49 protein-coding genes and 1 pseudogene (2 of these 50 cut by a window edge) are annotated in these 57,671 nt (G+C 65.5%); 17 read left to right on the top strand and 33 right to left on the bottom strand.

All coding sequences use genetic code 11. The features are described 5' to 3' along the window. From BAU07_RS07760 to BAU07_RS07740, 5 genes are all read right to left on the bottom strand, one after another. On the bottom strand, positions 1-648 hold the 5' portion of the coding sequence (locus BAU07_RS07760; RefSeq protein ID WP_066655639.1) for a branched-chain amino acid ABC transporter permease. The gene continues 390 nt to the left of window position 1, outside the view; the window shows 648 of its 1,038 coding nt (coding positions 1-648); its start codon is at positions 646-648; its stop codon lies off the left edge, out of view. A gap of 16 nt (positions 649-664) precedes the next feature. After that, entirely contained in the window at positions 665-1,825 is a 1,161-nt protein-coding gene (locus tag BAU07_RS07755; protein ID WP_066665026.1) for an ABC transporter substrate-binding protein, read from the bottom strand. 197 nt (positions 1,826-2,022) lie between these two features. Next, positions 2,023-2,583 (bottom strand): biotin transporter BioY, encoded by a 561-nt coding sequence (locus BAU07_RS07750; RefSeq protein WP_066655634.1) that lies wholly within the window; start codon positions 2,581-2,583, stop codon positions 2,023-2,025. Between the two features lie 26 nt (positions 2,584-2,609). Next, positions 2,610-3,206, bottom strand: a complete 597-nt coding sequence (locus BAU07_RS07745; RefSeq protein WP_066655631.1) for an energy-coupling factor transporter transmembrane component T family protein — start codon at positions 3,204-3,206, stop codon at positions 2,610-2,612. Beyond that, complete coding sequence (locus BAU07_RS07740) at positions 3,203-3,880, bottom strand: energy-coupling factor ABC transporter ATP-binding protein (RefSeq protein WP_066655629.1); 678 nt, start codon at positions 3,878-3,880, stop codon at positions 3,203-3,205. The genes BAU07_RS07745 and BAU07_RS07740 overlap by 4 nt, the downstream gene beginning before the upstream one ends. Before the next feature lie 51 nt (positions 3,881-3,931). Here BAU07_RS07740 and msrB point away from each other — a divergent pair, with 51 nt between their 5' ends. Genes msrB through BAU07_RS07720 form a run of 4 tightly spaced genes read left to right on the top strand, consistent with a single transcriptional unit; the run spans position 3,932 to position 5,981 of the window. Continuing rightward, the gene (msrB, locus tag BAU07_RS07735) at positions 3,932-4,330 is read left to right on the top strand and encodes a peptide-methionine (R)-S-oxide reductase MsrB (protein WP_066655627.1); all 399 of its coding nucleotides are present in this window, start codon (positions 3,932-3,934) and stop codon (positions 4,328-4,330) included. Beyond that, a complete protein-coding gene (locus tag BAU07_RS07730; protein WP_066655625.1) occupies positions 4,327-4,917 on the top strand; it encodes a septation protein A in 591 nt (196 codons plus the stop codon). Before msrB ends, BAU07_RS07730 begins: the two co-directional genes overlap by 4 nt. Before the next feature lie 10 nt (positions 4,918-4,927). After that, positions 4,928-5,194, top strand: coding sequence for a BolA family protein (locus BAU07_RS07725; protein WP_066655623.1), 267 nt, complete (start codon positions 4,928-4,930; stop codon positions 5,192-5,194). 10 nt (positions 5,195-5,204) lie between these two features. After that, on the top strand, positions 5,205-5,981 hold the full coding sequence (locus tag BAU07_RS07720) for a peptidylprolyl isomerase (RefSeq protein WP_066655615.1): 777 nt from the start codon (positions 5,205-5,207) through the stop codon (positions 5,979-5,981). A 155-nt stretch (positions 5,982-6,136) separates the two neighbouring features. Here the strand turns inward: BAU07_RS07720 and BAU07_RS27360 are convergent, their stop codons facing one another. From BAU07_RS27360 to smc, 4 genes are all read right to left on the bottom strand, one after another. Beyond that, positions 6,137-6,640, bottom strand: a complete 504-nt coding sequence (locus BAU07_RS27360) for a VirK family protein (protein ID WP_198168885.1) — start codon at positions 6,638-6,640, stop codon at positions 6,137-6,139. A 427-nt stretch (positions 6,641-7,067) separates the two neighbouring features. Then, positions 7,068-9,170, bottom strand: a complete 2,103-nt coding sequence (ligA, locus tag BAU07_RS07715; RefSeq protein ID WP_066655608.1) for an NAD-dependent DNA ligase LigA — start codon at positions 9,168-9,170, stop codon at positions 7,068-7,070. Continuing rightward, complete coding sequence (locus tag BAU07_RS07710) at positions 9,167-10,294, bottom strand: cell division protein ZipA C-terminal FtsZ-binding domain-containing protein (RefSeq protein WP_066655605.1); 1,128 nt, start codon at positions 10,292-10,294, stop codon at positions 9,167-9,169. Before BAU07_RS07710 ends, ligA begins: the two co-directional genes overlap by 4 nt. Positions 10,295-10,339: 45 nt before the next feature. Next, positions 10,340-13,870, bottom strand: a complete 3,531-nt coding sequence (gene smc / locus BAU07_RS07705; protein WP_066655603.1) for a chromosome segregation protein SMC — start codon at positions 13,868-13,870, stop codon at positions 10,340-10,342. Between the two features lie 348 nt (positions 13,871-14,218). On the opposite strand from smc, the gene lplT reads away from it, so the two are divergent. Further along, positions 14,219-15,535: a lysophospholipid transporter LplT gene (gene lplT / locus BAU07_RS07700; RefSeq protein ID WP_066665025.1), complete on the top strand. Its 1,317-nt coding sequence runs from the start codon at positions 14,219-14,221 to the stop codon at positions 15,533-15,535. Between the two features lie 80 nt (positions 15,536-15,615). Here the strand turns inward: lplT and BAU07_RS07695 are convergent, their stop codons facing one another. After that, positions 15,616-16,377, bottom strand: a complete 762-nt coding sequence (locus BAU07_RS07695; protein WP_415830391.1) for a uracil-DNA glycosylase — start codon at positions 16,375-16,377, stop codon at positions 15,616-15,618. Between the two features lie 376 nt (positions 16,378-16,753). Then, the gene (gene tsaB, locus BAU07_RS07690) at positions 16,754-18,127 is read right to left on the bottom strand and encodes a tRNA (adenosine(37)-N6)-threonylcarbamoyltransferase complex dimerization subunit type 1 TsaB (protein ID WP_066655599.1); all 1,374 of its coding nucleotides are present in this window, start codon (positions 18,125-18,127) and stop codon (positions 16,754-16,756) included. A 131-nt stretch (positions 18,128-18,258) separates the two neighbouring features. Here tsaB and risA point away from each other — a divergent pair, with 131 nt between their 5' ends. From risA to BAU07_RS07670, 4 genes are read left to right on the top strand one after another with little or no spacing between them, the layout of a single operon-like run. Further along, a complete protein-coding gene (risA, locus tag BAU07_RS07685; protein WP_066639002.1) occupies positions 18,259-18,993 on the top strand; it encodes a response regulator transcription factor RisA in 735 nt (244 codons plus the stop codon). A gap of 34 nt (positions 18,994-19,027) precedes the next feature. After that, positions 19,028-20,419 carry a sensor histidine kinase RisS gene (gene risS, locus BAU07_RS07680; RefSeq protein WP_066655597.1) on the top strand — a complete coding sequence of 464 codons (1,392 nt, stop codon included), beginning with the start codon at positions 19,028-19,030 and terminating at the stop codon, positions 20,417-20,419. A gap of 53 nt (positions 20,420-20,472) precedes the next feature. Then, the gene (locus BAU07_RS07675; protein WP_066655594.1) at positions 20,473-21,021 is read left to right on the top strand and encodes a peroxiredoxin; all 549 of its coding nucleotides are present in this window, start codon (positions 20,473-20,475) and stop codon (positions 21,019-21,021) included. Between the two features lie 54 nt (positions 21,022-21,075). Next, the gene (locus BAU07_RS07670) at positions 21,076-21,594 is read left to right on the top strand and encodes a carboxymuconolactone decarboxylase family protein (protein WP_066655582.1); all 519 of its coding nucleotides are present in this window, start codon (positions 21,076-21,078) and stop codon (positions 21,592-21,594) included. A gap of 68 nt (positions 21,595-21,662) precedes the next feature. On the opposite strand, the gene ispF is transcribed toward BAU07_RS07670, so the two are convergent. Together ispF and ispD are read right to left on the bottom strand one after the other, a co-directional pair. Beyond that, positions 21,663-22,151, bottom strand: coding sequence for a 2-C-methyl-D-erythritol 2,4-cyclodiphosphate synthase (gene ispF, locus BAU07_RS07665; protein WP_066655579.1), 489 nt, complete (start codon positions 22,149-22,151; stop codon positions 21,663-21,665). Next, on the bottom strand, positions 22,148-22,831 hold the full coding sequence (gene ispD / locus BAU07_RS07660) for a 2-C-methyl-D-erythritol 4-phosphate cytidylyltransferase (RefSeq protein ID WP_066655577.1): 684 nt from the start codon (positions 22,829-22,831) through the stop codon (positions 22,148-22,150). Before ispD ends, ispF begins: the two co-directional genes overlap by 4 nt. Before the next feature lie 29 nt (positions 22,832-22,860). Here ispD and mfd point away from each other — a divergent pair, with 29 nt between their 5' ends. Further along, entirely contained in the window at positions 22,861-26,325 is a 3,465-nt protein-coding gene (gene mfd / locus BAU07_RS07655) for a transcription-repair coupling factor (RefSeq protein WP_066655575.1), read from the top strand. 34 nt (positions 26,326-26,359) lie between these two features. After that, complete coding sequence (gene serB, locus BAU07_RS07650; protein ID WP_066655574.1) at positions 26,360-27,217, top strand: phosphoserine phosphatase SerB; 858 nt, start codon at positions 26,360-26,362, stop codon at positions 27,215-27,217. Positions 27,218-27,327: 110 nt separating this feature from the next. Here serB and BAU07_RS07645 read toward each other — a convergent pair whose 3' ends face one another. Further along, entirely contained in the window at positions 27,328-29,574 is a 2,247-nt protein-coding gene (locus BAU07_RS07645; RefSeq protein WP_066655570.1) for a TonB-dependent receptor, read from the bottom strand. A 228-nt stretch (positions 29,575-29,802) separates the two neighbouring features. Between BAU07_RS07645 and BAU07_RS07640 the strand changes: the two genes are divergently transcribed. Then, a complete protein-coding gene (locus tag BAU07_RS07640) occupies positions 29,803-30,219 on the top strand; it encodes a YkvA family protein (RefSeq protein ID WP_157122106.1) in 417 nt (138 codons plus the stop codon). Here BAU07_RS07640 and BAU07_RS07635 read toward each other — a convergent pair. From BAU07_RS07635 to BAU07_RS07560, 16 genes are all read right to left on the bottom strand, one after another. Further along, positions 30,188-30,520 (bottom strand): DUF2818 family protein, encoded by a 333-nt coding sequence (locus BAU07_RS07635; RefSeq protein WP_066655567.1) that lies wholly within the window; start codon positions 30,518-30,520, stop codon positions 30,188-30,190. The two genes, BAU07_RS07640 and BAU07_RS07635, sit on opposite strands and share 32 nt — an antisense overlap. 78 nt (positions 30,521-30,598) lie before the next feature. Next, positions 30,599-32,086 (bottom strand): NADH-quinone oxidoreductase subunit NuoN, encoded by a 1,488-nt coding sequence (gene nuoN / locus BAU07_RS07630; protein ID WP_066655564.1) that lies wholly within the window; start codon positions 32,084-32,086, stop codon positions 30,599-30,601. Between the two features lie 9 nt (positions 32,087-32,095). After that, positions 32,096-33,583 (bottom strand): NADH-quinone oxidoreductase subunit M, encoded by a 1,488-nt coding sequence (locus BAU07_RS07625; RefSeq protein ID WP_066655561.1) that lies wholly within the window; start codon positions 33,581-33,583, stop codon positions 32,096-32,098. Between the two features lie 12 nt (positions 33,584-33,595). Then, complete coding sequence (nuoL, locus tag BAU07_RS07620; RefSeq protein ID WP_066655559.1) at positions 33,596-35,656, bottom strand: NADH-quinone oxidoreductase subunit L; 2,061 nt, start codon at positions 35,654-35,656, stop codon at positions 33,596-33,598. Between the two features lie 20 nt (positions 35,657-35,676). Next, a complete protein-coding gene (nuoK, locus tag BAU07_RS07615; protein WP_066639044.1) occupies positions 35,677-35,985 on the bottom strand; it encodes an NADH-quinone oxidoreductase subunit NuoK in 309 nt (102 codons plus the stop codon). Continuing rightward, positions 35,982-36,629, bottom strand: a complete 648-nt coding sequence (locus tag BAU07_RS07610) for an NADH-quinone oxidoreductase subunit J (protein WP_066655557.1) — start codon at positions 36,627-36,629, stop codon at positions 35,982-35,984. The genes nuoK and BAU07_RS07610 overlap by 4 nt, the downstream gene beginning before the upstream one ends. Positions 36,630-36,645: 16 nt before the next feature. Beyond that, positions 36,646-37,134: an NADH-quinone oxidoreductase subunit NuoI gene (gene nuoI, locus BAU07_RS07605; protein ID WP_066655555.1), complete on the bottom strand. Its 489-nt coding sequence runs from the start codon at positions 37,132-37,134 to the stop codon at positions 36,646-36,648. Positions 37,135-37,155: 21 nt separating this feature from the next. Further along, entirely contained in the window at positions 37,156-38,229 is a 1,074-nt protein-coding gene (gene nuoH, locus BAU07_RS07600) for an NADH-quinone oxidoreductase subunit NuoH (RefSeq protein WP_066655552.1), read from the bottom strand. Continuing rightward, a complete protein-coding gene (gene nuoG, locus BAU07_RS07595; protein ID WP_066655549.1) occupies positions 38,229-40,556 on the bottom strand; it encodes an NADH-quinone oxidoreductase subunit NuoG in 2,328 nt (775 codons plus the stop codon). The genes nuoH and nuoG overlap by 1 nt, the downstream gene beginning before the upstream one ends. A gap of 15 nt (positions 40,557-40,571) precedes the next feature. Continuing rightward, positions 40,572-41,939 carry an NADH-quinone oxidoreductase subunit NuoF gene (gene nuoF / locus BAU07_RS07590; protein WP_066655546.1) on the bottom strand — a complete coding sequence of 456 codons (1,368 nt, stop codon included), beginning with the start codon at positions 41,937-41,939 and terminating at the stop codon, positions 40,572-40,574. After that, a complete protein-coding gene (gene nuoE, locus BAU07_RS07585) occupies positions 41,936-42,430 on the bottom strand; it encodes an NADH-quinone oxidoreductase subunit NuoE (RefSeq protein ID WP_066655543.1) in 495 nt (164 codons plus the stop codon). Before nuoE ends, nuoF begins: the two co-directional genes overlap by 4 nt. A gap of 62 nt (positions 42,431-42,492) precedes the next feature. Beyond that, the gene (locus BAU07_RS07580) at positions 42,493-43,749 is read right to left on the bottom strand and encodes an NADH-quinone oxidoreductase subunit D (RefSeq protein WP_066655540.1); all 1,257 of its coding nucleotides are present in this window, start codon (positions 43,747-43,749) and stop codon (positions 42,493-42,495) included. Between the two features lie 2 nt (positions 43,750-43,751). Beyond that, a complete protein-coding gene (locus BAU07_RS07575; protein ID WP_066655538.1) occupies positions 43,752-44,381 on the bottom strand; it encodes an NADH-quinone oxidoreductase subunit C in 630 nt (209 codons plus the stop codon). Between the two features lie 49 nt (positions 44,382-44,430). Beyond that, positions 44,431-44,910, bottom strand: coding sequence for a NuoB/complex I 20 kDa subunit family protein (locus BAU07_RS07570; protein ID WP_066655536.1), 480 nt, complete (start codon positions 44,908-44,910; stop codon positions 44,431-44,433). Between the two features lie 40 nt (positions 44,911-44,950). Then, positions 44,951-45,310 carry an NADH-quinone oxidoreductase subunit A gene (locus BAU07_RS07565; protein ID WP_066655534.1) on the bottom strand — a complete coding sequence of 120 codons (360 nt, stop codon included), beginning with the start codon at positions 45,308-45,310 and terminating at the stop codon, positions 44,951-44,953. A 366-nt stretch (positions 45,311-45,676) separates the two neighbouring features. Continuing rightward, positions 45,677-46,831 (bottom strand): porin, encoded by a 1,155-nt coding sequence (locus tag BAU07_RS07560; RefSeq protein WP_066655532.1) that lies wholly within the window; start codon positions 46,829-46,831, stop codon positions 45,677-45,679. A gap of 407 nt (positions 46,832-47,238) precedes the next feature. Here BAU07_RS07560 and BAU07_RS07555 point away from each other — a divergent pair. After that, positions 47,239-47,670, top strand: a pseudogene (locus tag BAU07_RS07555) (PaaI family thioesterase); the annotation flags it as partial. Positions 47,671-47,772: 102 nt separating this feature from the next. On the opposite strand, the gene BAU07_RS07550 reads toward BAU07_RS07555, so the two are convergent. The 3 genes from BAU07_RS07550 to BAU07_RS07540 all read right to left on the bottom strand — a co-directional run bounded on the left by BAU07_RS07550 (position 47,773) and on the right by BAU07_RS07540 (position 52,234). After that, positions 47,773-49,590, bottom strand: coding sequence for a gamma-glutamyltransferase family protein (locus BAU07_RS07550; RefSeq protein ID WP_198168884.1), 1,818 nt, complete (start codon positions 49,588-49,590; stop codon positions 47,773-47,775). A gap of 47 nt (positions 49,591-49,637) precedes the next feature. Further along, complete coding sequence (locus tag BAU07_RS07545) at positions 49,638-51,140, bottom strand: ABC transporter substrate-binding protein (RefSeq protein WP_066655528.1); 1,503 nt, start codon at positions 51,138-51,140, stop codon at positions 49,638-49,640. Between the two features lie 125 nt (positions 51,141-51,265). Further along, complete coding sequence (locus BAU07_RS07540) at positions 51,266-52,234, bottom strand: LysR family transcriptional regulator (protein ID WP_066655525.1); 969 nt, start codon at positions 52,232-52,234, stop codon at positions 51,266-51,268. Between the two features lie 193 nt (positions 52,235-52,427). Between BAU07_RS07540 and BAU07_RS07535 the strand changes: the two genes are divergently transcribed. From BAU07_RS07535 to BAU07_RS07520, 4 genes are all read left to right on the top strand, one after another. Then, positions 52,428-53,468 (top strand): Ldh family oxidoreductase, encoded by a 1,041-nt coding sequence (locus BAU07_RS07535; protein ID WP_232338263.1) that lies wholly within the window; start codon positions 52,428-52,430, stop codon positions 53,466-53,468. A 170-nt stretch (positions 53,469-53,638) separates the two neighbouring features. After that, the gene (locus BAU07_RS07530) at positions 53,639-54,784 is read left to right on the top strand and encodes a PQQ-dependent sugar dehydrogenase (protein ID WP_084025476.1); all 1,146 of its coding nucleotides are present in this window, start codon (positions 53,639-53,641) and stop codon (positions 54,782-54,784) included. A gap of 166 nt (positions 54,785-54,950) precedes the next feature. Continuing rightward, entirely contained in the window at positions 54,951-55,385 is a 435-nt protein-coding gene (locus BAU07_RS07525) for a winged helix-turn-helix transcriptional regulator (protein WP_066655522.1), read from the top strand. 118 nt (positions 55,386-55,503) lie between these two features. Continuing rightward, a protein-coding gene (locus BAU07_RS07520) for a mechanosensitive ion channel domain-containing protein (protein ID WP_066655519.1) crosses the window boundary here: on the top strand, positions 55,504-57,671 show its 5' portion. It continues 646 nt past the right edge of the window; only the first 2,168 of its 2,814 coding nucleotides appear in the window; it begins with the start codon at positions 55,504-55,506; the stop codon falls past the right edge of the window.

Below are 57,671 nucleotides of genomic sequence, written 5' to 3'. Positions count from 1 at the left end.
GAAGAACAGCCACAGGGCAATGATCAGGATCGCCGAGGTCGCCACGACGAACAGGCTCTGCGCCGACCAGGACATGGCGCCGAACTCCACCTGCCCGCTGACGAAGGCGGGCGTGCGCCACCCTTCGGCGCCGAAGAACAGCAGACCCAGCCCGACCAGGACGAAATGCACCGCCACGGAGACGATGAGCAGCACCAGCACGGTCGCCTCGGCCAGAGGCCGGTAGACGATGCGGTACACCATGGGTCCCATCGGTACGATCAACAACAGGGTCAGCAGCATGTTGCGCCACAGCGGCGTATCGGCGCCGGTGAGCCGCACGGTGACCCAGTACAACAGCGCGGGCAGGAGCACGCAGGCCAGGAAGGATTTGGGCAGGGCCGCTGCGTTGCGCGTGCGCCAGGCGCGGCCCAGTTCCAGCAGGAACACCACGCCGCCCAGGAGGGGCAGGAGGTAAGCCGTGCCCGGGAGCTTGCCGTCCACCAGCATCGCCAGCGTCAACGCGCCAAAGGCGACGAACTCCCCCTGCGGAATGAAGATCACCCGCGTGACGGCGAACACCAGCACCAGGGCCATGCCCAAAAGGGCATAGATGGCGCCGGTCACGACGCCATCCTGCAGCAGGATCAGAGCGATCGAGGAGTCCATCGAAGGGTGCTGCAGCCTACAGCCCGGGCTGGTACACCCACTTGCCACCCTGGACCTTGACCATGACGCGGGCGCGCTTGTCAAAGCCGGCGTGGTCGGTGGCGCTCATATTGAATACGCCTTGCGACACGGCCAGGTTGTGCACGCCTTCGAGCGCGTCGCGCAACGCGGCACGGAATTCCGGCGTGCCCGGCTTCGCCTTCTTGAGCGCCTCCGGTACCGCCGCCAGGACCAGTTGCCCGGCATCCCACATATGGCCGCCGAAGGTGCTGACCGAGCCGGCGCCGTAGGCTTTTTCATAGGCAGCGACGTAGGCGAGCGCGGACTTCTTCACCGGGTTGTCGTCCGGCAGTTGTTCGGCGACCAGCAACGGGCCGGCGGGCAGCAGCATGCCTTCGCAGTCCTTGCCGCAGACGCGCAGGAAGTCGCCATTGGCCACGCCGTGCGTCTGGTAGATCAGGCCGCCGTAATTGCGGGCGCGCAGTTCTTTCTGCGGCAGGGCCGCGGGCGTGCCCGAGCCAGCGATCAGCACCGCATCCGGACGCGCACCGACCAGCTTCAGGACCTGGCCCGTGACGCTGGTGTCGGTACGCCCGTATTTTTCGGTGGCGACCAGCTTGATGCCTTTTTTCTCCGTCGCGTTCCGGATTTCCTGCAGCCAGCTATCGCCGTAGGCGTCCGAGAAACCGATGAAGCCCAGCGTCTTCACCTTCGCCTTTTCCATGGCGTCGGCCAGGGCGCTGGCCATCAGGGCATCGTTCTGGGGGGTCTTGAAGGCCCACTTGCGGGCGCCTTCGACCGGATCGACGATCTTCACGCTGGCGGCGACACTGATCATCGGCGTCTGGGTTTCCCCCGCCACGTCCACCATGGCCAGGGACCCGGGCGTCACGGAGGTGCCGATCACCACATCGACGTTGTCGTCGCTGATGAACTTGCGCGCGTTCTTCACCGCCTGGGTCGTATCGGTGGCGTCGTCCAGCACGATCCAATCGATCTTCTGGCCGGCCACTTCCTTGGGCAGCAAGGCGACGGTGTTGCGCTCCGGAATGCCCAGCGACGCGGCCGGGCCGGTGGTGGCCAGTGTCACGCCGACCTTGATCTGCGCATGCGCCACCAGGGGCAAAGCCAGGAGCAGCCCCGCGGCGAACGTCCGGGCCTTATGCTTGGATTGCATCATGTGAGTCTCCAGAGAGGCCCGTGCCTTGCGCCGGGCGACAGCTTATGAATAGGTGTTCGGGAAGGTATACAGAAAATCGGATTATAGGTTTAAAACCGTATCAAATAACCCATCCAAAAGGGTCGGGCGGGCATATCGATGGACGGTTGTGCCGCCTTGGAGAGCTCGCATACCGCTCCCCGCGGCCGGGGCGATTATTGCGCCCCGGCGAATGACCACACGCGGCGCACCCGCTGCGACACGATTGCCGCCAGCACGGCTTTCGCCACGTCGCCCGGCACGAACACCGCCATCGCCAGCGCCGCCTTGCCCAGCGTCATGCCGGTCACGGCGGCCAGCCATGGTATGCCGACGGCATAAACCACCACCAATCCCCCGCCCAGCGCGGCGAGCAGGTAGCCCAGCAGCGCCCGGACCGTGGACGATTCCGCCCTTGCGACCCGGCCCGCGATCCAGCCGCATACCGCGGCGCCGATCAGCATGCCGAGCAGGAAACCACCGGTCGGCCCGGCATACACGCCCAGTCCGCCGCGCCCCCCCGGCAGAACCGGCAAGCCGATCGCCGCCAACAGCAAATACAGGCCCACGGCCGCCGCGCCGCGCGCCGGCCCCAGCATGCATCCGGCCAGCATCACCCCCAGCGCCTGCAAGGTGACGGGAACCGGCAATGCCGGCACCGGAATCGGAGGCGCCAGGCTGAGCACCACGATGAAAGCAGCGAACATGGCGACGGTAACGGTGTCTTTGGTGCGCATGCGCGCTCTCCTGTACGGGTCTTCGATCAACCGCCGCGCGCGTCTATCGCGTCGGCCACTTCATCGGCGCGCTTGAGCGTGCGCACCAGCAGGGGCACGGCCAGCGCCAGGGCATTGCGTCCCAGGCCGCGGGCGGCCTGGGCTTCGCGGATATCCTGGTAGTTGCGCCAGATTTCCGGTATGAACCGCAGCGTCAGGGCCAGCGCCAGGGCGACGCGGCCGGCGTCGATCCACCCCAGCTTCTCCAGCGGACGCAACGCCCGCTCGCAGACCGCGATCAGCGCGGTGGTACGTGTGGTCAGCGTGACCGCCAACGCCAGGCCGACCAGCGTGCCGACCCTGAGCAGCATTTCCGCCGCGCGCGACGGACCTTCGAAATACCAGCTGAATGCCGCGACCACCGCCAGCACCGGCACCAGTGCGCGCAGGTGGCCCCATACCGTACGCGCACTTGCGCCAGAGGACGCAACCAGCAGCGCGGACACGACGCAGGCGGCGCCCAGCACGTCAAGGCGATGCACGGCGAACAACGCCATCCCCGCGGCCACGAGAATTGCGAGCTTGGCGCCGGCAGGCGCCCGATGCAGCGCGCTGCGGCCGTCCGTGTAGAGCGGCTCCATCATGCGCAATGCTCCCGATACCAGCGCAGCGCGGCGGCCGGCGTGCCGTCCGCGGCCACACGCCCCTCGCTGATGACCAGCACCCGGTCGAAGTCGTCCAGCAATTCCAGGTCATGAGTGACGACGATGGCGGCGCAATCGAGCTGCGCGATGGCGGCACGCACCCGGTTGCGGTTGCGCAGATCCAGTTGCGTGGTCGGCTCATCGAACACCACCATCTTCGGTTGCATGACCAGCACCGCGGCCAAGGCCACGAGCTGGCACTCGCCGCCGGACAACGTATGGCTGGCACGGTCCGCCAGATGGCCGACGCCCAGCGCGTCCAGTTGGGCGGCCGCCCGCGCCTGCCTCAGGGCCTTGTCCGGAACCCGGCTTTTCAGGCCGAATTCCATGTCTTCGCGTACGATCGGAAAGACAATCTGGTTCTCCGGGTTCTGGAATACGAAACCCACATCGCGGCGCACCATGCGCGTCGCCTCGCGCGTGTCGTTGCCATTGACGCGCACCGCGCCGCTGGACGGCAGGACCAGTCCATTGATCAGGCGCGCGAAGGTGCTCTTGCCGGCTCCGTTGGGCCCGACGATGCCGATACGGCGTTCGGACAGCACCGCGCTCACCCCATGCAGGATTTCCGCCCGGGGCGTCTTCACGACGGCCTGATCAAACTCGATTAACATGGGGCGCGATTATGCCCGAACCTATGTCCCGCTTCGGACTCTAAAGCAGATATGGAAAAAGTACGCAAAACCGACGCCGAATGGCGCGCCGTGCTGTCCCCGGAGGAATTCTTCGTCACCCGCCAAAAAGGGACGGAAAGGGCCTTCACCGGGCGCTATTGGGACACCACGACGCCCGGTATCTATCGCTGCGTTGCCTGCGGTACTGCCCTGTTCGCTTCCGACACCAAATTCGACGCGGGTTGCGGCTGGCCCAGCTATTACGAGGCCCTGGGCCCCGACCTGGTCAGGGAAGAGCGCGACACCAGCCATGGCATGGTGCGCACCGAAGTATTGTGCAACGTGTGCGATTCCCATCTCGGCCACGTTTTTCCAGACGGTCCGCCGCCGACCGGCAGGCGCTATTGCATCAACTCCCTCGCAATGAAATTCGAACCCGCTGAAGAATGAAGAAGTTCCTGTTCGACCTCTTTCCGCTGCTGCTGTTTTTTATCGCGTACCGCTACGCCGGCATATATACGGCGACCGCGGTCGCCATTACGGCTTCGATCCTGCAGATCCTGTGGCTGAAGCTCACCGGGCGGCCCATCGAGGGCATGCACTGGATCAACCTCAGCGTGATCGTGATATTCGGCGGCGCCACGCTGTGGCTGCACAGCGATGTCTTCATCAAATGGAAGCCCACGGTACTGTATTGGCTGTTCGGCGGCGCGCTGCTGATCGGGCGCTGGGTATTCAAGCGCAATCTCATACGGCGGTTGCTGGACAAGCAGATCGCCATGCCCGAACCTGTATGGGACAAGCTCAACGCCATCTGGGCGCTGTTCTTCCTGGCGGCCGGCGCTGTCAACCTGTATGTCGCCTTCTCCGGCCATTTTTCCGAATCGGAATGGGTCACCTTCAAGGCATTCGGCCTGATGGGGCTGATGATCGTCTTCGTCATCGCGCAGTCCGTGTGGCTGGGCCGGCACCTGCAGGCGCCCGCGGGCGCCGGCGAGCCGGGCGACAAGCCGGGCGGCAACGGCGGCCAACCCTGAGTATCCAGCCATGACCGATTCGACCGACCTCGCCGAACTCATCCGCGAACGCCTGCAGCCGTTGGACCCGCTGGCGCTCGACGTTCAGGATGACTCGCACCTGCACGCCGGCCATGCCGGCAGCCGCAACGGCGCGTCGCATTTCACGGTGCGGATCACTGCTACATGCTTCAACGGATTGTCAGCCGTAGCGCGGCATCGCCTGGTGTATGATCGCCTGGGTGATTTGATGCCATACCCCATCCATGCCCTGGCGCTGGACACTCGAACTCCCTGAAAGGAACTACATGAAACGTATCATCCTGCTGGCGGCGGCCTGCCTGATTGCCGCTCCGGTCTTTGCCCAGAATGTGGCGACGGTCAATGGCAAGGCCATCACCGAGAAAAGCCTGGACCAGTTCGTCAAGCTGCTTGTCAGCCAGGGTGCGACGGATTCGCCGCAATTGCGCGAACAGGTCAAGCAGGAAATGATCAATCGCCAGGTCTTCGTGCAGGCCGCCGAAAAGGCCGGCGTTGCGAAGCAGCCCGATGTGCAGACCGAAATCGAATTGGCGCGCCAGGGCATCATGGTCCGCGCCCTGATGGCCGACTACCTGCAAAAGCATCCCATCACGGATAAGCAGATCCAGGACGAATACAACAACGTCAAGCAACAGCAGGCCGGCAAGCAGGAATACCAGGTCCGTCATATCCTGGTCTCGGATGAAAAAACGGCCAACGACCTGCTGGCCCAGATCAAGGCTGGCAAGCTGAAGTTCGAAGACGCCGCCAAGAAAAACTCCAAGGATCCGGGCAGCGCGGAAAAAGGCGGCGACCTGGGCTGGGCCCCGGCCACCAACTACGTAGCGCCCTTCGCGCAGGCCGTGACCGCCCTGAAGAAGGGTCAACTGGCCGACAAGCCCGTGCAAACCCAATACGGCTGGCACATCATCCAGGTCGAAGACACCCGCCCGGTGGAATTCCCGCCGCTGGACCAGGTCCGTCCGCAACTGGAAGAGATGCTGCGCCAGCAACTGCTGGGCAACTACCAGAAATCCCTGCGCGACCAGGCCAAGATCCAGTAAGGCCATGACGGCGCGGCGCCCCCCCGCCGAACAGAAGCCTCGCGATTCGAACTGCACCCCAGCGTCGGACACTCCGTCCGGCCCTGGGGTGTTTTTCATGGGCCGCACGGATCCAGCGCTGCCCGCCCCACCTGCCGACGGCGCGCCAGTTGCGTTTATCGGCTTGGATTGGAATGACTTATGTGCGGCTGGACGTCTGTGTGTCCACCTTGTACAGGTGCCTGAACAGGCGCGTCGGTACGGCTACGCGCCGGTAGCGCCCGGGGCCCTTCGCCCGCGATGAACCGCACGCCCCGCGTGAAGCGGCACTGGAACTGGCCGCGCGGTGCAATTTCATCGCTGGAGCCAGTCCGCCTCGCGAAGCGTACGGTGACACGGCCGTCCGGCATCGCGCGATAGCGTATGTATTCGACAACCGGGCGATCTTCCGTGTCCAGCGTGGGGTGCGTGTCGGCAAAGGCCACGTATTGTTCGTTCGGGATCAGGAAACGTACGATGCGCGAGCCGCCCCGTATTGTGGGTCCGCGCACGTCGCTGCCGTCTCTTGAGCAACGATCCAGATCCAGCAGCACTGTGACGGATTGCCCAGCCATCAGGGCGTCCACCAACGCCCGGTAGGTCGGTAGCTCATGGGCGGCGGCGGGTGCGCCGATCAGCACAGATGCAGCGCCTGCAAGCATAGCGGCAGGAACGCCACGCCGGCGCCGATACCTGGCCAGGGTCGGCGACGCCGCGCGCATGGGGGGCTTCGAAGTCGCAAGTACGCGGGTAGGGTGAATCATGTCTGCTCCGAGGGCCGCCGCGGCCCAGGCGGCGCAAGCCCGGTTCGTTGTATCGGTGCGGCCGCGGTCTGTGCAGGATGGTGCGGATTTGGTTCCGCGCGGAACGGCGACGTCCCTTGCCCGAGTGCCACGACCCATCAGTACGAACCCGGGCCTCGGTCGCTCGCCGCCGAAGTGAGACATCGGCACTCGGACATCGGCACTCGGACATCGGCACTGGGACATCGGCGCCCGGTTTACCGGGCCCGGTTTTCCAAGAGGCCGCTTTCAGGTGGGCCTCCTTCGAAGGCCGTTTCCTGTAACCCTACTCCGTCACGCCGAGCAATTGCTTCAAGCCGTCTTCGTCCAGGACCGGCACGCCAAGTTCCCGGGCCTTGACCAGCTTGCTGCCCGCCTCTTCGCCGGCGACCACATAAGCGGTCTTCTTCGACACGGAGCCGCTGACCTTGCCGCCAGCGGCCAGGATGTGCCGGGTGGCGTCGTCGCGCGTCCATTTCGGCATGGTGCCGGTCAGCACGAAGGTCTTGCCCGCCAGGCGGCCGCTACGGGCGGCGGCTTCTGCCACGGGATGCACGCCCTGGCGCTTCAGCGCCTCGACGATGTCGCGGTTGTGCGGTTCGGCGAAGAACCGGTGTATGGAGGCGGCCACTGCCGGCCCGACGTCGGGCACCTCCAGCAGTTGCTCCTCGGTGGCGTTCATGATCGCATCCATGTCGCCGAAATGGCGCGCCACATCGCGTGCGGTGCTCTCGCCGACGTGGCGTATGCCCAGTGCGAACAGCAGCCTGCCCAACGTCGGCGTGCGCGCCTTATCGATGGCGGCAACCAGATTATCGGCGGACTTCGTCCCCATGCGTTCGTAGGCGGCCAGCTCCTCCGCGCGCAGGCTGTACACGTCGGCCAGCGACTTGATTCGATCGCGCTCGACCAGTTGATCGACCAGCTTTTCGCCCAAGCCTTCTATGTCCAATGCCTTGCGTCCGGCGGCATGCAGCAATGTCTGCTTGCGCTGGGCGGCGCAGAACAGCCCGCCCGTGCAGCGGGCGATGGCTTCGCCTTCCGGGCGTTCGATCGCCGAGCCGCACACGGGGCACGCGGTCACCATGCGGAACTCGCGCGCGTCGGCGGGACGCTTTTCCAGGATGGGGCCGACCACCTCGGGGATGACATCGCCGGCACGGCGCACGATGACGGTATCGCCGATACGCACGTCCTTGCGGCGGATTTCATCCTCGTTGTGCAGCGTCGCATTGGTGACCGTGACACCGCCGACGAAGACGGGCTGCAGACGGGCGACGGGCGTAATGGCCCCGGTGCGGCCCACTTGCACCTCGATATCGACCAGCGCCGTGGTGGCTTCTTCGGCGGGATACTTGTGCGCCAGGGCAAAGCGCGGCGCGCGCGCCACGAAGCCCAGCACCTTCTGCGCCGGCAAGGCGTCGACCTTGTACACCACGCCGTCGATGTCGTAGGGCAGCGTGGCGCGCAGCTTGCCGACGCGCGCGTAGAAGGCCAGCAAGCCATCCGCGCCCGTCGCGCGCAGATTGTGCTGCGCATTGACCGGCAGACCGAGCTGCGCCAGCCATTCCAGCATGGCGCCATGCGATTCGCGCGGCAGCGTGGAGACCTCGCGCGTGCCGGGCGCGGGTTCGTCGAAGCGATCCGCCTGGCCGCCCGACAGACCGTGCACCTCGCCCCAGCCATACGCGAAGAAGCGCAAGGGACGTCGCGCCGTAATGCGCGGATCCAATTGCCGCAGGCTGCCGGCCGCGGCGTTGCGCGGATTGACGAACACTTTCTCACCGTGTTCGGCCTGGGCCTGGTTAAGGCGTTCGAAGTCGCGCCTGTTCATCAGGACTTCGCCGCGCACCTCCAGTACCCGTGGCGCGCCCTGCTTGAGCTGCAGCGGGATCGAACGGATGGTGCGGATATTTGCGGTCACGTCTTCGCCGGTCTGGCCGTCGCCCCGCGTCGCGGCCTGCATCAGTTTGCCGTTCTCGTAGCGCAAGCTGATCGCCAGCCCGTCCAGCTTGAGTTCACAGAAGTAATCCGGCTGGCTTGCCGGACCCAGCAGGCCGGCCGCACGCAAGGTGTCGGTGACCCGCTTGTCGAAGGCGCGTACCTCGTCTTCATCGAAGGCGTTACCCAGGGACAACATGGGAACCGCATGCCGGACCGCGCCCAGGGCGGCCAGCGGCGTGGCGCCCACCCGCTGGGTCGGCGACTCCGGCGTGACCAGCTCGGGATGTTCGGCCTCCAACGCCATGAGCCTGCGCATGAGCGCATCGTAGTCGGCGTCGGAAATGACGGGCGCGTCTTCGACGTAATACCGGTAATTGTGCTGCTCGATCTCGACGCGCAGGCGGTCGATCTCTTCCTGCGCGGCCGAAGCCTTGTCAGCGCTCACGCGAACACCCGCAGCGCGCGTTCGCTGCCGGCGCGCAGGCCAGCCTGCTCCAGTTGGCCGAACAGCACCTGCAGGCGCTCGTCGATGACCGTCACGGAGGCGTCCGCCAGAGGCTTGCCCTGGTCGTCGACCAATTCCGCACGCAGGCGCTGCGCCAATTGCCGGCCCACCTCGACCATGCGGCCGAAGGCGCGCTCATCCGGCGGGCTGCACGGCACGTCCAGCAGCAGGTTGAGCCGTTCCACGCCGCCCATGCCGGCATCGAAGGCAGCGCCATCGGCGCGCGTCAGGGTGAAGCGCGCAAGGCCGGTGTCCGACATCCACGCCAGGCGCGGGCCGTCATGGACGAAGCCCAGGTCGCGCGCCACCGCGAGCACCTCGGCGGCGGGCTGCGCACCGCCCAGCAGCAGGGTCAGGCCCACCTGGGTATCCAGGGCCGCGCAGGTATCGTCCAGCCGGGCGGCACGTTCGAGCACCGCCTGCTGGTCCGGCCCCTCGATGGCCGCATCGAAGCGCTCGCCAAGATCCTGCGCACGAGCCCAGGCCTGTGACCATTCGATGGCGGTCAGCGGCCCGGTACGGTTCGCCAGCAGCACGGCGATCTGCAAGGCGACGTAATGTTCGTCGGGGCGCAGGCGGGCACGATGGCGCTGCGCGTCGGTCTGGCCGAACACGCGCATGGGCTTGCGGCCGGCCGCGCGCATGCTTTGCGTCACGGACAGGAGGTCGGCGCCGCGCACCGGCTCGGCGAAGGACACTTCGATCACGACCTCGGAAGCCGGGTCCGCTTCTTCGCCGTCGTCACCGTCGCCATGCGTGTGCGTCGCGGCCGGCGCCGGGCCGTTCGCGGCATGCGGGGCGCCAGGCGAGAACCCGGAAGCGGGTCCGCCGGCCGTGCCCGCCGTGCCGAGCCCCGGCTCGCGCCGCGGCACATGCGCCTGCGGCACGCCATGGGCGGCGCCAGCATCGCTGCCCGCCGCGCCCAGCAGGGGATCGTGCTCGTTGCTCGGGAAATGTGCCTGCATTTTGCGGCGCACGCGGCGGTCCTGCCACCAGTTGAAGCCCAGCACCATCAATATGAGCAGGACGCCCAGGACGATCAGCCCGATCTGCAAATCACTCATGTATCAATCCCGCGCCTTTCCGGCAGCGCCTTTATCAAACTAGGGTTATGCGGCCTCGGCCGCGAGCTGGATCGCCGAATCGATATCCACGGCGACGATGCGGGACACCCCCTGCTCCTGCATGGTAACGCCAACCAGTTGCTTGGCCATCTGCATCGCGATCTTGTTATGCGATATAAAAAGAAACTGCGTTTGCTCGCTCATGGCGCTGACCAGATTGGCATAGCGTTCGGTATTGGCGTCGTCCAGCGGAGCATCGACCTCATCCAGCAGGCAGAACGGCGCCGGGTTCAGCTTGAACAGGGCGAACACCAGCGCGGTCGCGGTCAATGCCTTTTCCCCGCCGGAGAGCAGATGGATGGTGCTGTTGCGCTTGCCCGGCGGCTGCGCCATGACCTGCACACCCGCGTCCAGGATCTCGTCGCCGGTCATCATGAGCTTGGCTTCGCCGCCCCCGAACAGCCGAGGGAAAAGCTCGCCAAAGTGGCCGTTGACCGTATTGAACGTCTCCTGCAGCAGCGCGCGGGTCTCGCGGTCGATGCGGCGGATGGCGTCCTCGAGTGTCTCGATGGCGGTCATCAGGTCCGTCTGTTGCGCGTCCAGGAATTCCTTGCGTTCGCGGGAGGCCGTCAGTTCGTCCAGCGCAGCCAGGTTGACCGAACCCAGCGCATCGATCTGCCGCGAAATGCGCGCCACCTCGGATTGCAGCCAATTGGCGCGACGCCATTCCTCGGGCATGCTTTCCAGCTTCTGGGCGAGCGCCTCGCGATCGACTTCACGCGCGTTCAACTGCTCGCTGAACTGCTCTTCGGCCAGGCGGGCCGCCTGCTCCTGCAGTTGCAGCTCCATGATGCGTGCCCGGCGCGGCTCCAGGGACTGCTCCAGCCGCACCCTGTCCTCGTCCACGCCGCGCAACTGCGCCGCCAGGTTGTCCATTTCGATACGCGCGCGCGCCAGCGCTTCCTCGCGCTCGGCGCGCAGCTCCAGTGCATCCTGCAGGCCGGCTTGGGAAGCCGATGCGTCGAGTTCGAACAGCTCGCCCTGCAACTGTTCCAGCTCGGCGCGGGCGCGCTGGCTCTGGTCGGCCGCCAACTGCTGGTTGCGCCGCAGATCCTGGATGCGGGCCTCGATGCCACGTTGCGCGAATTCGGATTCATGCACAGCACGCTCCAGGTCGCGCAGCCGGGCACGTGCGGCCTCGGCCTGGGCGGCCAGGGTTTCGCCGTCGATCTCGGCATCGGCGAAGCGGGACTGGTGCTCGGCGAGTTCCTGGTCCAGTGTTTCGAAGCGGACCTCGGCGTCCTCGCGGGCGGCACGCAGTTCTTCTTCCTGCGCCGTGATCTCCGCCAGGTCCTCGCGCAACCGTGCCCCTCGTTCGCCCGATTGTTCCGCTTGCTGCTGCAAACGGGAATACTCCAATTGGACGTCGTGCACACGGCGGGTCACCTCGGCCACCCGCTGGCGCGCCGGCACCAGGGCCTGCGAAACCTGCTGCCAAGCCGACTCGGCCCGCGCGACGGCCGCGCGCCCCTGGTCGGCGATCAGTTGCTGCGCCTTCAGCTCGCGTTGCAGGTTGGCGATTTCCTGCTGCCGCGCCAGCAGGCCCGCCTGTTCGGAGTCGGCGGCGTAAAAGCGCACGCTATGCGCGTCGACCAGATGGCCGTCCTTCACCACGTAGCTGCCGCCCGCCGGCAGCGAGGCACGGGCTGCCAGCGCCTGGGCGACAGTATCAGCCACATAGACATCGCGCAGCCAGTCGTTCATCAGCGTGCGCAGGTCGCTGTCCGTGATGCGCAGCAGGGCGGTCAGGGGCTGCAACCCGGCCGGCACCGCGGGGGCGGGGGCGGCGACGGGCAACTGGTAGAACGCCAACCGTGCCGGCGGCGCATCGTCGGCGAAAGCCTTGGTCCAGTCCAGCGTGCGAACTTCCAGGGCCGCCATGCGCTCGCGCAGTGCCGATTCCAGCGCGGTTTCCCAGCCCGCTTCCACGTGCAGCTTCTGCCAGAGCCGGGCCATGCCGGCCAGTTCATGCTTGGCCAGCCACGGCTCCAGGGCGCCCTGCTTCTGCACGTCTTCCTGCAGCTTGACCAGGGCCGACAGCCGCGCTTCCAACCGCGCCAGCGTCTGCCCTTCCTGCTGCGCGGCGGTCTGGGCGCGGCCACGTTCGGCGTCAGCCTCCGGGAGCCGCGCCTCCAGGCCGGCGAGATCTTCCTGCGCGGATTCCAGCTGTTCCTGACCGGCGGCCAGCGCCCCGGCCAGTTCATCCAGCCGCGCCGGGTCGGGCGTCTGCAATTCGCGCAGTTCCTGCTGCACCCGCTCGCGACGCTGCTCCAGGGCCTGCAATTGCCGATCCGCATCGCGCTGGCTTTGCGCCACCAGCGCCAACTCCTGTTCCACCTTGGCCAGGGCGCCGCGCATGCCATCACGGCTCTGCGCGGCCTCGCGCACGCGGGCCTCGACGGCGGGCAAGGATGCCTGCGCGTCGTCGGCCATCGCGCGGGCCTCCTGCGCGCGGTCCGCGCCGCTGGCCAGGTCTTCTTCAGCCTGGACGATCTGCTCCGCGCAATGCGCCTGCTGCGCGTCCCATTCCTCGATCTGCTGGTTCAACTGCTGGCGACGCGCCTGCACCCGGTTGCGTGATTCCACCACATGCCGGATTTCCGCCTCCAGGCGGCTGACCTGGGCATTGGCTTCGTACAACTGCCCCTGCGCGGTGTGGACGAGGTCGCTGGCGGCGTAGTGGGCCTGGCGACGCGATTCCAGCGCCGCTTCGCCGGCGCGCAGTTCGGCAGTCGCCGCTTCGAGCTCGTTCTGCGCCTGCTGGATCTCCTGGATTCTCTTCTGCCGCTCGGCACGCGCGCCGGACTCCTTGATGAACCACAGCGCGTGCTGCTTTTGCTCGCCGTCGGCCTGCAGTTCGCGATACTGGCGGGCAACCTCGGCCTGCGACTCCAGCTTTTCGAGTTGCGCGTTGAGCTCGCGCAGGATGTCTTCGACACGGGTCAGGTTTTCACGCGTGTCGGCCAGGCGGTTCTCGGTTTCGCGCCGGCGCTCCTTGTAGCGCGAAACGCCCGCCGCTTCTTCCAGAAAGACGCGCAACTCCTCCGGCCGAGCCTCGATCAGCCGGTTGATCATGCCCTGGCCGATGATGGCGTAGCCACGCGCGCCCAGGCCCGTGCCGAGGAAGATGTCGTGGATATCCCGTCGCCGGACTTGCTGGTTGTTGACGAAATAACTGCTGGTGCCGTCGCGCGTCAGCACGCGCCGGACCGCGATTTCGGCATAGGTGCTCCACTGCCCCGCGGCGCGGCCCTCGCTGTTGTCGAATACCATTTCGACGGACGCCCGGGCCGCCGGCTTGCGATTGCCGGAACCATTGAATATGACGTCCTGCATCGATTCGCCGCGCAATTCCGACGCCTTGGCCTCGCCGAGCACCCAGCGCACGGCGTCGATGATGTTCGACTTTCCACAGCCGTTGGGCCCCACCACGCCCACCAGCTGGCTGGGAACGGGTATGACGGTCGGATCGACGAACGACTTGAAGCCGGCAAGTTTTATCTGGGTAAGGCGCACAGTAGCTGTATGACGGACCGGAGTTGAACGAGGCGTTGAACGGACCTGTCGCCCGCATGGCAAATCGGCCCCGCAGGGCCGATGGCTGCCGGTCCCGCGGACCGGCTTTTTTCGGGCCTTATGATACCCCACTGGATACCCCGCCGCCCGCCCCTGCCGCATGCCGGGCGCCGCGGACCGCCCGCCCCGACCGTGTGCATTGCCGCAACAGGGAACCGCCCAGGGGGCAAGCCCCAATCGGCCCGCAGCGGGCCGGACGCTATACTCCCTGACACTTTTTTTTGGCGCGGGCCTATCCTTGCCGCAGCCGCTGCCGGATACTGACCGGCAACGTGAATGGGGACATCATTGAAAAGAGGCTTTTATCTGGTCATGGCCGCGCAGGCCCTATCCTCGCTGGCGGACAATGCCCTCTTCATTGCGGCCATTGCCCTCATCCAGGAACTGCGAGGCCCCGACTGGATGGCGCCGCTCATGAAGTGGTCGTTCGCCCTGGCCTATGTCCTGCTTGCCGCTTTCGTGGGCGCCTTCGCGGACTCCTACCCCAAGGGCCGCGTGATGTTCGCGACCAATGCACTGAAGGTCGGCGGGTGCCTGCTGATGTTCTCCTATGCCAGCCTGGGGATCGCGCCGGTCCATCAGACCTATCTGGTCTGCCTGGCCTATGCCATGGTCGGCGTCGGCGCGGCGGCCTATTCGCCGGCCAAGTACGGCATCGTCACGGAAATGCTGCCCCCGGAAATGCTGGTCAAGGGCAATAGCTGGATAGAAGGCTTGACGGTCATCTCCATCATCCTGGGCACGGTGGTCGGCGGCGCGCTGATCTCCCCGGAAATCTCCCACCTCGTCCTGACCCACCCGCTGAGCAGCAAGCTGGTCCACACGCCGGCCGAAGCCGCCATCCTGGTGATCGCAGTCGTGTACCTGGTGGCGTCCGCCTGCAACCTGCTCATTCCCAATACGCACGTGCGGTATCCGCCCCAGCAGAAGAACCCGATCCGCCTCATCACGACCTTCGGCAGCTATGTGCGGGTACTCTGGCATGACAAGCTGGGGCAGATATCGCTCGCCGTGACGACCCTGTTCTGGGGCGCCGGCGCGACCCTGCAGTTGATCGTAATCGAATGGGGACGTAGCCACTTGGGGTACCGCCTGGACCAGGCTTCCATTCTGATGGGCGTAGCGGCGGTGGGGACGGTGGTGGGCTCCATCCTGGCCGGGCGCATTCCGCTGCGCAAGGCGCTCAGCGTGCTGCCCGTGGGGGCCGCGATGGGTCTGGTGGTTCTGCTGATGCCCTTCGTCTACAGCCCCTGGAGCGTTTATCTGCTGCTGCTTCTGATCGGGGGGCTGGCCGGGTTTTTCGTCGTACCCATGAACGCCCTGCTTCAGCACCGCGGCCATGTCCTGCTGTCGGCGGGGCATTCGATCGCGGTACAGAACTTCAACGAGCAGTTGAACATCCTGCTCATGGTGGCGGTCTACACGGTCCTGCTGTGGCTGAACCTGTCCATAGGCATCATCATTGGGATCTTCGGCTCCATCGTCGTCGTGCTGATGCTGATCTTCATGCGCTGGAGCCGTCGCAACCTGCAGGCACGCCCCGAGCTGCTCGCGCAGATCGGCCAGGAAGGGCACGGCCAGGCCTTGCAGGAACGCTCGCACTAGGCGGCGCCACGGCGAGAGCGCTCGCCAACACCAGGCCCCCGAATCAGGCAGGCATACCAGGCAAACCCGGGGGGCCAGCCCTACAGGCTCATCGCCAGACGCAGATCCTGCCAGGTACGGGCTTTTTCGCCCGGGCTGCGCAGCAGGTAGGCGGGATGGTAGCTGACCACCACGGGAATTTCCCGGTCCCGGGCTTTGAACATATGGACACGCCCGCGCAGGCTGCCGATGGGCGCATCGGTACCCAGCAAGGTCTGCGCGGCGAAACGACCCAATACCAGGATGCGCTCGGGATTCAGCAACTCGATCTGCCGCATCAGGTAAGGGCCGCAAGCCGCGATTTCCTCCGGCTTCGGATTGCGATTGCCGGGCGGCCGGCATTTGATGACGTTCGCGATGAACACATCGCGTTCCCGGCTCATGCCGACCGCAGCCAGCATGGCGTCCAGCAGTTGGCCCGAGCGGCCGACGAAAGGCAGCCCCTGCCGGTCTTCCTGCTCCCCGGGGGCCTCCCCCACGACCAGCCATCGCGCTGTTTGCGCCCCCATGCCGAAGACGGCCTGCCTGCGGTTGCGGCACAGCGCGCAGGCGGTACATGCCACCACGCGCTCGCGCAGCCCATCGAGGTCCAACGTCGCCAGTTCTTGCTCGGTGGGGGGCGGCTGGGCCGGCGCCTCGGCACGGGCGGCCGGCGAGACCGGCCGCGCCGCCCGCCCAAGAATAGCCGCCGCCGGGCTGACAGGGGCCTCCGGCGCGCCCACCGTGGTCGTGCCGGGGGCGGGCGCAAGCTGGGGCGCGGACTGCGAGTCGCCTGCGGGACCATGCTCAGGACCATGTCCCAGCCGGCCTTCCAGGCCATCTTCCGGCCCAACTACCGACCTGGCCGTCGGCGCCACGCCATTGGGGGAATCGGCTTGACGGGCCCCGTCAGCGCGCGTGTCCGCGGCATCCGCCGACGTGCCCGCCAAACGGGGCGATGCCAGCTCGGACGTTGTCGCGGCCACGCCTGCCGCCACTTGGCCCTCGAGATTTGCGTCCACCGAACCCGCAGCGATATCGCCCACCGAACGGGGAGCGGACGGCGGCGCGACAGCGCGCGCGCGTGCCGGCGCGGCGCTGGCCTCTTCGCGCAGCCACACTTTTTCCATGCCCAGTTCGCGCAGCCACGCACGCTGCAGCGGATTCAGCACGGGAGCGATGCGCGGCCCTGCAGGGGTTTCAGACATGGCCATCTCCGGGCACGGCTACCGCCTTCTGCATGACCAGCGCATCCTCGCGCCGGCCCTTGCCCGCAGGGTAGTAGTTCCGTCGCAGCCCGACGTGCCGGAAGCCATGACGTTCGTAGAAGGCCACCGCCCCCCCGTTGGACGGCCGCACTTCCAGGAGCAGGCCCGCAATGCCTCGTTGACGCGTACGTTCCACGCACCAGTCGATCAGGCGAGAGCCGATTCCCTGGCGATGCAGGGCCTTCTCCACCGCGATGACCAGCAGGTGCGACACATCGGGCGCATGCATGAGTATGCAGAAGCCGACGACATGACCGGCGCGGCGCAGCACGCAGCCGTCATAGCCGGCCGCCAATGCATCGGCGAAATTGCGGCGAGTCCAGGGGAACGTCTGCACCGAGGCCTCGATGCGCGCCATATCGTCCAGGTCCACCGTGGACATGGGCGCGATTTCGAGCGGAACCGGCGGGACGGCGGCGGGCGCCGGTTCCGCCGGCGGCGCGCCGCCCGCGGGCTCCGTGGAGAGCGGGTCCGAGGCGGATCCCGCATGCGGCGCATGCCCGGGCTGGCCAGCCGCGACGCCCAGCGTCGAGCCCGCCTTGGGGTTGCCGCCCTGCCCCGCCAGCCGCTCTGCCGTGGTATATGCCACACGATCCCGCACGTACAGCGGCATGGCGTGCTCCGGTGGCTGGCCCTCGCCGCGCCGCCACGCTTGCGACGCCAGCCGCGCGACCTCGCGCGCGTGAGGCCGCAGGGCGTCATAGCGGTTCCAGTCCGCCAGCGGCAGCATGGACGCGACGTGCGCGTCCCAGGCGTCGCCGGCCAGGACCGGCGTCAGGGCCAGGCCACTGCGCTCGCACCAGCCGGCCAGGTTCCCTTGCACCCAGGGGACCACTTCCGAGGCTGCGATCAGCAGCGGCTCCGCCAGCACCTCCCACAGCGTGTCGTCCGCCGCGCCTTGCATTCGCCGGTACACCGCGAGGTAGACCTCCGCCATGCGGGCGTCCAGCGCCACCACGATGGCCTGGTTCGGCCGCGCCGGCACCTGGGCCGCCACCGCCATGTGGGAAACCACGGGCACGACCGGTAGCCCATGCGCCAGGGCGATCCCCTGGGCGACACCGCAGGCCACGCGCAGGCCGGTGAACGCTCCCGGCCCCTGACCGAAGGCCACCGCCTGCAGATCGTCCACGCCGAGGCCGGCGTCGCGCAGCAAATCGCGCGCCATGGGCAGCAGCCGTTCAGCGTGCTCCTGCGCGCCTTCGTGCTCCATGGAAGCGATGGCCGGGCCGCCCGGACCGTCCCGCAACAGCGCGACGCTGCACCGGGACGAAGAGGTCTCAAGGGCCAGAAGAGTGTGGTTCATAGCTCGGAATTGTACGTAATACCAGGGACTTGCCCTCGTATGTAAGGAGGATTCGAACTACTCCCCCCAATGTGTAATATCTTGTGAACGCCCACTAGTCGCTCATTCCGGGCGCTGTTACATTTCCGGCCATGAATACGCAAAACACCACTCCGACCCGCAAAGTCCTCGTTGTCGATGACGATCCTCGCCTGCGCGATCTGCTGCGGCGATATCTCTCCGAACAGGGCTTCAACGTCTTCGTCGCGGAAGACGCCAAGGAAATGGGCAAGCTGTGGCAGCGTGAGCATTTCGACCTCCTGGTCCTCGACCTGATGCTGCCCGGCGAGGACGGTCTGTCCATCTGCCGCCGCCTTCGCGGGGGACATGACAACACACCGATTATCATGCTGACGGCCAAGGCCGAGGAGATCGACCGCATCGTGGGTCTGGAGATGGGGGCGGACGACTATCTGTCCAAGCCTTTCAACCCGCGTGAACTGCTGGCTCGGATCAACGCCATCCTGCGTCGCCGCGGTACCGAAGAGCACCCCGGCGCCCCCAGCCAGGAAAACGAATCCATCGCGTTCGGCCCGTATGTGCTGAATCTTTCCACCCGCACCCTGACCCGCAACAACGAGCAGGTGCCGATCACCACGGGCGAATTCTCCGTGCTGAAGGTTTTCGCCCGCCATCCGAAGATTCCGTTGTCGCGCGACAAGCTGATGGAGCTGGCGCGTGGCCGCGAGTACGAAGCGTTCGACCGCAGCCTGGATGTGCAGATTTCGCGTCTGCGCAAACTGATTGAACCGAATCCCTCGAAGCCGGTATTCATCCAGACGGTGTGGGGCCTGGGCTATGTTTTCGTTCCGGACGGTGGCAGCTGAATCCTGATCGTTCCCGGGGCAGGAACGCCGCAACATGCTCCGCTTGCGCAGCACACTCAAAGCCATGACGTCGCGTGTACGTCTGGGTCTGTTCGGCCGCACCTTCCTGCTTCTGGCCGCCTTGATGCTGGTCAGCCTGGGCGCCTGGCTCCAGGTGTTCTTCAGCATGGAGCTCGGTCCGCGCGCCAACCAGATGGCGCAGCGGGTCATCACGGCGGTCAACATCACCCGCACTGCCCTGGTCTACTCGCAGTCGGACGAGCGCAGCAAACTGCTGCTGGACCTGGCCACCAACGAAGGCATCCAGGTCTATCCCCGCGAATTGACGGACTACGCCGAACCGCTGCCCAATGACGATTACTGGCAGCGGGTGGCGCAGCATATCCGCAGCCGCTTCGGTCCCGAGACCCAGATCGCCTGGGGCGTAAACCAGGTGCCGGGCTTCTGGGTAAGCTTCCAGATCGACCACGACCTGTATTGGCTGGTTTTCGAACGCGAACAGATAGGCTTGACCGGCGGCATCGAATGGCTGGGCTGGGGCGCGACCGCGCTGCTGCTGTCGCTGGTGGGCGCGGCGGTCAGCGTGGGCTTCGTCAACCGTCCGCTGTCGCGGCTCGCCCGCGCGGCCCAGGTACTGTCCCGTGGCGAGACGCCGGCCGCCCTGCCGGAAAATGGCCCGCTGGAAATCCGCGATTTGAACGCTTCGTTCAACCGCATGGCCAAGGATATCCGGCAAACGGAAGCCGACAGGGAATTGATGTTGGCGGGCATCTCGCATGACCTGCGTACCCCGCTTGCGCGCATGCGGCTGGAGATCGAGATGAGCGGCGTCTCGGAAGACGCGCGGCAGGCCATTGACGACGACCTCGCGCAGATCGATCACAGTATCGGCCAGTTGATGGAATATGCCCGGCCTGCCGGCACCCTGCCGCAGATGGCGACCGACGTGTCAGGCGTATTGACCGAGTTGCTCGACCGGGAACGCAGCCACACCGCGTCCACGGGCGGGGAGATCGAAGCCTTCATCACGCCGGGACTGCGCGCCAGGATCACCGCCCTCGACCTCAAGCGCATCGTCAGCAACCTGCTGGAAAACGCCCGCCGCTACGGGCGCTCCGGCGACGGCCAGGCTCATCTGTACATGGCCGTGCAATCCGAAGGCAATATCATCGCCATCGAGGTATCCGATCGAGGGCCCGGCATCGCCGCCGACGACGTCGATCGCCTGCTCCGACCGTTCTCCCGCGGGGAAGCCGCGCGGACCGGCGTCAGCGGCGCAGGCCTGGGCCTCGCCATCGTCGAGCGGCTGCTCAAGCATGTCGGCGGCACGCTGAAGATGGTCCCTCGTGCGGGAGGCGGACTGACGGCACGGATAGAGTTACCCAAAGCCCGCATTAGGAATTATCAACTAGACAGTGAAACCTAATAGCGTAAAATTACGGTCTACGTTTCACCACCCCAAAACGCATAGGAGTCCACATGAAAACTGTTGGCGACAAACTCGAGCCTTTCAAGGTTGCAGGCGTCAAGCCCGGCTTCAATCAGCACGAAGAAAACGGTGTCTCCGCGTTTGAAGACATCACGGAAAGCTCGTTCCCCGGCAAGTGGAAGGTGATCTACTTCTACCCGAAGGACTTCACCTTCGTGTGCCCGACTGAAATCGTCGGCTTCAACGCCCTGGCCAAGGAATTCGAAGACCGTGACGCCGTACTGCTGGGCGGTTCGAGCGACAACGAATTCGTCAAGCTGGCCTGGCGCCGCGAGCATCCGGACCTCAACAAGCTGGGTCACTACCAGTTCGGCGACACCACCGGCGCGCTGATCGACCAGCTGGGCATCCGCGAAAAGGGCGCAGGCGTCGCATTGCGCGCGACCTTCATCGTCGATCCGGACAACGTCATCCAGCACGTGTCGGTCAACAACCTGAATGTCGGCCGCAATCCGGAAGAAGTACTGCGTCTGCTGGACGGCCTGCAAACGGACGAACTGTGCCCGTGCAACCGTAAGGTCGGCGGCGACACGCTGTAATTCGTCAAGCCCGGTTCGCCGGGCTTTAACTGCTTCGACCTATAGGTAAAAACTATGGAATTTATTCAATCTATTAAAGAAGCGATTCCTGACTGGGCGAAGGACATACGGCTGAACCTCGACGGCGTCATCAGCCGCTCCACCTTGCCGGCTGAGGATGCTGTCGGCGCCGCGCTCGCCGCAGCGTTCGCATCCCGCAGCCCCATGCTGATCGAAGCCTTCAAGAAAGGCTTGTCGGACACAGACGCAAACGCGGCGTTGACCGCTTCGGCGCTGATGGGCATGAACAATGTCTGGTATCCGTACGTCGAGATGGCCGGCGACACCCAGCTCAAGAGCCTGCCGGCCCAGTTGCGCATGAACGCGTATGCGACCAGCGGCGGCGTGGACAAGAAGCGCTTCGAGCTGTTCGCCCTGGCGGCCTCGATCGTCGGCAAGTGCCATTTCTGCGTGCAATCGCACTACGAGCTGCTGAAGAAGGAAGGCTATACCGTCGAACAACTGCGCGATGTGGGCCGGATCGCTTCGGTCGTGAATGCAGCCGCGTTGGTGCTCACCGCCCAGGGCAAGTAAGGCGTGCGCGATCGCGGGCGGTCCATGGACAGGCTCACGCCACGGCGTGGGCCTTGCCTTTTTGCGGGTCAGGAAGCGCGCGCGAGCAGTACGGCGACCGTCGCGGCGATGCCTTCCTTGCGGCCAAGATAACCCAGGCCTTCGTTGGTCTTGGCCTTGATATTGACGGCGGAGGGCTCCACGGCCAGATCGGCCGCGATGTTGCGCGCCATCGCCGGCGCATGCGGCCCGATCTTCGGCGCCTGCGCGTGCAGCGTCGCGTCCACGTTGACGACGGTCCAACCGGCGTCCGCCACCTTGGCCATCGCATCGCGCAACAGCACCCGGCTATCCGCACCGCGATAGGCCGGATCGGTATCCGGAAAGTGCCTGCCGATATCGCCCAGCCCGGCGGCGCCCAGGATGGCGTCGGTGAGGGCATGCAGCAGCACGTCCGCATCCGAATGCCCGAGCAGGCCGTGCGTATGCGGAATCGTCACGCCGCCGATCACAAGCGGCCTGTCGGCCACCAGCGCATGGACGTCGAAGCCCTGTCCCACCCGGAACGGGAACGTCATAGCCATTTCTCCATCAATTCGAAATCCTCGGGCCAGGTGACCTTGAAGTTGCGCATGACACCGGGCACCAGCAGGGGCGCGTGGCCCGCCGCCTCGATCGCCGACGCCTCGTCCGTAACGTCAAGGCCGCGTCCGGCGGCCTCGCGCAGCGCACGGCCAAGCATTCCGACGCGGAACATCTGGGGCGTCTGCGCCAGCCACAGTGCCTGCCGGTCGACCGTGCGCGCAACCCGCTGCGCGCCGCCCTTGACGGTGTCGCGGACCGGCAGCGCCAGCAAACCGCCAACCGGGTCGTCCCAACAGGCATCTATCAGCCTGCGCAGCGTTTCGGCCGGCAAACCGGGCCGGGCCGCGTCGTGGACGAGGACCCAGGTTTCCTCGGCCGCGCCGCTGTCCGCCAGGGCATTGGCGACCGTCTGCGCGCGCGTGGCGCCGCCGCAGCGTCGCCATACCGTGCGGGGCAGGCCGGACAAGGCCGATTCGGCCCAGCCGTCATCGGGCGACACGGCGACGCGCACCTGGGCGACGCGGGGATCCGAAAGCAGCGCAAGCACCGAATGCCGCAGCATGGCCATGCCCGCGAGTGGCCGGTACTGCTTGGGAATGGCGGCCCCGTGGGCGCCCACGGCGCGGCTGCCGACCCCGGCAGCGGGAACGATCGCGATAAGAGAGGCGGACATAAGCCAGTGATTTTATAATCTTCCTTCTCATGCCTGCAGATTTCCCCTCCTCCCCCACGGCGCCCCGGGTCCCGTCGACCTCCTCCACCCTGGCGGCGCTGAAGCCCGGCAACCGATACTCGCAACCCCGGCCACCTGGTTCGGGCGATGCCTGGTTGCTGGCCGACCTCGCGCGCCACGCCGCGCGTCCCTTGCTGGTGCTGACCGCCGACCCTCTGGAAGCGCAGCGCCTGACCGACGAAATACATCTGTTCGCGCCCGAGCTGCGCGTGCGGCAATTGCCCGACTGGGAAACCCTGCCGTACGACGCCTTCTCGCCGCACCATGACCTGATCTCGGAGCGCCTGAAGACGCTCGATGCGCTGATGCACCGCGCCGTGGACGTACTTGCCGTGCCGGTGACGACCGCGCTGTACCGGCTGGCGCCGCCGGCATTCATGGCGGCCTACACGTTCTCGTTCAAGCAGCGCGACAAGCTGGACGAAGCCGCCCTGCGGGCGCAATTGACGCTGGCCAACTACAGCCATGTGACGCAGGTCACCGCGCCGGGCGAATTCTGCCTGCGCGGCGGCCTGATCGACCTGTTCCCCATGGGCTCGCCCGTGCCCTACCGTCTGGACCTGTTCGATAACGAGATCGAATCGATCCGCGCCTTCGACGTCGATACGCAGCGCAGTCTCTATCCGGTCAACCAGGTACAACTGCTGCCCGGTCGCGAATTCCCGATGGACGAAGAAGCGCGCAACCGCTTTCGCGCCCGTTTCCGCGAGGTCTTCGAAGGCGATCCGTCGCGTGCTGTGCCCTATCGGGATATCGGCACCGGCATCGCCTTCGCCGGCGTGGAGTACTACCTGCCGTTGTTCTTCGAACAGACCGCCACCCTCTTCGATTACCTGGATGCGTCCACCCTGACCGTCACGGTAGGCGACATCGAAGACGCCATGCGGCGCTTCGGGCAGGACACGGCAAGCCGCTACGGATTCCTCAAGAGCGATCGCGAAAGACCGGTACTGCCGCCCTCGGCGCTGTTCCTGGACGGCGAGTCGCTGTTCGGGCTGCTCAAGGACTTCGAGCGGCTGGCGCTGACCAGCGAACGCACGCATCCGGACATCGAGCCGGCGCCGGATGTGGCCGTGACCCGGCGCGCCGACGACCCCGTCTCGCGGCTGCGCGCCGTGGTCGATGGCGGCAAATGGCGTGTGCTGCTGTGCGCGGATTCGGCCGGTCGTCGCGAAACCTTGTCCCAGATGCTTGTCGAATTCGACCTCGCGCCCGACGCCGAGCCCGCATCCATCGAGGATTTCCGCGGATCCACGGCCCGTCTGGCCTTGCTGGCGGCGCCCTTGACGTCCGGCTTCAGCCTGCCGTCCGAAGGCATTGCCTTCATCACCGAGAACGATCTCTACCCCGGGCAGGGCGTGGTCAGCCGGCGCGGGCGGCGCGAGCAGGAACGCGCCAGCAATGTCGAAGCCATGGTGCGCGACCTGTCGGAGCTGCGCGAAGGCGACCCGGTCGTGCATGCGCAGCATGGCATCGGCCGCTACCACGGCCTGGTCAACATGGACATGGGCGAAGGCGAGATGGAGTTCCTGCATCTCGAGTACGGCCACGGCAGCACGCTCTACGTTCCGGTATCCCAGTTGCATGTCATCGCCCGCTATAGCGGAGCCGACCCGGAATCCGCGCCCTTGCATCAACTGGGCTCGGGGCAATGGGACAAGGCGCGCCGCAAGGCCGCCAGGCAGGTTCGCGATACCGCCGCGGAGCTGCTGGATCTGTATGCCAAGCGCGCGGCGCGCGAAGGCTATGCCTTCAAGTTGCCATTGAACGACTACGAGGCCTTCGCGGAAGGCTTCGGCTTCGAAGAAACGGTGGACCAGGCCGCCGCCATCCATGCCGTGATCCAGGACATGACCTCCGGCAAACCCATGGACCGGCTGGTCTGCGGCGACGTGGGCTTCGGCAAGACCGAGGTCGCGTTGCGCGCGGCGTTCCTCGCAGTGGCGAATGGCAAGCAGGTCGCCCTGCTCTGTCCCACCACCCTGCTGGCCGAACAACATGCGCAAACCTTCTCCGACCGCTTCGCCGATTGGCCCGTGCGCGTCGTGGAGTTGTCGCGCTTTCGCTCCGCGAAGGAAGTGACGGCGGCCATCAAGGGCATCAAGGAAGGCAGCGTCGACATCGTCATCGGGACCCACAAGCTGCTGTCCAAGGAAGTGCAGTTCAAGCAACTGGGGCTGGTCATCATCGACGAGGAACATCGCTTCGGCGTGCGCCAGAAGGAAGGACTGAAGGCGCTGCGTGCCGAGGTCGACGTGCTGACGCTCACGGCCACGCCCATTCCACGCACCCTGGGCATGTCGCTCGAAGGCATCCGCGACTTCTCCGTCATCGCAACGGCGCCGCAGAAGCGGCTGGCCATCAAGACGTTCGTGCGGCGCGAAGACGGCAGCACCATACGCGAAGCACTGCTGCGCGAACTGAAGCGCGGCGGACAGGCTTATTTCCTGCACAACGAAGTCGAAACCATCCACAACCGCCGGGCGCGGCTGGAAGAGCTGGTGCCGGAGGCTCGCATCGCCGTGGCCCACGGGCAGATGGGCGAACGCGAGCTCGAACAGGTGATGAAGGGCTTTTACCAGCAGCGCTTCAATGTTCTGCTGTGCACCACCATCATCGAAACCGGCATCGACGTCCCGACGGCCAACACCATCGTGATACACCGGGCCGACCGGTTCGGCCTGGCGCAGTTGCATCAACTGCGCGGCCGCGTCGGCCGTTCCCACCACCAGGCCTACGCCTACCTGCTCACGCCCGGCGAAGACGCGATCACCTCCAACGCCAAAAAGCGCCTGGAGGCCATCCAGGCCATGGAGGAGCTGGGGTCCGGCTTCTATCTGGCCATGCACGACCTGGAGATCCGCGGCACCGGCGAAGTCCTGGGCGAATCGCAATCGGGCAACATCCAGGAAGTCGGCTTTTCCATGTACACCGACATGCTCAACGAAGCAGTGCGGGCGCTGAAGGCCGGCGAGGAACCGGACCTGGAGGCGCCGTTCGGCTCGGCCTGCGAAGTGAATCTGCACGCGCCCGCGCTGCTGCCCGCGGACTATTGCGCCGACGTGCACGCCAGGCTGGCCGTGTACAAGCGGCTGTCGCATGCCGACGGCGAGGACGACCTGATCCGCATCCAGGAAGAGCTGATCGACCGCTTCGGCAAGTTGCCCGAATCCGCGCAGACCTTGCTGGCCACGCATCGCCTGCGCCTGTCGGCCCAGCCGCTGGGCATCGTCAAAATCGACGCCAGCGAGACCCAGGCCCTGGTGCAGTTCGGCCCGAAGCCCGCCGTCGACCCCTTGCGCATAATCGAACTCGTGCAGAAGCACCGCCACATCAAACTCGCCGGCCAGGACAAGCTGCGTGTCGAGATCAAGGGCCAGCAGGTGCCGGCCCGCGTCGATGCCGTGCGCGCCGTGCTGCGCGGCCTTGCATGAACCCGCCCTCCCAAAGAAGGACTTCCGCTTCCCTATGACCGCGCACCATCTCGTCATCCAGTCCCCCGCCCTGGCGGCCGAGCATTGCGAGCAGGTGGCAGCGCTGTCGCAGGCGCAAGGCCTGCATCGCCTCAGCGCCACCGCCGCGCGCCTGCTCGACGTCCAGCACGACGACGCAACGCGCACGGAAGTCCGCCACTGGTGCGAAAGCGCCGGAATCGACCATGCGTTCATGCCCAGGGGCAGCCGGCTGTCCCAGTGCAAGGTGCTGGCGATGGACATGGACTCCACGCTGATCAACATCGAATGCATCGACGAGATCGCCGATATCGCGGGCGTCAAGGACAAGGTCGCCGCCATTACAGAGGCCGCGATGCGCGGGGAAATCACCGACTTCAAGGACAGCCTGCGCCGCCGCGTGGCGCTGCTCGCCGGGCTGCCGGCGCAGGCGCTGGAAACCGTCTATCGCGAACGCCTGCGCCTGAATCCCGGTGCGGAGACGCTGGTTTCCAGCGCGCGCAGCGCCGGCCTCAAGGTGCTCCTGGTGTCGGGTGGATTCACTTTCTTCACCGATCGCCTGCGCGAGCGGCTGGGGCTGGACGACGCCCAGGCCAATGTGCTCGAGATCGAGGATGGCAAGCTGACCGGCCGCGTGCACGGCGAAATCATCGACGCGGCCGGCAAGGCCGAACGGCTGCGCGACTTCGCGCAGCGGCATGGCGCCGCGCCTGAACAAATCATTGCCATGGGCGATGGCGCCAACGATCTGAAGATGCTTGGCGTGGCCGGTTATTCGGTCGCCTACCATGCCAAGCCGGTAGTGCGCAGCCAGACGCGCTATGCGCTGAACGTCTGCGGCCTGGACGGCGTGCTGAACTGGTTCGAAACCTGACGCGGCGGCCGATCGCCTGCCATGCGGGGCGTCCGGATGGACACGCGATGCCCCGGCATTGAGCGGACGCCGGGTGCCGGGGCCGCTGCCAACGGAGCGGCCCGTCCCCATCAGTACTTCACGTTCAGGGACAGGATCGCGGCGCGTCCGGTACCCAGCTGGGCGTAATGCGAGGTGTACGCCTTGGTGTAGTAAGTCTTGTCGAAGAGGTTGACCACGTTCAACTGGGCGCTGAAATGCTCATTGAACTCGTAGGCGGCCATGGCATCGAAGCGCCAGTAGGAAGGTACCCAGCGCGCCTTGGGCGTGCCGTTGGCGTTGGTGCCGGGATCGGCGTTCCCGTACACCTTGTCGACATAGTAGGCGCCGCCCCCCACCGTCAGCTTGGGCATCAGGCGATAGGTCGTCCACAGGCTGAAAGTGTTGCGGGGTGTATTGGGCAGCTCTTCGCCGACGGCGCCGCTGTTGAAGGCGCCTTCCTGCAACTCACTGTCCATGAAGGCATAGCCGCCGTACACGTTCCACTTCGGCGTGATGCTGCCGGCGAAGCCCAGCTCGATGCCGCGCACCCTGGCCTTGCCGATCTGCTCGGTTTCATCGGCCGACACCGCCACACTGGTGTTCTTGCGGATGTCCTGGAAGGCCGCGGCGCTCAGCGTGAGACGGTTGTCCAGCACCTGCCACTTGGTCCCGACCTCCACCGTGCGGCTGCGTTCCGGCTCCAGCGATTCGGCCGTCGTCGTGATGGCATCCGAGACCGCGCTGGCCGCAATGGCCGAAGGCGTCGAGGAGGTGCCATAGGTGACGTAGAAAGTGCCATTGGGCACCGGCTTGTACGCCAGACCCAACTGGTAGTTCCACATATTGTCGGTACGACGCAGGTCGAAAGGACCGCCCGACTGGCCGCGGCCCGCGGGAATATTGGCGCCGCTGGTGTCATAGCGGTCCCAGCGCAGTCCCGCGCTGGCCTGCCAATGCTCGTTCAGTTCGACCGTATCGAAGCCGTAGATGCCGATGGTATCGGTGTTGTAGCGCGCCGGGTTGCCGTTGCGCGACAGCGATCCGGGATAGGAGGTATGCGGATTCGCGTCATAAAGCGAGGTGCATAGCGCCGGGTTGTTCACGGCTCCGTTGGTGCTGCACGCCGTGGGGATATTTGCAATGGTCTGGGTGTAGCCGTCCTTGTCCTGCTTGATGTTCGAATATTCCACGCCTACGTCGAAGGAGTGCTTCAGGCTGCCAGTGGTGAACTCGCCGCTGAGGTCGGTCTGGTTGGTGAAGGTATCGGTGTTGTAGTAGCCGGCCTTCAGGGCGCGGTAGACCAGGTTGCGGCCGACGTTGCCGATGCTGTCGTCCGGGTTGGTGGCCGCGAAGTCGGTCACCGACGTGCCGTAGCGCGTGACGTTGCGCAATTGCAGCTTGTCGCTGAAGTCGTGCTGGATATCGAGGGTGCCGACATCATTGCGCGTATCCATGAAGTCGCGACCCGTCAAACCGTAGAAGGTGGAGCGCTTCACCCCCTTGCTTTCCGTGACGGGTTGCCCCGTCGCCGGATCGTAGGGGATGGAGTAGTCCGGCATGCTCTTGTCCTGGTAATGGAAATAGCTGACCGTGACACGCGTCGGCGTCCCCAATCCCAGGGTCAGGGACGGCGCGACGCCGAAGCGCTTGAAATCCACCGCGTCGTCGCGACCGGGCACGTCGCCACGGTTGCCCATGACGTTCAAGCGGAAGGCTGCCTTGTCGCTCAACTGGAAATTGCCATCCGCGCTGAGGCGGTAATTATTGTCCGTGCCGATCTGCACCTGGCCGGACGTGGCGTTGCCCAGGTGGGGAGCCTTGCTGACCAGGTTGATGCTGCCGCCGGCGCCCCCCCGGCCCGAGTACACCGAATCGGGTCCCTTGATGATCTCCACCTGTTCGATATTGAAGGTATCGCGGACCTGCAGGCTGGGATCACGCACCCCGTCGATGAAGATGCTGTTGGCCGAGTTCTGGCCCCGGATGATCGGCAGGTCCGCGCCCGGCCGGCCGCCCTCGCCCGCCCCAAAGGTAATCCCCGGCGAATTGCGCAGCACATCCTGCAGGGTATTGGCCACCTGGTCCTGGATCACTTGCTGCGGCACCACTTGGACGGTACGCGGCGTATCAAGCAGCGGGGCGGTGAATTTCGGTGACTGCGAAGTCGTGGCCTGGTAGGGCGATGACTCCCCTTGCACCTGCACCGGCGCCATCTCCGTGACCCCCGGCGTCGACTGTGCGCTCGCCTGGGGCGTCATGAACAGGGCGGGCGTCGCCAGGGCGGCGGCCAGGGAATGGGTAAGCGTATTCACCGAATACGTGTCCTGCTGCTTCACAACGCTTCTCCTGAGAATTCAAATGACAACGATTCTTGTTTTCGACTTTGTTTCGAATCATAGACATTTCAGAAGCCCGCAACAATATTTATTAAGGTTGTGAAGCCTTTGTGGTGCGTTGTATCTGCCCGACCGTGGGCGGCACCCAACGATTACAGTGTTGTCGGAGCCGCGCGGCATCCGGATTGCGACTACATCGCGCTCGCCATGGCACCGAATGGGGGATGTATGAGACTGCTGAAGATCGGGCGCCTGTGGGCGTCCAGAACCAAGGGCGATGTGATGACCCTGTGGTTTGCCATGCGGCATCCCGGGACGCCCTGGTACGCCAAGGCGCTCGCGATCCTGGCCGTGGCCTACGCCCTGAGCCCCATCGACCTGATCCCGGATTTCATACCCGTACTGGGCTACCTGGACGACGTCATCCTGCTGCCGATCCTGATCTGGCTGGCCGTGCGCGCCCTGCCCGCGCCTGTCCGGGCGGACAGTCGCCAGCGCGCGCTGGCGCGTTCGACGCAGGCGCGGCCGCGCAGCCGTGCGGCCGCGGTGATCATCGTGCTGATATGGATGGCTATCGCGCTCGTGCTGGGCTTATGGCTGCACGAGCTGTGGCTCAGTCCGGCCGCGCCGGCGGATGCCGCTTGAGCAGATAGCGGATGACGAAGCCGGGATAGGCCAGCACCAGGAACAGGCACAGGGCGATGGCGTAGAACTGCCAGCCCTGCGTGAATCGGTTGCCCAGCGCAGATTCAAACGCGAAGCCGAGCAGGCCGACGATCAGGTAGAAGACCAGCAACTCAACCAGCCGCAGCCAGAACGGCTTGACGGCGGGCACCCCGCCCTTGCGCCAGACGAACAAGGCGAACACCCGTTCGTTGAGGAACGGAAGGTTGGCGCTGACCAGGGCCAGCGCGATCAATAACCAGACGGCGAGGGTTTGACTCATCGAGCGAGCATAAGGGATAAGCCGGAAGAGAGGGGCGCGGCCACGGCCCCTCGTGCGGCTGGCTTACCAGGTATTGCGCTACAGACCCAGCGAGGTCTGGACGGCCCGCACGCAGGCCGCCATCAGGCCGCCGGGCAGCAGCCCCAGCAGCAACAGCAGCGCGCCATTGACGGACATCAGGCCACGCTGCGCGTAGGACGCCGATACGGGATGCGCTTCGCCGTCCGGCTCGTCGAAATACACCACCTTGACGACGCGCAGGTAGTAGAAGGCGCCGATCAGCGAGAACATCACCGCGATGACCGCGATGGTGACATGCCCGCTCTGGATCAGCGGCTGCAGTACGGCCAGCTTGGCATAGAAGCCCACGGTGGGGGGCAGTCCGGTCAGCGAGACCATCAGCAACAGCACGATGAAGGCATGCCAGGGACTGCGCCGGTTCAGACCCTTCAGGTCGTCGATGTTCTCGCACTCGAACCCCTCGCGCGACAACAGCAGGACCATGCCGAAGCTGCCCAGGGTCGTCAGGACATAGGTCACCATGTAGAACAGCGCCGCGCCGTAGGCATCGGCCGCGACACCGGCCGGCGCGCCCGGGACCACGCCCGACGCCAGCCCCAGCAGCACGAAGCCCATGTGCGAGATGGTCGAATAGGCCAGCATGCGCTTGAAGTTGCTTTGCGCGATCGCGGTGATATTGCCTACGGCCAGCGAAAGCACCGCCAGGATCAGCAACATGGGCTGCCAATCCACCGCCACGCCATGCAGGCCTTCTATCAGCACCCGCAGCGTGATGGCGAAGGCGGCCAGCTTGGGCGCCGCGCCCAGGAGCAACGTGATGGCGGTCGGCGCACCGTGGTAGACGTCCGGAACCCACATATGGAAGGGCGCAGCACCCAGCTTGAAGGCCAGGCCTGCCACGATGAACACCACGCCCAGCACCAGCGCCATGTTCTCGGCCTTGCCGGCGGCGATGACCGCCGCGATTTCCCGCAGGTCCAGCTGGCCGGTGGCACCATAGATCATGGACATTCCATAAAGCAGGAAGCCGGAGGCCAGGGCGCCGAGGACAAAGTACTTCATCGCGGCCTCGGTGGCACTGACGTGATCGCGCCGCAGCGCGATCAGCGCGTACAGCGACAGCGACATCAGCTCCAGGCCCAGGTACACCGTCATCAGGTTGCCGGCCGAGATCATCACCATCTGCCCCAGCAGGCCGAACAGCGCCAGCACATACATTTCGCCGCCACGCAGCATGTCGCGCGACTGCGAATAGATACGTCCGTACACCAGGGTCACGAAGACGGCCACATAGGATGTGATCTTGAGCAAATGCGCCAGGTCGTCGGCGACGTACAGGCCGCCGAAGGCCCTGCCCTTGACGCCGTCGTTCCACTGGACGAGCGAGACGATGGTCAGCACGACCAGCGTACCCAAGGCGAGGAGGTAGCTGGGTTTGCGGGTGGGATGGTTGCTGACCGCATCGACCAGCAGAATGGCCAGACCCAGCACCAGCAGCAGGATCTCCGGTGTCGCCAGCGCGAAATCGAATGAGGAGTGCATCATTGTCTTGGCTTACAGTTTGGAGATGGCGACGTGTTGCATCAGGGCCTGTACCGACGCATGCATCACGTCGGTGAAGGGCTTGGGATAGATCCCCATGTACAGCACGGCGATCGCCATTACGCCCAGGATCAGGAATTCGCGGCGGTTGATATCGGTAAGCTGGCGCACGTGGTCATTGGCGATCTCGCCGAACGCCACGCGCTTGACCATCCACAGCGAGTACGACGCGCCCAGGATCAGCGCCGTCGCCGCCGCCAGGCCGATCCAGAAGTTGTGCTGCACGGCACCCATGATCACCATGAACTCACCGACGAAGCCGCTGGTGGCAGGCAGCCCGCTGTTGGCCATGGAGAACAGCACGAAGAAGGTGACGAAGCGCGGCATGGTATTGACCACGCCACCATAGTCCGCGATGCGGCGGCTGTGGACGCGGTCGTACAGCACGCCGATGCACATGAACATGGCGCCCGACACGAAACCGTGCGAGATCATTTGCACGATCGCGCCTTCCACGCCCGCCGTGTTGAACACGAAAAAGCCCAAGGTGACGAAGCCCATGTGCGCGACGGACGAATACGCGACCAGCTTCTTCATGTCGTCCTGCACGATGGCGACCAGGCCGATGTAGATGACCGCGATAAGCGACAAGGCGATGATCAGGCCGGCCAGGCTATGCGAGGCGTCCGGTGCGATGGGCAGCGAAAAACGCAGGAAACCGTACGCGCCCAGCTTGAGCATGATGGCGGCCAGCACGATGGAACCGCCGGTGGGCGCCTCCACGTGGGCATCCGGCAGCCAGGTATGCACCGGCCACATAGGGACCTTGACCGCGAAGGCCGCCAGCAAGGCCACGAACACCAGGATCTGCGGCGTCATGCCCAGTTTGAGCTGTTGCCAGGTCAGGATGTCGAAGGAATGGCCGGACGCGTTCCACAGGTAGATGAAGGCCACCAGGGTCAGCAGCGATCCCAGCAGCGTGTAGAGGAAGAACTTGAAGGCCGCGTAGACGCGGTTCGGCCCGCCCCACACGCCCACGATGATGTACATCGGTATCAGCGTGGCTTCGAAGAACACGTAGAACAGCAGGCCATCCAGCGCCACGAAGACGCCGACCATCAGCCCGGACAGGATCAGGAAGGCAGCCATGTATTGCGCAACGCGGCTGGTGATCACTTCCCAGCCCGCCAGCACCACGATGATGGTGATGAAGGCCGTGAGCAGCACGAACCACAGCGAAATGCCGTCCACGCCGAGGTGGTAGTTGACGTTGAACGAGTTGATCCAGGGCACGTTCTCGACGAACTGCATGCTGGCCGTCGACGGATCGAAACCCGTGTAGAGCGGAATCGTGACCAGGAGTCCGGCCACCGCGCCGATGAGCGCCAGCCACCGCGTCAGGCCGGGCCGGTTATCACCGCCGAAGACGAGCACCAGAAGGCCGAAAACGATGGGAACAAAGACCGCGAGGGTAAGCCAGGGAAAAGTTTGGGATGCCATCTCGCTAGCCATTTATTGGGGAATCAGTACGAAGAAAGTCACCAGGGCCACGATGCCGATAATCATGGCGAAGGCATAGTGATAGATGAAGCCGGATTGCAGGTAGCGCGTAACGCCCGCGAACCAGCCCACCAGCCGCGCGCTGCCGTTGATCAGGCCATCGATGATGCCCCTGTCGCCGGCGTGCCAGAGACCGCGCCCCAGGCCGCGCGCGCCGCGCGCGATGACCTGCTCGTTGAACCAGTCGACGAAATACTTGTTCTCGAGAATCGCGTTGACACCCGACAGGTTCGACTTGATGGCGGCCGGCACGCGCGGATTGACCAGGTAGCAATACCAGGCCACCACCGCGCCCGCGACGACCAGCCAGAACGGCAGGGTCGTGAAGGCATGCAGTCCGTAGGCCACCCAGCCATGCCATTCTTCGGCCAGCTCGTGCATCGCCGGGTGTTCCGGCAGGATGGTGATGGCGCCCTGGAAGTACTTGCCGAACAACAGGGGGTCGATGACCAGCGCCCCGATGATCACGGACGGGATCGCCAGGATCACCAGCGGCAGCGTAACTACCCAGGGCGACTCGTGCGGCACGCCGCCATGGCCGTGGTCGCCGTGGTTGTCGTGGTCGCTGTGGGCAGTGCCATGGACCTGGGCCTCGGCGCCATGGCTGTCATCGGCATGGCCATGCCCGTGCCCATGAGCATCGAAGCGCTCCTTGCCGTGGAAGACCAGGAAGTACACCCGGAACGAGTACAGCGAGGTCACGAACACGCCGATGAGGGTGGCGTAGTGCGCGAAGCCGGCGCCCCAGACATCGGCGGCGCCCGCCGCCTCGATAATGTGTTCCTTGGAATAGAACCCGGAGAAGAACGGCGTGCCGACCAGGGCCAGCGTGCCGATCAGGAACGTGATCCAGGTGATCGGCATGTACTTGCGCAGGCCGCCCATATTGCGGATGTCCTGGTCATGGTGCATGCCGATGATGACCGAACCCGCGCCCAGGAACAGCAGCGCCTTGAAGAAAGCGTGGGTCATCAGGTGGAAGATCGCCACCGAATACGCCGAAGCGCCCAGCGCCACCGTCATATAGCCCAGCTGCGACAGCGTCGAATATGCCACGACACGCTTGATATCGTTCTGGATGATGCCCAGGATGCCGAGGAACAAGGCGCCGATGGCACCGATGACGATGATGAAGGACAAGGCCGTGTCGGAGTGCTCGAACAGCGGCGAGAAGCGCGCGACCATGAAGATGCCCGCCGTCACCATGGTGGCCGCGTGGATCAGCGCCGAGATCGGCGTCGGACCTTCCATGGAGTCGGGCAGCCAGGCATGCAGGGGCACCTGGGCCGACTTGCCCATGGCGCCGATGAACAGGCAGATGCAGGCAACGGTCAGCAGCATCCAGTCCGTGCCCGGGAAGCTCATGCCGGCCAGCTTGTCGGCCTGCGAGAACACGTCCGAATACTGCATGGAGCCGACGTAGGCGAACAGCAGGCCGATACCCAGCACGAAGCCGAAGTCGCCCACGCGGTTGATCAGGAACGCCTTCATGTTGGCGAAGATCGCCGTCGGGCGCGTGTACCAGAAGCCGATCAGCAGGTACGACACCAGGCCCACCGCTTCCCAGCCGAAGAACAGCTGCACCATGTTGTTGGACATGACCAGCATCAGCATGGAGAAGGTAAACAGCGAAATGTAGGCGAAAAAGCGCTGGTAAGCCGGATCGTCGGCCATGTAGCCGATGGTGTAGATGTGGACCATCAGCGAAACGCTGGTCACCACGACCATCATCATGGCCGACAGCGGATCGATCAGGAAGCCGATGTTCAGCTGCGTGCTGCCGATCAGGCTCCAGGTATAGACGTTCCCGTCGTAGGTATGGCCCGCCAGCACATCGCCGAGCACCACGAAGGCACCGATGGTCGAGATGAGCACGCCCAGGATGGTGATGAGGTGGGCGCCGCGCCGGCCGATCGGCCGGCCGAGGAAACCTGTTCCGAAGAGACCGGCCAGGATGGCGCCGGCCAAGGGCGCGAGCGCGATGAGCAGGTAGAGATTGGGAGAGCTAGACATTGTTATTCCTGGACTCCGCGTCAGCCCTTCAGGCGATCGAGTTCGTCTACGTTGATCGTGTTCAGGTTGCGGAACAGCAGCACCAGAATGGCCAGGCCGATCGCTGCCTCGGCAGCGGCGACCGTCAGGATGAAGAACACGAAGACCTGGCCGGCGGTATCGCCGGACCAGCTCGAAAACGCCACGAAATTCATGTTGACGGCCAGCAGCACGAGCTCGATGGACATCAGCAGGATGATCAGGTTGCGGCGGTTCAGGAAGATGCCGAAGATGCCGATGGCAAACAGGATCGCCCCCAGTATCAGGTAGTGGGCCAGCGTCAACGTCACTTCTGTTCTCCTTGGGACGAAACGGCCGCCGCGGTCCGCGCGGCCTGCGCGCGTTCGCTCTGCGCCGGCATGCTGACCAGGCGGAAGCGGTCCTTGGCGCGCACGCGCACGGCATCGGACGGGCTGTAGTATTTGACGTCGCGGCGGCGACGCAGCGTCAGCGCGATGGCCGACACCATGCCGACCAGCAGCAGGACGGCGCCGACTTCAACGGCGTAGACATAGTGGGTGTACATCGCCGTACCGAGGGCGCGGGCGTTGTTGTAGTCCCCCGCCACGGCGGCCGGTGGGCCGGCCTCGAACCAGGTCGAGCCCAGCACGAAAGAGATCTCCAGCACCAGGATGAGCCCGACCGCCAGGCCCAGCGGCAGGTAGGTCTTCAGCCCGTGGCGCAGCGCGGTCATGCGCACGTCCAGCATCATCACGACGAACAGGAACAGCACCATGACGGCGCCGACGTACACCAGCACCAGCAGCAGTCCCAGGAATTCAGCGCCCAGCAGCATCCAGAGCATGGCCGCGTTGAAGAAGGCCAGGATCAGGTGCAATACGGCGGTGACCGGGCTGCGCGCCGTGATGACGCGAAACGCCGCCACCACGAGGACGATGGACAGTATGTAGAACAGAACGGTGGTGAAAGTCATGGAGTCTTACCCGGCATCAACGGTATGGCGCGTCTTCCGCGCGACGGCGGGCGATTTCAGGCTCGTAGCGGTCGCCCACGGCGAGCAGCATGTCCTTCGTGAAATACAGGTCACCACGCTTCTCGCCGTGGTAGTCCAGGATGTGGGTTTCCACGATCGAATCCACGGGACAGCTTTCTTCGCAGAAGCCGCAGAAGATGCATTTGGTAAGGTCGATGTCGTAGCGCGACGTGCGGCGGCTGCCGTCCTCGCGCACTTCCGACTCGATGGTGATGGCCAGCGCCGGGCACACCGCCTCGCACAGTTTGCAGGCGATGCAACGCTCTTCCCCGTTTGGATAACGGCGCAGCGCGTGCAGCCCGCGGAACCGCGGCGAAGCCGGCGTGATCTCGTGCGGATAGCGCAAGGTCACCTTGCGCTTGAAAAAGTACTTGCCCGTCAGGCGCATGCCCTTGAGCAGTTCGGACAGCAACAGACTGCCGAAGAAATCCTTGATCGCTTCCATATCCTGCCTTTTTGCCTATCGCTAGCGCCAAATATTCCAGGGGGTCTGCATCCAGATCGCCACCACCAGCAGCCACACGCCCGTCAGTGGGATGAAGATCTTCCAACCCAGACGCATGATCTGGTCATAGCGGTAACGTGGGAATGACGCACGGAACCACACGAACAGGGACACCACGAAGAACGTCTTCACGCCCAGCCAGATCCAGCCGGGAATCCAGGTCAGCGGCGCCACGTCGATGGGCGAAGTCCAGCCGCCCAGGAACATGATCGAGGCCAACGCCGACAACAAAATCATGTTGGCGTACTCGCCCAGGAAGAACAGGGCGAACGCCATGCCGGAATACTCCACCATGTGGCCGGCGACGATCTCCGACTCGCCTTCCACGACGTCGAAGGGATGGCGGTTGGTTTCCGCCACGGCCGACACCACGTAGATGACGAATAGCGGCAGCAGCGGCAGCCAGTTCCAGGACAGGAAAGTCAGCCCATGGTCGGCGAACCAGCCGCGCGTCTGTCCCAGCACGATGTCGGTCATGTTCAGGCTGCCCGACACCAGCAGGACCGTGACCAGTACGAAGCCGATGGCCAGCTCATACGACACCATCTGTGCCGAGGCCCGCAAAGCGCCCAGGAAGGCGTACTTGGAGTTCGACGCCCAGCCCGCCACGATGACGCCGTACACGCCCACCGAGGTGATCGCCATGACATACAACAGCCCGGCATTGACGTTGGCCAGCACGATCTGCGGACCGAAAGGCACCACCGCCCAGGCAGCCAGCGCGGGCATCAGCGTCACGACCGGCGCCAGCACGAACAGGATGCGGTTCGCCTCGGTGGGCACGACCACTTCCTTGGTCAGCAACTTGAAGACGTCCGCGAAGGGTTGCAGCAAGCCGCGGAAACCCACCCGTGTGGGGCCCAGGCGGACGTGCATCCAGCCGATCATCTTGCGTTCCCAGTACGTGAGGTAGGCCACGCACAGGATGATGGGCACCGCGATGACGAGGATCTTGACGATGGTCCATACCACCAGCCACGGCGTCGCGCCCAGCAAGGCCTGCCCGTGGCTTTCCAAAGTGTTGAGCCAATCCATCAGGCACGCTCCACGCTGATTTCACCGAATGCGCCGCCCAGGGCAGCGGTCTGTTCGAAGCCGGCGGACACCCGCACGGCACGGTCGGCGACGGTTTCGTCCTGCACCGTTTCCAGTTCGACCGATCCCGTCGCGCTGCGCACGCGCACCTTGATGCCCGCGGTCAGGCCCAGGCTCGCCAGGGTCTGGCCGTTCATGCGCGCCGCCGGCGGGCGGGATGCCGGTGCGGCCTGCAACGGTTCGGAGCGGCGCACGATCGCGTCGCTGCGATAGATCGGCATATCGGCGACACGCTCCAGCGTACCCAGGGCCTCGCCCAGGCCCGGCGCGGCGTTGACGCTGTTGGACAACCGCCCTTCCAGGCCGCCCGACAGCACGACGTCGCGCACCGATTCGGACGTCTCGTCGTCGAAGCCCGGCAGTTGCAGCACATTGCCCAGCACGCGCAGTACCTTCCATGCCGGCCGGGTCTGCTGGAACGGCACGACCGTACCCTTGAAGCTCTGGGCCAGGCCTTGCGCATTGACGAAGGTGCCGGAGGTTTCGGTAAACGGCGCGACCGGCAGCATGACGTCGGCCCACTCCGCGGCAGCCGAACGGTACGGCGTCAAGGCCACGGCGAACTGCGCTTCGCGCAGCGCCGCCACGGCTTGCGCGCCATTGTCGGCGTCCAGCAGCGGTTCGGCATGCAGGACGATGTAGGCCTTGAGCGGATCGGCCAGCATGGCGGCGGCGGTCTTGCCGCCCTTGCCCGGCACGGCGCCGGCCAGATAGCCGCCTACCGTGTTGCCGCCCGCCGTCAGGAAACCGAGACGGGCGCCCGCCAGGGTCGCGATGCACTGCGCATTGGCCGCCAGGACGGTCGCCTGGGGCGACGCGACGGCCTGGTTGCCGAGCAGGACGGCGGACTGGGTGCCGGAAGCCAGGCTTGCGGCGATCAGCTTGGCCTGCTCGCCCGGCACGACGCCGGCGAACTCGGCTGGCGTCTCCTGGCCCTTGGCCTGGGCCAGCGCGACCGTGATTTCGGCCAGCGCACGGGGCAGCGCGGAAGGCGCAACCGTCAATCGTGCCGTGATCGGCATCAGGGGATCGTCGGCGATGCTGTCGACCAGCAGCACTTGGGTGCCCCGCTTGGCAGCCTGGCGCAGGCGCTGCGCCATCAGGGGATGATCCTTGCGCAGGACCGAGCCCACGACCAGCACGCGGTCCAGCGTGTCCAGATCGGCGACCGGCATGCCCAGCCACGGGGCGCCCGAGAGCGCCGCGCCGAACGCCGGGTCGGTCTGGCGCAGGCGGAAATCGATGTTCTCCGAACCGAGGGCGCGCACCAGGCGGCCCAGCAGGGCGTATTCCTCGGTGGTCGCGTACTCGGTCGCCAGCGCGCCGATCTGGCCGCCGCCGAAGTTGTCGCGCACACGGGACAGTCCTTGCGCCACGGCTTGCAGCGCGTCCGACCAGGACGCTTCCTGCCATTCGCCACCGGCGCCCTTGATCATGGGCGTTGCAAGGCGGTCATCGGCGTTCAGGCCGTCATAGGAAAAGCGGTCGCGGTCGCTCAGCCAGCATTCGTTCAGCGCTTCGTTCTCGAACGGCACGACGCGCAGCACCTTGTCGTTCTTGACCTGCACGACCAGGTTGGTGCCCAGGCTGTCATGCGGGCTGACGGCACGGCGACGCGCCAGCTCCCAGGTGCGCGCGCTGTAGCGGAAGGGCTTGGACGTCAGTGCGCCCACCGGGCACAGATCAATCATGTTGCCCGACAGCTCGGATTCGATGGCGCGGCCGACGAAGGAGGTGATCTCGGAGTGTTCGCCCCGGTTGATCATGCCCAGCTCCATCACGCCGGCGATTTCCTGGCCGAAGCGGACACAGCGCGTGCAATGGATGCAGCGGGTCATTTCTTCGGCGGAGACCAGCGGGCCGAGATCCTTGTGAAAGACCACGCGCTTTTCTTCGTGGTAGCGCGAAGCCGAGCCACCGTAGCCGACCGCCAGGTCCTGCAACTGGCACTCGCCGCCCTGATCGCATATGGGGCAATCCAGCGGGTGGTTGATCAGCAGGAACTCCATGACCGACTTTTGCGCGGCCTTGGCCTTTTCCGAGTTGGTGTAGACCACCATGCCGTTGGTCACGGGCGTGGCGCAGGCGGGCAGCGCCTTGGGCGCCTTTTCCACTTCGACCAGGCACATGCGGCAGTTGGCCGCGATGGAAAGCTTCTTGTGGTAGCAGAAATGCGGCACATATTGCCCGAGCTTCTGGGCCGCATGCATGACCATGCTGCCTTCGGGCACTTCTACCTTGTTGCCGTCGACGGTTAGTTCAACCATTGCTGTTCCTGAGACCTACAGATATTGCGGGACCACGCACTGCTTGTGCTCGATGTGGTACGCGAATTCATCGTGGAAATGCTTCAGAAAGCCCCGCACCGGCATCGCCGCCGCGTCGCCCAGCGCACAGATGGTGCGGCCCATGATGTTGCCCGCCACGCTGTCGAGCAACTCCAGGTCTTCGGGACGGCCGTGGCCGGTCTCGATGCGCTGGACCATGCGATACAGCCAGCCCGTGCCTTCGCGGCACGGCGTGCACTGGCCGCAGCTTTCCTCGTAATAGAAATACGACAGGCGCAGCAGCGACTTGACCATGCAGCGGGTCTCGTCCATCACGATGACGGCGCCGGACCCCAGCATGGAGCCCGCCTTGGCGATGGCGTCGTAGTCCATCGTCGTTTCCATCATGATGTTGGCCGGCAGCACCGGCGCGCTGGATCCACCGGGAATCACCGCCTTCAGCTTGCGCCCGTCGCGCATGCCGCCGGCAAGCTCCAGGAGCTTGGAGAACGGCGTGCCCATGGGGATCTCGTAGTTGCCGGGGCGCTCGACGTCACCGGTGATCGAGAAGATCTTGGTGCCGCCGTTGTTGGGCTTGCCGACTTCCAGGTACTGCTGGCCGCTGTTGCGGATGATCCAGGGGACCGCCGCGAAGGTTTCGGTGTTGTTGATGGTGGTGGGTTTGCCGTACAGGCCGAAGCTGGCGGGAAACGGCGGCTTGAAACGCGGCTGGCCTTTCTTGCCTTCCAGCGATTCGAGCAGCGCGGTTTCTTCGCCGCAGATGTAGGCGCCATAGCCATGGAACGCATGCAGCTGGAAGCTGAAATCCGATCCCAGCAGCTTGTCGCCCAGGAAGCCGGCCGCGCGCGCTTCCTCCAGGGCTTCCTCGAAGCGCTCGTACACCTCGAAGATTTCACCGTGGATGTAGTTGTAGCCCACCGAAATACCCATCGCATAGGCGGCGATGGCCATCCCTTCAATCACGATGTGCGGGTTGAACCGCAGGATGTCGCGGTCCTTGAACGTGCCCGGCTCGCCCTCGTCCGAATTGCAGACCAGGTACTTCTGTCCCGGGAATGTACGGGGCATGAAGCTCCACTTCAGGCCCGTGGGGAAGCCTGCGCCGCCGCGGCCGCGCAGGCCCGAGGCCTTGACCTCGGCGATGACTTCCTCCGGCTTCATGCCGGTGGTCAGGATCTTGCGCAGCGCCTCGTAGCCGCCGCGCTTGACGTAGTCTTCCAGGCGCCAATTGCTGCCATCCAGGTCGGCGAGGATCTGCGGCGCGATATGGCGCCCATGCAGGCACATCGACTGCGAAAGGTCGCGCACGGGATTGGGATCCAGCCCCTGTGCGAACTGGCGATAAAGGTCCGGCGCGTTCATGCCGTCTCTCCTTGGGCGCGCAGGCCGGCGACCAGCTCGTCCAGCCTCGCCTCGGTCATGCGCACGCACATATGCTTGTTGTTCACGATCACCACCGGAGCGTCCCCGCAGGCGCCCATGCACTCGCCTTCGATCAGCGTGAACATGCCGTCGGCGCTGGTACCGCGATAATCGACCCCGAGCTTGCGCTTCAGGTAGTCGCCGGCCTTTTCGCCGTCGCGCAGGGCGCACGGCAGATTGGTACAGACCGAAATCTTGTGCTTGCCGGTGCGCGTCACGTTGAACATGTTGTAGAACGTGGCGACTTCCTGGACGGCGATGGGCGGCACGCCGAGGTACTTGGCGACGTCCTCGATGATTTCGGCCGACAGCCAGCCGTTTTCGTCCTGCGCGATCGCAAGCGAGGCCATGATGGCGGACTGCTTCTGGTCGGCCGGGAACTTCGTGAGCTCCCGGTCGATTTTCTGGTAAGCCTGTTCGGAAAGCAGCATAGTTTGAATCCGGATTATGCGAGAGGCCCCTTGCGGGTCTTCTTCGAAGTCGTGCGGCGTTCCTAGCGGTCGATCTCGCCGAACACGATGTCTTGCGTACCGATGATGGTCACGGCGTCGGCGATCATGTGGCCGCGGCTCATTTCGTCCAGCGACTGCAGATGCGCGAACCCGGGCGCACGGATCTTCAGCCGGTACGGCTTGTTGGCGCCGTCGGACACGAGGTATATGCCGAACTCGCCTTTCGGATGCTCGATGGACGCATAGGCCTCGCCGGGCGGCACATGGAAGCCTTCCGTGAAGAGCTTGAAATGGTGGATCAGCTCTTCCATATTGCTTTTCATGGCGGCGCGCTTCGGCGGCGCAACCTTGTGGTTGTCGATCATCACCGGGCCCGGATTATTGCGCAGCCATTCGATGCATTGGCGGATGATGCGATTGCTTTCGCGCATCTCGGCCACCCGCACCAGGTAACGGTCGTAGCAATCGCCGTTCACGCCCACCGGCACGTCGAAATCGACCAGGTCGTAGACCTCGTAGGGTTGCGTCTTGCGCAGGTCCCATGCCACGCCCGATCCACGCAGCATCGGACCGGTGAAGCCCAGGGCCTTTGCCCGTTCGGGGCCGACCACGCCCACACCGACCAGCCGTTGCTTCCAGATGCGGTTGTCGGTCAGCAGGGTCTCGTATTCGTCCACACAGCCCGGAAAGCGGTTGGTGAAGTCCTCGATGAAATCCAGCAGCGAGCCCGAACGCGCGTCGTTCATCACGCGCAGTTCCTTTTCGCCGCGGTATTTGCTGCGCTCGCCATACTGGGGCATGGCGTCCGGCAGATCCCGATAGACCCCGCCGGGACGATAGTAGGCGGCGTGCATGCGCGCGCCGGATACCGCTTCGTAGCAGTCCATCAGGTCCTCGCGTTCGCGGAAGGCGTACAGGAAGACCGCCATGGCGCCCACGTCCAGCGCATGCGAACCGAGCGACATCAAGTGATTCAGGATCCGCGTGATCTCGTCGAACATGACGCGGATGTACTGGGCGCGTAGCGGTGGCTCGATACCCAGGAGCTTTTCGATGGCCATGACATAGGCGTGCTCGTTGCACATCATGGACACGTAGTCCAGGCGGTCCATGTAGGGCAGCGCCTGGATATAGGTCTTGTGTTCGGCCAGCTTTTCCGTGGCGCGATGCAGCAGGCCGATGTGGGGATCGGCGCGCTGGATGACTTCGCCGTCCAGTTCCAGCACCAGGCGCAACACGCCGTGCGCGGCGGGATGCTGGGGACCGAAGTTCAGGGTGTAGTTCTTGATTTCAGCCATGATCAGCGACCGGCTCCATAGGAATCTTCGCGCACGACGCGCGGCGTGATTTCACGCGGATCAATGGTGACCGGCTGGTAGATGACCCGACCCTGCTCGGGGTCGTAACGCATTTCCACATTGCCCGACAGCGGGAAATCCTTGCGGAACGGATGGCCGATGAAGCCATAGTCCGTCAGGATGCGCCGCAGGTCCGGGTGCCCTTCGAAGATGATGCCGAACAGGTCGAACGCTTCCCGCTCGTACCAGCCTACCGACGGCCAGCAATCCATCAACGAGGCGATCATGGGGAAGTCGTCGTCCGCGGTCCAGGCGCGCACTCGCAAGCGCCAGTTGTGTTCGATGGACAGCAGGTGCACCACCACGGCATAACGCCCGCGCTGGCCACGCCCGGTGACGCGATCATCCGACTGCGGGCGCGAGCCGTTACCCCAGGTCAGGTAATCGACCCCGCACAGGTCCACACAGGTTTCGAACTGCAGCGCCGGGTCGGTACGCAGGCGATTGCACGTCGACACCCATTGCGCCGCCGGAACCTCCAGGGTGATTTCACCCAAGGTCTCCGTCAGGGCCAGCGTTTCGCCAAATGCGGCGTGCAGATTGGTTTTCAGGGTTTCGAGCCTGGTCATCATCTTCAACGATTAGGTAAGCCGGATTGGCGACGCACGGGCATGCGCCCGCTCATCGCGCGATGGTGTTGGTCAGGCGAATCTTGTTCTGCATCTGCAGCAGGCCATAGACCAGCGCCTCGGCGGTGGGCGGACAGCCGGGCACATAGATGTCCACGGGCACGATGCGGTCGCAGCCGCGCACCACCGAATACGAGTAGTGGTAGTAGCCGCCGCCATTGGCGCATGACCCCATCGAAACGACCCAGCGCGGTTCCGGCATTTGGTCGTAGACCTTGCGCAGCGCCGGCGCCATCTTGTTGCAGAGGGTGCCAGCGACGATCATCAGGTCGGATTGCCGGGGACTGGGACGGAAAATGATGCCGAACTGATCGAGGTCATAGCGCGCCGCGCCGGCGTGCATCATTTCCACGGCACAACAGGCCAGCCCGAACGTCATCGGCCACATGGAACCAGTCTTGGCCCAGTTGATGAACTTGTCGGCGCTGGTCGTGATGAAGCCTTGCTTGTGGATGCCTTCTTCAATAGCCATAGTGCTTCCTGGTAGCGTGATCGGGTACGGCGGTCGGCCGTCATTCCCAATCGAGCGCGCCCTTCTTCCATTCGTAGATAAAACCCACCGTCAGAACCGCGAGGAAAACCATCACGGTCCAGAAGCCAACCAAGCCAACGGCGCCATGGGCGATGGCCCATGGAAACAGGAATGCGATCTCGAGGTCGAAGAGGATGAAAAGGATGGCGACGAGGTAGTAACGCACGTCGAACTTCATGCGGGCGTCTTCGAAAGCATCGAAACCGCACTCATAGGGGGAGAGTTTTTCTGCGTAGGGACGCCGGGGTCCAAGCAGCGAGCCTGCCGTGATCAGCGCGAAACCGATCAGCGTCGCTACTACGATGAATAGCAGAACGGGGAAATACTGTTGCAGGTTCATTCGAGCGCGTCCGTCTAATGCACAAACCTTAGGATTGTAGCATTCGCGTCGTTACTTCCCGCTGAACTCTGTAGCTGAAGGACAGGGCCCAGGATCGTGCTGGGGCCCCGCTTTCACATCGCGGGCGGACGTGCTCTTGCAACGGCGTCCGTACGGAAATGGCGGCGCATAGAGGTACCGTATCGCCGCAAGGAAGACACAATACCAAAAAGCCGCACAGAAAACAAAAAGCCACCCCGGAGGGTGGCTGAACAAACGCGACAGATGCAAGATCCGCGCATTCGATACGCTTACGCCATCCGGAACGGAACCGAGCAGCGAGATGCGTTCGACACGGAGCGACAAGTCGCCCCGCGCCTTTGTTGCTTAGAAGCGGTGACGGATACCGACCGCAACCAGGGTGCTCTTCAGATCGTCCACGAAACCGTAGTTGTTCGCGTAGGAACCCAGAGCGTACAGGTTGGTGCGCTTCGACAGATCGTACGTCACGCCCAGGGAGTACACGTTCTGGTTGCTGTCCGCGCCAGCGAAGGTGCCGGCCGTGTACAGGCTGCCGTCCGACACGTTCACACGCTGCCAGGAACCGAACACGCTGGTCGCGCCGCCGATGGGAGCGCTCAGACCCAGCAGCCACTGCTTCGTCTTGAAGTCGTCGCTGTAGCTGTTGCTCGGCAGGATGCCGCCGACGGGGCTGCCACCGCTGGTGAACAGGCCGGTCAGGCTGGTCGCTTGGATCCAGCCGCCCTTGGTTTGACCGTAAGCAGCCGAGACCTTGACCACTTCGAAGTCGTAGGCACCGCCAACCAACCAGGCGCGGATGCGGTCGCCCGTACCGGTAGCCAGGCTGTCGATCGCGTCAGCCGGACGGTTGACCTGGTCATACGCAGCAGCCAGGTTCAGAGGACCGTTGACATAACGCAGGCCGGTGGTGATGGCGCGCTGGTTTTCGTTGGTACGGAAACCGGTGTCAGCCGTGTCGGTGTCGTCGATGTTGAACGAGTAGCCCACGCCAGCCTGGAAACCGCCGAACACGGGGGTTTGATACAGGACCATGTTGTCGTAGCGCGTCGTGTTGGACGAGCTGAACGACGTACCGATGTTGGCCAGACCGAAGCCTTCAGCGAACGGGTCGATCGAACCGAAGAACTTGGACGCGACGTTGGTCTGACGGCCGAAGTCCAGCTGACCCCAGGAGTTGCTGGCCAGACCGACGGTGGCTTGACGACCGAACAGGCGGCCGCCTTGAGCGGAGTTGCCGTTACCGGAGTTGAAGCCCGACTCGATCGTGAACACAGCGCGCAGACCGTCACCCAGATCTTCCGAACCGCGCAGACCCCAACGGGAACCGTTCTGGACGCCGTTCACCATGCCGAATTTCGACTGCTTGTCGATGCCGGCGCCACGCACGTTTTGGTAGCCGATACCGGTGTCCAGGATCCCGTACAGGGTCACGGACGTTTCTGCCTGTGCAACACCGGCAAAACCGGCGAGCAGGGCGGCAGCGAGCAGAGTCTTTTTCATTTAAGAAATCTCCGTTGATTTGAGTGACAAGAGCAGCAATCCAGCAAACCAGCCTGCCGCCCCCCTAACTCCGCGAAGGGAAGTTGACGCTATTGCATCAAAAATCCGGGGGACTGGCTATGGTCGTGCCGCAAAACCCCAGCTTTGGGCCAAGGCTGTGTTGGGTCCATACAACATGGCGTCGGACCGGCTGCCCGCCTTGCGTCACCCGGAACGACCCCGGCCGCAAGGATATCGGGACGCTACACGGCCGGCAACGGCAGTGCGGCGTCTCTGCCACTGCCCCCCGACGGCAGGTTCAACGGCTTCGGAAGCCCCTGCCGTTCGGAAAAATCGGCTGGCAGGCGCTGTGACGCCCGATAATCCGATATCGCCCGCGCCCCATGGCCCTCTTCGAAGGATCTGGTATGCCCCCTGCCCCGTCCCCGTCCGCCCCAGGCCGGATGTCCCTGGAAGATTTCCGGTCCCTCCTGGCTGACCAGCATCCTTTCGCGGCGGTGCTCGGCATTGAAGTGGAAGCGATCGGCGCCGGCACGGCCCGGGCGGTCCTGCCGGCCAGGGCGTCGCATCAGAGGCTGGGCGGCATCGTGGCCGGCCCCATGCTGATGGGACTGGCCGACCTGGCCCTGTACGCGGCTGTCGTGGGGGCGACCGGCCAGACGCACGCCGTCACAGCGAGCCTGACCATCAATTTCCTGCGCAAATGCCCGGCGGGCGACATCGTGGCCGAGGCGCGCCTGCTCAAGATCGGCCGGCTGTGCGCGGGCGAGGTCCATATGGCCCCGCGCGGCGCGGCGGAACCTGTGGCCCATATCGTCAGTACGTGGGTGGTGCCGGCGGACGCCGGCCCGCTGGCGAGTTCGGCTTCGGGTCCCGATCGCGATGCCGATCTGGCGCCCCAGGGAACGCCTGCGGGGTGACAGCCCCCCCGCGGCCCAGGCCTAGCGGCCGGCGGCGTATGCCTGCATCAACCGTGGGGTGGCGGCGGCGTGCATGATGCCGTCCTCGTCCAGGGCAGCGGCCGTCAGGCGGCCGACCGACCACGCCGGGACCTCCTCCACCTGGTGACCGCGGGCCGCCAGTGCGTCGAGGACATCCTTGCCAAAGGACGCCTCCATGGCCAGGTGGCCGGGTTTGCGGTCGCGCGGATAGAAGGAGCTGGGGAAGTGCATCGTATGGGACATCGGCAGGTCGATGGCCTCCTGCAGATTCAGGCCATGATGGACATGGCGCAGGAACAACTGCAGTTGCCACTGTTCCTGCTGGTCGCCGCCGGGGGTGCCGAACACCATATAGGGACGGCCGTCGCGCAAGGCGAGCGAAGGCGTGAGCGTGGTGCGCGGCCGCTTCCGGGGCGCCAGCGTCCCGGGCAGCCCGGGCTCCAGCCAGAACATCTGCGCCCGCGTCGTCAGGCCGAAACCGAGTTCCGGGATGACGGGCGATGACTGGAACCAGCCCCCGGAGGGCGTGGCCGAGACCATATTGCCCCAGCGATCTATCACGTCGACATGGGTGGTGTCGCCGCGCTTGACCGAACCAGCCGCGGCCGCCGACGCCTGCATATCGGCCATGGTCGGTTCGTTGCCGGCGCTTCCGACCTCGGTTACGCGCGATAGCCGTTGCAGCACGTCGAGCATGCGGGCGCGCTGCGCCTCGTAGCCCGGCACCACGCCGGCACGCAATTCGTGCGAGGCGCGATCGCCGATCAAGGCACGGCGCCCGTCGTTGTAGCCGTCGGACAAGAGATGGTCCAGCGGTACATCAACGAAGGCCGGATCGCCGTAGTAGACCTCGCGATCGGCGAAGGCCAGCTTCATCGCCTCTGTCAGGCGATGGATGAATTCGGGACTGGACGGACCCACGGCGCCCAGGTCGGCGCCCTTGAGCAAGGCGAGCGTCTGCAGGAAGACCGGCCCTTGGCTCCAGGCGTCCGCCTTGGCGACGGTGTAATCGCCATATTGGTAGACCCGTGGCGCCTCATAGGTGGCCGACCAGCCTGCCAGGTCGTCGGCGGTGATCAGGCCGCGGTGCGGCGTGCCGCTTTCGTCCATGACCGCATGGCGGACGAACCGGTCCACCGCCTCGGCGACGAAGCCACGGTAGAAGGCGTCGCGGGCGGCTTCGATCTGGCGCTGTCGGTCTGCCCCGGCCGCTTCGGCTTCGCGCAGCACGCGTTGCCAGGTTTGCGCCAGCTGCGGGTTGCGGAACAGCTTACGGGCCTGCGGCACGGCGCCGCCGGGCAGGTAAAGCTGGGCGGTGGTGGGCCAGTGCGCCTGGAAGAAGTCCTTGAGGCCGGCGATAGTGTTGGAAATGCGCGGCATCAGCGCATGTCCACTTTCGGCGTAGTAGATGGCGGGCTCAAGGACATCGCGCAGGCGCATGGTGCCGTGATCGCGCAGCAACAGCATCCAGGCGTCGAAGGAGCCCGGCACCACCGCGGGCAGCAGTCCATTGCCCGGGATCAGGTCCAGGCCTTCGGCGCGCATGCGCTCCAGCGTGGCCGCCGCCGGCGTGACGCCCTGCCCGCACAGCACCTCCACCTTGTTGCGCGCCGCTGAATGGAACACGATCGGCACTTCGCCGGCCGGCCCCACGAGATGCGGCTCGACGACCTGCAGCACGAAGGCGGTGGCCACGCAGGCATCGAAGGCATTGCCACCGCGTTCCAGCATCGCCATGCCGGCGGCGGTCGCCAGCCAATGCGTCGACGTGACGACGCCGAAGGTGCCCAGTATTTCGGGGCGGGTAGTAAATGTCATGTCGGTCTCCCGGCGGCCGGCGCGCGCCGGGACCGCCATCCGGCTATCTACTTCGCGGCCATGGTGACGCCCTTCAGGCGGATCAGGCCGTCGGGGTAAGGCACGAAACCCTGCACCTTCTTCTGCACGCCGAAGGTCCACGGCAGGTAGAAGAGGTAGATGATCGGGTCTTCGGCATGCATGATGTCCATGATCTTGCCGTACAGGACCTTGCGCTTTGCCTGGTCGGCTTCACCGCGGGCCTCGTTCAACAGCTTGTCGGCTTCGGCATTGCTGAATTTACCGTCGTTCAGGCTGCCCTTGGTGGCCATGTACTGATAGATATTGCCGCTGGGATCGACGCGGCCCGACCAACCGCTCTGCCCGGCCTCGAAGTCGCCGCGCGCCAGTGCCGACTGCAGGGCCGCGAATTCCAGCGGCCGCAGGGAGATATCGAAACCGGCCTCCGAACCCATGGCCTGGATCAATTCGTACACCTGCTGCATGGTGGTGTTGTTGCCGAAGGTGATCTCCAGCTTCACGCGGTCATAGCCGGCTTGCTTGAGCAGTTCGCGCGCCTTCTTGGGATCGCGTCCCTTGCGTTCGAAGCGCTTGTCATAGGCAAAGCTGGCCGGGGGAAACGGCTGGTAGGCCGGCTGGAACATGCCTTCGCCCACGACTTCGTTGATGGCGTCGCGGTCGATCGCCAGGTCCAGCGCCTCGCGCACCCGCTTGTCCTTGCCCAAGGGGTTGTCGGCGCGGGCGCCATTGGCGACGTTGACGGAGAAGGACTGGTAGCCCAACCCCGTGACGGGCGCGAGCCGCAGCGTCGGGTCTTCCTTGACGGCCTTGGCGTCCGAAGGGGCGACGCGCTCGATGATGTTCAGGTCGCCGGCGCGCAAGTTGTTCACGCGCACGGTCGCATCGGGAATGGGTGTGAAGACAACCCGGTCGAAGTGAAAGTCGGCGGCGTCCCAGTATTGGGCGAACTTCTCCAGCACGATGCGGTCGTTCTGTACCCGTTCCTTGAAACGGTACGGGCCGGAGCACACGGGCTTGCTGCCCGGATCCTTGTCGAAGGAGGCCGGCGAGATCATCATGCCGGCGCGGTCCGACAACTGCGACAGCAGCGAGGCGTCCGGCTCGGTGAGATGCAACACCACGGTCTCCGCATCCGGCGCGTCGACGCTGGCCAGAGTCACGAGCTCGCTCTTGCGGTTGCTGTCGGGCAGCGTACGCGCCCGGTCCAGGTTCGCCTTGACCGACGCCGCGTCGATGGGCGTACCGTCGTGGTAGACCGCCCCCTTGCGCAGTTTCATGGTCAAGGTCTTGCCGTCGGCGCTGGTGGACCAGGACACCGCGAGCTGGGGCACGATCTTCAGGTCCGGCGTGATGTCCACCAGTTTGTCGCAAAGCGAAGCGAAGACGATACGCCCGACGAATGTGCGCGCGCGGGCCGGGTCGAGCACATCGGGGTCGTCCTGCAAACCGATGCGCAGCGTGGATTGGGCGATCGCAGCGCCGCTGGCGAGCATGCCGGCCATCGCCATGGCCAGACAGAATTTACGCATAAGGCTTCTCCATCTCGGGGTTCCAGCCGGTGCAGGCCGCCATCTGCGACACGCTGGCCGATCAAAGAGCCGAATTGTATCGGAGCTTGATATATCAAGGGTCCGCTTTAACGGCTGGCTCACGTTTACCCTGATGACTCGCCCGCGCCCGCGCTGCGACGTCCGGTGGCGCGGCGGGCGGTGCCCATCGTGTCGGAAAGATTGAAGACGCCCTTGGTGACCAGTTGCGCGCATTGCGCCTTGACGATGTCCGTGAAGAGGGCGATGCCGGGATTGCCCGCGCCGTCCCGCCGCACCGCAAGCATGAGAAGCCGGTTCAGCTGCACGCCGCTGATTTCGGATACGACGGCCGTCCCGGCCGCCCGCTGGTCGCTGAATACCGATATCGGCATCAATGTGGCCCAGCGGCCCTGCATGACGAGTTCACGAATCGAGTCGACGGAGTCGATTTCGGCATGGACGTTCAGGCGTCCGCCGACGAGGTCCAATTGCCGCTGTACGACGCTGCGATGGAAGCTGGTCATGAGCAGCGGGATGTCGGCCAACTGCGGCACCGGGACGATGCGCTCGGTACGCCGGGGGGCCGCGGTGACAAGCGCGAACGGCTCCGTATAGAGGTGATGCAGGGCGTAATCGCGCGATCCGTCCGGATTCGTGAGGAAGGCGACGTCCACCAGACCGCGCTCCACCCAATCGGAAAGCGTCGGCGTGAAGGCTTCCCGGACCGCGATACGGAAACCGCCCAGGCTGCTGTCGCAGCGTTCGAACAAGCCCGGCAGCAGCACCCGGCTCAGGGTGGGGGACGCCCCCACCGTGATGGTGGCCTGTCCCAATTGGGCCTGGGCAATGAGTTGGTGCTTGACCTGTTCGGCCTCGGCCAGGATGCGCCGGGCCGATTCGTACAGCACCGCGCCTTCCTGTGTCAGCACGGCGCCGCGCGCTGTCCGGCGCAACAGTGCAACACCCAATTCCCCTTCCAGCTCGCGCATGTGCCGGCTGAGCGCCGGCTGCGCAACCCGTACCTTGGCCGCGGCGGCCGTGAAACTGCCGGTATCGGCGATGGCGACGAAGTACCGTAAGCTTTTGAGATCCATACGCTGCCCTTGCGAGGTCCAGAACGCACGGCACAGTCTAGAACAGTTTGTTATGGATCAGAAAAAAAACAGCATTGGCTTGCGGGGAAAGCGATTCTTATACTGCCCGTCCAGTCCAAACTGATATGGCGGGCCGCTCCCGCCTCCCCTGCCGATGTCCCAAGCGCCCGCAACCGCGCCGACCATTCCGTCCGTGCCCGTCGACCAACTCCAGGGTTTCATCGCCCGTGTGCTCGCGGCGGTCGGCATGCCGGCCGCCGACGCCGACGTGGTGGGCGCCATCATGGCCGAGGCGGATGCGCGCGGCGCAGATGCGCATGGCATCTTCCGCTTGCCCGCCTACGTCAGGCGCATCCGGGCCGGCGGGATGAATATGCACCCGGATATCCGTATCGCCCGGGAAAGGCCGGGCTCGGCGGTGCTGGACGGCGATAACGGCATCGGTCATCTGATCATGAAGAAGGCCGCCGACCTGGCGGTGCAGAAGGCGCGCACCACCGGAGTGGCATGGGTAGGCGCGCGCATGAGCAACCACGCCGGGCCCGCGGGCATCTACGCCCGCATGCCGCTGGCGCATGGCATGATCGGCATCTATATGGCGGTGGGCAGCGCCAACCACATGCCGCCGTGGGGCGGCACCGACATGTTGCTGTCGACGAACCCCATCGCCATCGCGGTGCCAGGGCGCACACGGCCGCCCATCGTGCTGGACATGGCTACCACCAACGCCGCCTACGGCAAGGTGAAGGCCAAGGCCCAGCGCGGCGAAATGATGCCGGAAGGCTGGATGGTCGGACGCGACGGCAAGCCCCTGCTCGATCCCAAGCGGTCCAACGAGGGCTTCCTGTTGCCTATCGGCGGCGCCAAGGGCTATGGCCTGGCCATGATGTTCGGCCTGTTGGCTGGGACCCTGAACGGCGCGGCGTTCGGCAAGGACGTGGTGGATTTCAACCAGGACTACGCCAGCACGACGAACACCGGCCACACCGTGGTCGCCATCGACGTGGAAGCCTTCATGCCGCTGCAGGAGTTCGAAGAACAGGTGGACGACATCTGGGCGCAGATGAAATCATCCGCGCTATTGCCGGGCTGGGATGAAATCCGCCTGCCCGGCGAGCAGTCGACTCGTACGTACGAGGAACGGGCAGCCAAGGGCGTGCCGATGCACCCCGAGCTGCGTACGACGCTGGATAATCTGGCGCAAAGCGTCGGTGTGCCGGCGCTGGGTGCCTGACGCGGCACGATACGGACACCGGCTGATCGTTCCGTCGCGCGCGTCGATATGACGTTGCAAGCCCCGCCGATACGCGCTGGGTGACTCGCTGTAGCTGGACAAGGACGAGCGGCCACGCCCATCCCGCGGCCGCCCGCTTGCTGTCACTGACGCACAGGAAGTCTGGACGTATGCCGCTTTTTCGTATCGCCGGCGCCGTGATCGCCGTCCTCTGCATGGTCTTCGCGCCCCAAACAGGCGGCGCGCAGACCAATGCCGCCATGGAAAAACCCCGTGCGGATCGGCCCTTCACCATCACGCCCGTGGCGACCTTCGACACGCCCTGGGCCCTGGCGTTCATGCCCGACGGCCGCATGCTCGTCACGGAAAAGCCCGGCCGCCTCTATCTGGTGGACAGTCAGGGCCGCAAGCGACAGGTGCAAGGCGTACCGGAAGTGCGCTACAGCGGGCAGAACGGACTGCTCGATATCGCCACGGCGCCCGGATTCGCCGCCAACCGTACCGTCTATTTCACCTATATGGAACCTGGAGGGGGCGGCAGCAGCAGCATGGTCCTCGCGCGGGCGCGCTTAAGCGAGGAACCGAGCGCGCCCGCGCTGCGCGACCTCCAGATCGTGTGGCGCCAGATGGCACAGGGATTGGGGGGCCAGCCGGGCGGCATCATTGCCTTTGCGCCCGATGGCAAGCATCTTTTCCTGACTTCCGGGGACCGCATGCGCCCCGACACGGCGCAGGACCCCGAGCTGGCGCTGGGCAAGGTCCTGCGCTTGAACCTGGACGGCAGCACGCCAGCGGACAATCCCTGGGCCAGCGCGGGCGGCGTGCGGGCGCAGACCTGGACGACCGGGCACCGCAACCCCTATGGCCTGGCCTTCGCGCCCGATGGCCGGCTGTGGCTGCATGAAATGGGACCGCGCGGAGGCGACGAACTGAACCTTCTGGTTGCCGGCCGCAATTACGGATGGCCCATCGTCTCGAACGGCGACAACTACAACGGCACGCCCATTCCGCGCCACACCACGCGTCCGGAGTTCGAGGCGCCAGTGGTTTATTGGACTCCCGTGATCGCGCCGGCCGGTCTCGCGTTCTACAACGGTTCCCAGTTTCCTGAATGGCAGGGATCCGCTTTCATCGGCGCGCTGCGGCCCGGTGGCCTGGTGCGCATCCGCTTCGATGGCGCGGGCGGTGCAGTGCAGGCGGACCGGTGGGAGCTGGGAAGCCGCATACGCGACGTTGCAGCGGGACCGGACGGCGCCTTGTGGCTACTGGAGGACAGCAGCAATGGACGACTGCTGCGCCTGACGCCGAAGCGCTGACATGGAACGGCGCATCGCCTGGCGACAGGCGGTACGTGGCATCGTTGGTCGGCAAGCGCCTCACGCGGGCGCATTGCCATGCAGTACGCCGCCGCGCGCGGCGCAACATCGCGCATCCGCCGCGGCCATGGCCGCAACCACGACAATCTCGGGAAGGAGGAAGTCGATGAAAAGGAAGTGCCTGCATGCATCACCCTGCCCTGTCGCACGGGCGCTCGACAGCATCGGCGACTGGTGGACCTTGCTGATTCTGCGCGACGCCTTTGACGGCCTGAAGCGCTTCAACGCCATCCAGAAGAGCCTGGGAATTCCCCGCAACATCCTGACCGCGCGCCTGAGGCTGCTGGTGGACCGCGACATATTGGGCGTCGCACCGGCGTCCGACGGCAGCGTCTACCAGGAGTACGTCCTGACGGACAAGGGGCGTGACCTGATTCCCGTCATCTCGGCATTGCGGCAATGGGGCGAGCAGCATGCCCTGGCGCCCCAAGCGCCGGCCGATGCGGCCGTCGCAATGGCCGGCGCCTTGCTGCAGCCGCCGCCGCGGCGAGCGGACCTGGGCCGCTTCGTCGAGCCGCCCGACCCGCACACCAAGCACTGACGACACCGCTCCCCATCGCGGTGGGTCCGTGCGCACTGCGTCCCCCCCGGCAGATGGGTACAGCGCTTGCTCATGCGTTCGCTTTTGAACCCTGGCGCCCCGGCGCCGGCTCGCTCGCATGCGCATCAGCCCATTTCTCCGCGCAGGCACCGCCTGCTTCGCTTTGCTGGCTTTACTGGTTTTCCAGGTTGCTCGTCCCGCCGTCGCGCAGGGCGTGCCGCCGGGCGCATCCGTACCGGCCGCCGTCCCGGCGCCGCCAGCGGCCTCGGTGCGACCACCTCCGGCGGTGCCACCGGTCGCTGCACCGGTGACGCCGGCCGACGCACAACGTACCATCGACATCCTTCAGGACGATGCGCGCCGCGCGGAGCTACTGCGCACATTGAAGGCGATCGCGGCTGCCGCGCCCGGTACGGTCGCACCACCGGCTGCCGCGGCGGGGACCAACCCAGGGCCGACTGCCGGCACGCCGACCGCGGCGGGGACGGCCGCGGCATCGAACCCCGCCGCGGAGGCACCCGCCGCCGCGCATGAAACCCCGCCCGACACCATCGTCCCCCTGGAAGCTGACGGCCTGATGGCGCGCATCCTGGGCAGCGTGGACCGCTGGCTGGACGACTTCGCCAGACAGATGGCGGAGCTGCGCGCCGCGGCGCTCACCCTGCCCGCGTTGTTCGCACAATCCGGAGGCATCGCCAACGCGGCGGGCGAGCGTCTGGCGGGCGAGCTGGCCCTGGCGTTGGCCTTGGCATTCGTGGCCGGGCTGGTGCTGGAATGGGCGTTGCGGCGTGTCCTGAGACAACCACGCGTGGCCCTCGCCGTGCATGCCGATCTGGTGGCCAGCACGGATGCGGGCGCCCACTCTCATGGGAGGGCCCGGCCCATTAACCGGGGCGACACCGCCGCCGCCGTGGGCACCACGCCGCCCTTGGCCGACCAACCTGCCGACGCGGCCCAGGCGGGCGTGCGGCCGGGCGTCGACGGCGTCGCCCTGGTGCAAACGCACCGCGACGGCGTGGACCGCGTCGAAGCCGTGCCGGTGGGGCGCGAGAATGCGGCCGGAGCGGCCAGCACCGTAGCGGCGGACGAGCCCACCGCCGAAGCGCCCCGGCGGGATGCCGAGCGCGAGCGGCGGCAGCAAGCCAGTTCGCGCCATCACTGGCGCACCTTGCGGCACCTGCCGTATGCCCTGGCGGCGCTGGTCCTGGAGGTCCTGCCCATCGCGCTGTTTTTCTTCTCGGCCAACCTGGCGCTCCGCGCGGTGGCCGGCGGCGACGTCCGCATCACCGGCACGGTCGGCGGCTTCATCGAAGCCTACGTCGCCGCCCGGGTCACCATGGCCATCGTGCGGCTGCTCGTTTCGCCCGCCGGCCGCGGACTCCGCCTGTTGCAGATCGCACCCGAAACCGCGACGGTGCTGGTGACCTGGATCAGGTGGATCGCCGTGCTGGCCCTGTTCGGGATGGCGGTCGCCGATACCGCCGCACTGCTGGGCACCGGCGCGCCACTGCGCATGGCCTTCGTCAAGACCGTATCCCTGCTCGTGCACATATGCGCGGTCATCCTGATACTGAAACTCCGGCGGCCGGTGCGGCAGGCATTGCGCGCCGCGCCCGAAGCCAGTGGCCCGTTGCCCATGGCCCGCAACTGGCTCGCCGAGGCCTGGGCCGCCATCGCGATCGTCATCGTGATGGGCGTGTGGGTGGTCTGGGCGATGGGAGTCGAGAATGGCTTCCCCAAGCTGATCCATTTCGTCGTGGTGTCCGTAGCGGTCATCGTCGTCGCGCGGCTGCTCGCCATCCTGATCCTGGGCGGTGTGGGCCGGCTTTTTCCTTCCGGCAATGCTGACGACGGGGCCGGCGGCGACGCGGCGCCGGCCCCGTCCGCACGCCTGTCCGAACGCTATTACGCCTGGACCCGTGGGCTCGTGTCGGTAATCCTGACCGTGTGCGCGATCGTGGCCCTGTTCGAGGCTTGGGGCATCGACGCCCTGAGCTGGTTCGCCAGCGGCACCCTGGGCCGCAGCCTGGCTTCCGCCGCCATGACTATCGTAGTGGCGATCATCGTGGCGATCATCATCTGGGAGGCGGCGCAATATTCGGTTGAACGACGTCTGGCCCGCTGGGTAAGCCAGGGCGACATGCTGCGGGCGGCGCGCCTGCGCACCCTGCTGCCCATGCTGCGCGCCGCGCTGTTCATCGTGGTGGCGCTGGTCGTCGGCCTCACGGCGCTGAACCAGATCGGCATCAACACCACCCCGCTGCTGGCTGGCGCGAGCATCATCGG

It is taken from the genome of Bordetella flabilis, from assembly GCF_001676725.1.
In the GTDB taxonomy this organism is placed as follows: domain Bacteria; phylum Pseudomonadota; class Gammaproteobacteria; order Burkholderiales; family Burkholderiaceae_B; genus Bordetella_C; species Bordetella_C flabilis.
This window is presented reverse-complemented; position numbering and strand designations above follow the sequence as displayed.

What these genes read in the sequence shown, in the direction of transcription:
- BAU07_RS07755 (WP_066665026.1), bottom strand. Translation starts at nt 1,825, where the DNA reads ATGCAATCCAAGCATAAGGCCCGGACGTTCGCCGCGGGGCTGCTCCTG.
- BAU07_RS07750 (WP_066655634.1), bottom strand. Translation starts at nt 2,583, where the DNA reads ATGCGCACCAAAGACACCGTTACCGTCGCCATGTTCGCTGCTTTCATC.
- BAU07_RS07745 (WP_066655631.1), bottom strand. Translation starts at nt 3,206, where the DNA reads ATGATGGAGCCGCTCTACACGGACGGCCGCAGCGCGCTGCATCGGGCG.
- BAU07_RS07740 (WP_066655629.1), bottom strand. Translation starts at nt 3,880, where the DNA reads ATGTTAATCGAGTTTGATCAGGCCGTCGTGAAGACGCCCCGGGCGGAA.
- msrB (WP_066655627.1), top strand. Translation starts at nt 3,932, where the DNA reads ATGGAAAAAGTACGCAAAACCGACGCCGAATGGCGCGCCGTGCTGTCC.
- BAU07_RS07730 (WP_066655625.1), top strand. Translation starts at nt 4,327, where the DNA reads ATGAAGAAGTTCCTGTTCGACCTCTTTCCGCTGCTGCTGTTTTTTATC.
- BAU07_RS07725 (WP_066655623.1), top strand. Translation starts at nt 4,928, where the DNA reads ATGACCGATTCGACCGACCTCGCCGAACTCATCCGCGAACGCCTGCAG.
- BAU07_RS07720 (WP_066655615.1), top strand. Translation starts at nt 5,205, where the DNA reads ATGAAACGTATCATCCTGCTGGCGGCGGCCTGCCTGATTGCCGCTCCG.
- BAU07_RS07710 (WP_066655605.1), bottom strand. Translation starts at nt 10,294, where the DNA reads ATGAGTGATTTGCAGATCGGGCTGATCGTCCTGGGCGTCCTGCTCATA.
- tsaB (WP_066655599.1), bottom strand. Translation starts at nt 18,127, where the DNA reads ATGAACCACACTCTTCTGGCCCTTGAGACCTCTTCGTCCCGGTGCAGC.
- risA (WP_066639002.1), top strand. Translation starts at nt 18,259, where the DNA reads ATGAATACGCAAAACACCACTCCGACCCGCAAAGTCCTCGTTGTCGAT.
- risS (WP_066655597.1), top strand. Translation starts at nt 19,028, where the DNA reads ATGCTCCGCTTGCGCAGCACACTCAAAGCCATGACGTCGCGTGTACGT.
- BAU07_RS07675 (WP_066655594.1), top strand. Translation starts at nt 20,473, where the DNA reads ATGAAAACTGTTGGCGACAAACTCGAGCCTTTCAAGGTTGCAGGCGTC.
- BAU07_RS07670 (WP_066655582.1), top strand. Translation starts at nt 21,076, where the DNA reads ATGGAATTTATTCAATCTATTAAAGAAGCGATTCCTGACTGGGCGAAG.
- ispF (WP_066655579.1), bottom strand. Translation starts at nt 22,151, where the DNA reads ATGACGTTCCCGTTCCGGGTGGGACAGGGCTTCGACGTCCATGCGCTG.
- ispD (WP_066655577.1), bottom strand. Translation starts at nt 22,831, where the DNA reads ATGTCCGCCTCTCTTATCGCGATCGTTCCCGCTGCCGGGGTCGGCAGC.
- mfd (WP_066655575.1), top strand. Translation starts at nt 22,861, where the DNA reads ATGCCTGCAGATTTCCCCTCCTCCCCCACGGCGCCCCGGGTCCCGTCG.
- serB (WP_066655574.1), top strand. Translation starts at nt 26,360, where the DNA reads ATGACCGCGCACCATCTCGTCATCCAGTCCCCCGCCCTGGCGGCCGAG.
- BAU07_RS07640 (WP_157122106.1), top strand. Translation starts at nt 29,803, where the DNA reads ATGAGACTGCTGAAGATCGGGCGCCTGTGGGCGTCCAGAACCAAGGGC.
- BAU07_RS07635 (WP_066655567.1), bottom strand. Translation starts at nt 30,520, where the DNA reads ATGAGTCAAACCCTCGCCGTCTGGTTATTGATCGCGCTGGCCCTGGTC.
- nuoN (WP_066655564.1), bottom strand. Translation starts at nt 32,086, where the DNA reads ATGATGCACTCCTCATTCGATTTCGCGCTGGCGACACCGGAGATCCTG.
- BAU07_RS07625 (WP_066655561.1), bottom strand. Translation starts at nt 33,583, where the DNA reads ATGGCATCCCAAACTTTTCCCTGGCTTACCCTCGCGGTCTTTGTTCCC.
- nuoL (WP_066655559.1), bottom strand. Translation starts at nt 35,656, where the DNA reads ATGTCTAGCTCTCCCAATCTCTACCTGCTCATCGCGCTCGCGCCCTTG.
- BAU07_RS07610 (WP_066655557.1), bottom strand. Translation starts at nt 36,629, where the DNA reads ATGACTTTCACCACCGTTCTGTTCTACATACTGTCCATCGTCCTCGTG.
- nuoI (WP_066655555.1), bottom strand. Translation starts at nt 37,134, where the DNA reads ATGGAAGCGATCAAGGATTTCTTCGGCAGTCTGTTGCTGTCCGAACTG.
- nuoH (WP_066655552.1), bottom strand. Translation starts at nt 38,229, where the DNA reads ATGGATTGGCTCAACACTTTGGAAAGCCACGGGCAGGCCTTGCTGGGC.
- nuoG (WP_066655549.1), bottom strand. Translation starts at nt 40,556, where the DNA reads ATGGTTGAACTAACCGTCGACGGCAACAAGGTAGAAGTGCCCGAAGGC.
- nuoF (WP_066655546.1), bottom strand. Translation starts at nt 41,939, where the DNA reads ATGAACGCGCCGGACCTTTATCGCCAGTTCGCACAGGGGCTGGATCCC.
- nuoE (WP_066655543.1), bottom strand. Translation starts at nt 42,430, where the DNA reads ATGCTGCTTTCCGAACAGGCTTACCAGAAAATCGACCGGGAGCTCACG.
- BAU07_RS07580 (WP_066655540.1), bottom strand. Translation starts at nt 43,749, where the DNA reads ATGGCTGAAATCAAGAACTACACCCTGAACTTCGGTCCCCAGCATCCC.
- BAU07_RS07575 (WP_066655538.1), bottom strand. Translation starts at nt 44,381, where the DNA reads ATGATGACCAGGCTCGAAACCCTGAAAACCAATCTGCACGCCGCATTT.
- BAU07_RS07570 (WP_066655536.1), bottom strand. Translation starts at nt 44,910, where the DNA reads ATGGCTATTGAAGAAGGCATCCACAAGCAAGGCTTCATCACGACCAGC.
- BAU07_RS07565 (WP_066655534.1), bottom strand. Translation starts at nt 45,310, where the DNA reads ATGAACCTGCAACAGTATTTCCCCGTTCTGCTATTCATCGTAGTAGCG.
- BAU07_RS07560 (WP_066655532.1), bottom strand. Translation starts at nt 46,831, where the DNA reads ATGAAAAAGACTCTGCTCGCTGCCGCCCTGCTCGCCGGTTTTGCCGGT.
- BAU07_RS07550 (WP_198168884.1), bottom strand. Translation starts at nt 49,590, where the DNA reads ATGACATTTACTACCCGCCCCGAAATACTGGGCACCTTCGGCGTCGTC.
- BAU07_RS07545 (WP_066655528.1), bottom strand. Translation starts at nt 51,140, where the DNA reads ATGCGTAAATTCTGTCTGGCCATGGCGATGGCCGGCATGCTCGCCAGC.
- BAU07_RS07540 (WP_066655525.1), bottom strand. Translation starts at nt 52,234, where the DNA reads ATGGATCTCAAAAGCTTACGGTACTTCGTCGCCATCGCCGATACCGGC.
- BAU07_RS07530 (WP_084025476.1), top strand. Translation starts at nt 53,639, where the DNA reads ATGCCGCTTTTTCGTATCGCCGGCGCCGTGATCGCCGTCCTCTGCATG.
- BAU07_RS07525 (WP_066655522.1), top strand. Translation starts at nt 54,951, where the DNA reads ATGAAAAGGAAGTGCCTGCATGCATCACCCTGCCCTGTCGCACGGGCG.